We start from the raw sequence: 57139 nt of genomic DNA on the forward strand, positions 1-57139 counted from the left end.
GGCGGGGACTGTCGCGGGGGCTGCCGTCGGGATGAGCCCGGGGGCAGGGACGCGGGCTGCCGCGCGCCCGAAACCCGCACTCGGGATGCGAATCGCCGCAGGAGCCACGACTGCCTCGGGGTCCGAGACCGATGCGGACCGCGGTACCGCCGCGGACCTGGGGGCGGCCGCAGGGCTGGGAACCGCCGCGGAGCTGGGGGCCGTCGTGGGGTCGAGGCTTGACCCTGGGCCCTGGACTCTCCCGGAACCGGGACCCACCGGGTCCAGCCCCGCGCCGGAATCGGGGACTGTTCCGGGAGCGTCCGCTGCCGGGGGTCGGTGACCCGGCGCAGGGTCACCCCCCGTCGTGGGATCACTCCCGGCGGTGGGATCTTGCTCAGCTGCCGGATCGTTGCCCAAAGCCGGATCACGGCCCGTTCCGGGATCGTTGCCCGAAGCCGGATCACGGCCTACGCCAGGTTCGCGACCCGCGCCGGGATCCGCTCCGCCGGACACTCGCTGCAGTTTGACGGTGCCCTGCTCGAAGGCCTGGGAGCCGGCGTCGATGGTGTCGGGCGAGGCACCGCCGGTCGGGTCGCAGGTGACGGAGACCGTGACCGTTTCGCCGGGGGCGACCGTGCGCGGGCCGACCTCCGCCGTGGGTTCCCCGGCCGCGACCGGGGCGGCGGCGCCCAGGACGGTGCCGACCAGGGTGGCGGCGGACAGGACACTGGCTCTGCGGCGCATGGGCGGGGCTCCTTCGGCCGACGGCGACGGGCTACGGGGCACGACCGCCGCACCCCGCCCGTCCATCACAGCCCGCCTGCCGCCGCACCGCTCGCGGCCGGACACCATTAGCGGGACGCCGGACCGCCGAGCGGGTGACCGGAGCGACGAAGGGGTGCCGGGAGCGCCGAGGGGCGGTACGACCCGCCGCCGCGAGCACCACGGGCACGCTCCCCGAACCCCGAACCTCAAACCCCTAGCACCGATCCCCGAACCCCGAACCTCACTGGTGCGACAGCGAAACCAGCTCGTTCTCCAAGCCCCGCCCCCGCTTGTCCACCACGGCCCCCGCCACATCCGTGAGCTTGCGGTTGGTGCCCTGGGAGATGCGGCGGAGGACTCCGAACGCGACGTCGGCGTCACAGCCCAGGACGTGCATGACGATGCCGCATGCCTGGTCCACGACGGGCCGGGAGCGCAGTGCGGCACCCAGCTGACCCAGCTCGGTGAGCGCGGCGCGGTACGAGCGGTCGCGTACGAGACAGGTCGCCGCGAGATCGCCGAGCGCACGCGCCGGACCGCGCGAGGCGTCCTCCAGGGCGCCGGGCCGAAAGCTGTAGAGGGTGAGGGCGACGGTCAGCACCGAGCGCCGGAACGGGATGGTGACGCTGGACCGTACGCCCGAGTCGAGCGCCACGGCCCGGTACTCGGGCCAGCGCTCGTCGCGCAGCAGGTCCGCCGAGTCGACGGGCTCGCCGCGTTCCAGGGCCGCGGGGATGGGTCCGTCGCCGGAGCGGAGCTGGACCGAGACCAGCGCGGCGAGGTCGGGGTGGGTGACGGCGGCGGGCGGTTCCGTGTCGCCTCCGGACACCAGGCTGCTCGCGCCGCAGCACTCAGCGGTGCAGCGGGCGGCCTGTTCGGCGAGCTCGGACAGCCGCCTTCCCGGCAGGGCGGATTCGGGTGACTCCACTCGCACATGCCCAAGACGCTCGCTTTCCGGCATGCCTCGCGCCTCCCCTCTTACCTCTACCTCTCTTCCCGCGCGTTCCCGCTCGCCCGTGGGAAAAAACCGTGTGCCCGCGTCCCGTTGACGTCATCCCCCCGCGAGGGCCGGACACGTTACGTTCGACGCATGGCGCAGACGGAGGACTTCGGTGAGGAGCTCGCGGATTTCGTGCGGCGCGTCGCGGAGCTCAAGGCCGCCCGGTCGGTGCCGAACGACGAACTGCCGACGGTGCTCGACGCCGCGATCTTCGAACTCAACCATGTGGCCGACCAGTTGTGGCCGTGGTACGAGCGGCTCGCCACGTCCGGCCCGTCGGCCGGTGCCTCCGCGGACCGCCAGGAGCTCCAGTTGCTGAAGACGGTCTTCCAACGGCTGCCACTGCCGGTCGCGTTGGTGGACCGCGAGACCGTGGTGCGCCGGCTGAACTTCGCGGCGACCTCCTTCACCGGGGTGCGGGCGGGCTACGCCACGGGCCGGCCGCTGGCCGGATTCCTCGCCCACGCGGACCGGGCGGCGTTCCGCACCCAGGCCGCGGCGGTGGCGCGCGGTGAGGGCGACCGCAGTCTCACCGTCCACCTCCAGCAGCGCCCCGCGGTGCCGGTGCGGGCGACGCTGAGCGCGCTGCGGCCCGGCAACGAGCCACGCACCGGTGTCCTCGTCGTGCTGCAGCCCGCGGACACCCGCGTCCCGGCCACCGGCAGTCCCGTACGCCCGCTGCCGAACCTCTCCGAGACGACCCGGCACGCGACGCTGATGGAGCTGCTGGACCTGATGACCACGGCGCTGATCGTCGCACCCGCCGACCAGGTCCTCGACCGGGCGGCGCGGGTGTTGCACGGGCGGTTCGCGGACTGGGTGGTGGCCGACTCGGGGGCCGTCCGGCTCTCCCGTACGACGGTCCTCGGCCCGTCGGACGACGAGGCGGCGACCGTGGCCGCGCAGGACCCCGCCACCTGCCTCCTCGTGGTCGAGGCGGCACGCGGCGGCGCCACGTCGCTTCTGGTGCGCCCCGAGGACCCGGGTGCCTTCGGCCATGACGCCTCGGGCGCCCCCGTGCTCGTCCGGGCCAACGTCACCTCACTTCTGTGCCTGCCGCTCACCGTCCCGGACGGCCCTGTCCGTGGTGTCCTCACCCTGTTCCGCACGGGCGCCCGCCTGGCCTTCTCGATGGCGGAGGCGCAGGCGATGGACATGATGGCCCGGCACATCGCGCTGGCCATGAGCGCGCCCCGACAGGGGGGCACGAGGCGGTCACCGCTCACGCGGCCTCCCGCATGACCTGCTCCCTCAACCGGGTGCAGCACCGGCTGATCAACCGGGACACATGCATCTGGGAGATCCCCATCTGCTCGGCGATACGGCTCTGGGTCATGTCGTTGAAGAACCGCATGTACAGAATGGCCCGCTCCCGCTCCGGCAGGGCCCTCAGTCGGGGCTTGACCGCCTCACGGTCGACCACGGTGTCGAGCGCCGGATCCGGTGACCCCAGCGCGTCGCTGAGCGAGTAGCCGTCCTCGGCTCCGGGCAGCTCCGCGTCCAGGGAGAGCGCGGTAAAGCTCTCCAGAGCCTCCAGTCCGACCCGGACGTCCTCCTCACTCATGCGGGCGTGCTCGGCGATCTCGGCGACGGTGGGCCGGCGTCCGGAGATGGTCTGTGACAGGTCCTGACTGGCGAACCGCACTCGGTTGCGCAGGTCCTGGACGCGACGCGGCACGTGCAGGGTCCACATGTGGTCGCGGAAGTGGCGCTTGATCTCACCGGTGACGGTGGGGACCGCATAGCTCTCGAAGGCGTTGCCGCGCTCGGGGTCGTACCGGTCGACGGCCTTGACCAGGCCGAGGGCCGCGACCTGACGCAGGTCCTCGTAGCTCTCGCCGCGGCTGCGGAACCGTCCCGCGAGCCGTTCGGCCATGGGCAGCCACGCCTCGACGATCTCCTCACGGAGCGTGGCGCGCTGCTGACCCGGGGGGAGCGTGGTGAGCTTACGGAACGCCTCGGCGGTGTCCGGGGCGTCGTCGTGGGGGTGGCGCTTCGCGCTTGCCTGAGTTCGCATGGTGCGTCGCAACTCCCTTGAAGGTGCGGGGGCATGACGTCACCGTGGGAGCGCACCCGTGCCTGACCGGGCACACCCGTGGCAAGGGCTCACCGCTCCCACGGACGTGCCTCCTGTCCGAAGCACTGTGAGTCCGCCTGCCCGGGAGACCGCGCGGCAAACACCCGGCCGATACCTGGCAGCCGCCCCGGTACCCGGCGGACGCCCTAGTACCCGGCGGACGCCCTAGTACCCGGCGGACCTGGTACCCGGCAGAGCCCTGGTACCCGGCAGACGCCCGAATGGGCGCCAGGTTTTCCGCAGGGCGCCGTGGTGACTCGGGAGATGCCGTTTCCACGCTCTTCCCACCGGGAGGTCCCATGAGCACCAAGGTCGCCGACCACGTCCTGCAGAGGCTGCGCGAGTGGGGTGTGACGGTTGTCTTCAGCTATCCCGGCGACGGCATCAACGGCCTGCTCGCCGCATGGGGACGGGCCGAGAACCAGCCGAGGTTCGTGCAGTCGCGGCACGAGGAGATGGCCGCGTTCGAGGCGGTCGGTTACGCGAAGTTCAGCGGCCGTCTCGGAGTGTGCGCGGCCACGTCGGGGCCGGGCGCGATCCACCTGCTCAACGGCCTGTACGACGCCAAACTGGACCATGTGCCGGTGCTGGCGATCGTGGGCCAGACGGCTCGTACGGCGATGGGTGGCTCGTACCAGCAGGAGGTGGACCTGCACACGCTGTTCAAGGACGTCGCCTCGGACTTCGTGGAGACGGTGACGGTGCCGGAGCAACTGCCGAACGTGCTGGACCGGGCGATCCGCACCGCGTACGCGCGCCGCGCCCCCACCGCCGTGATCATCCCCGGTGATGTGCAGGAGCTGGACTACGCGGCCCCCACGCACGACTTCAAGATGGTCCCCTCCAGCCTGGACCGCAGCGCGTGGACCGCGCTCCCCTCTCAGGAGTCGCTGGAGCGGGCCGCCGAGATCCTCAACTCCGGTCACAGGGTGGCCGTTCTGATCGGCCAAGGCGCCCGCGGGGCCCGCGCCGAGGTGGAGCGGATCGCCGGACTGCTGGGCGCGGGCGTCGCGAAGGCACTGCTCGGCAAGGACGCGCTGAGCGACGAACTGCCGTACGTGACGGGCGCGATCGGCCTGCTGGGTACCCGCCCCTCGTACGAGCTGATGCGCGACTGCGACACGCTGCTGACCATCGGCTCGTCGTTCCCGTACTCCCAGTTCCTGCCGGACTACGGCAAGGCGCGGGCGGTACAGATCGACATCGACCCGCACATGGTGGGCATGCGCTACCCGTACGAGGTGAACCTGGTCGGCGACGCGCGGGCGACCTTGCAGCGCCTGATCCCGATGCTGGACAAGGACCGCGACCGCGAGTGGTACGACACGGTGTGCGCGAACGTCGCCCGCTGGCGCCAGGTGATGGAGCGGCGCGCCGAGCTGTCGGCCGATCCGATCAACCCGGAGTACGTGACCCACGTACTGGACCCGCTGCTGCCCGGCAACGCGATCATCACCTCGGACTCCGGTTCGGCGGCGAACTGGTACGCGCGGCACCTCACGATGCGGAACGGCATGCGGGGGTCCCTGTCGGGGACGCTGGCGACGATGGGCTGCGGGGTGCCGTACGCGATCGGCGCGAAGTTCGCGCATCCGGACCGTCCGGTGATCGCGCTGGTCGGGGACGGCGCGATGCAGATGAACGGCATGGCGGAGCTGATCACGGCGGCCAAGTACCAGGACCGCTGGGAGGACCCGCGGCTGGTGGTGGGCATCCTGAACAACCACGACCTGAACCAGGTGACGTGGGAGATGCGGGCGATGGAGGGCTCGCCGTCCTTCCTGCCTTCTCAGGAGATCCCGGACGTCCAGTACGCCGCCTTCGCCCGCTCCCTGGGCCTGACCGGTATCCGCGTGGAGAAGCCCGGGGACGTCGAGTCCGGCTGGCGGGCGGGCCTGGACGCGGACGGCCCCGCGGTGATCGAGTTCCTGACGGACCCGGCCGTCCCACCGGTCCCGCCCCACGCGACCTGGGAGCAGTTGGAGTCCACTGCGGCGGCGGTGCTCAAGGGCGACGCGGACCGGGGCGCGATGGTGCGGCAGGGCCTCAAGGCGAAGGTGCAGGAGTTCCTGCCGGGGCGGGAGAAGAAGCGCTAGCTTCCTGTTGAACGGCAGTGAGTAGTTCAGTTGCGCACGAAACAGTTCAGTAGGTAGTTCAGTAGCGCACTGAACTGTTCGGGCGCCGTCCCAGTGGCCGTGTTCGGCGGTGGAGGCAGCCTGGGTCAGACGACGGGCCCTTACTCCGGCTGGTGGGGTCGCAGTCCGGGCTTGAGGCCGTCACGGTGTCCGCCCTCGCCAGACACCCGCAAGGCCGCCCGGTCTGACCGCCGTGACATTCACCGGCGTCACTGCCGACGTGACCTGGCGCGTCCAGGGCGCGATCGGCAGCGATCCGGTGCGCGGGCCGCTCAAAACCGGCGGCCTGTACGGCGAGCGGCACGGCTGGCATCTGCCGGGGCCCGAGGTCGAGGACTGGGCAAAGGTGAGCTTTCCCGCTCGCCCGGCGCCGGCAGGGCGTCGACTGGAGGCAGGCTCGTATGGCTGCAATCGGGCGGCCGCCCGATGGGGAGCGTCCGGCAGCCCGGCCGCATCAAGAAGAGCGCGCGCCCGTAAAGGCCACCAGGAGCCCCGGTCGGGTGGCATGTTACGGACGAAGACTGCTCACCCACGGCCTGCCCGGCGTCGCACTCGGCGCGGAACCTGTCACCGCGGACGCCATGCGCCACCCGCCCCGGCTCCCGAGGAGAGCGTTCTGGGCGCCGGCCTGTGGCCACGCATCCTGCTCATGGGGGCTTTCATCGCCACATTGACCCTGGCGGCCGGAGTGTGGGCCCGGGAGACGGACCGCCCCTGGCAGTCCATGATGTTCCTCGTCCTCGGCGCGACCCAGCTCGGCGTGGCGCTCGGCTCCCGCGCCCGCCCGGGAAGTCTGGCGAACCCGTTCCTGCTGGTCGCCGTGGGCACGGCCCTGAGCCTCCAGGCAGCCGGTGTCTACCTGCCTCCCCTTCGGGACCTGCTGGGCACGGAACCGCTGTCGCCCGCCGATCTTGATAGGTCCGCTGACAACGGTCGACGCCGCGGGGCGTGGACCCGCGTTCTCATTCCATGGTGAGGACGAAGCGGCCGCGGAGCCCGCCGACTGCCAGGCGCGCGTGCGCTTTCGCGGCCTCCTCCAGCGGATAGGTCTCGGCCACGCGCAGTGCCAGCTCTCCGGAGGCGGCCATGTCGGACAGGGTCGTCAGCATGGAGCCGTCCGCGCCGACCTGCGTCAGCCGCACTCGGATACCGCGCTCGGTCTCGGGCAGGGCGTCGGGCCGCGTGGTCACGAAGGTGCCGCCGTCCGCGATCGCCCCGATGGCGGCCTGCCCGAGCATGGCCGTGTCCAGAACGGCGTCCACCCCTTCGGGATACAGCGTGCGGACGGCCCCGACCACGTCCCCGCCGCCGGGTACGTGCGATGTCCCAGCCGAGACCGTGGGTGCTGCCCTCCGGTGAAGGCGGGAAGACTCCGAGCCAGTTCCCCATGTCGACCGGGTTGAGCGTGGCCGCCTGCACCTTGATCCGGATCTCGGAGTAGCCCGGCTCCGGCTTGTCGACGTCGAGGACCTCGACGGCATCGGGGCTTCCTACGGCTTCGCCGTCACCGGGCATGACAGGGGCTTCGCTCAAGCTCGCGACGAGATCGACGAATTAAGCAAGGCGCCACGCGACGTCTGCTACGGGGTACCCCGTCCGTGCGGCGACCCACTGGTGCGGGTCGGCGTCGGCGGGTACGTGGCGCGCGGCCTCGGCGATGGCTTCGGTCCGTTTGAGTGCCCGTAGAGTCGGGCGGCACCTGTCACGCGGGAGATGGCGTTGGTCTGCTCCCCAGCGGCCCTTGCTCCTCTCGGTCCTGGGAGGTTCGGTGATCAGGTGGTCGAGGTTGTTCAGAGCCGCCCACCTCGCGGTGTCGTTGACGTCTTGCTGTAGTTGACGGACGAGAGCGGGCGAGGTGTCGAATCGGCGTTGTGGTCGTATTCGGTGCCGCAGCGTCACGCGCACGCTGCGGCCGTAGAGGTCGCCTTTGAATCCCAGCAGATGAGCTTCCAGCAGGCGCGTTCCTTCAGGGCCGTAGTACGTCGGGCGGTGGCCTACCGAAACGACCGCTACAAACGTCACCTCGTCCGGCTCCAGGGCAACCGTGGCCGCGTATACGCCGTCCCTGCGCACAGTGCTGACCTCATGGATGTTGGCAGTGGGGAAGCCCAGTCTGCGTCCTCGCCGATCGCCGACCCTGACGACGCCGGTCACGGCCGTCGCCTCGCCGGCATCCTCGCGTGTGGCCTGATAGGTCACATCCTTCTCCTGTTCTGGTGCGGACCTTCGGTCAGACGAGATCGATGAGGGGTTCTCCGGCGAGGGCGCGCCGCGCACGGGAGACGGCACCGTCCTGAAGGGCGCCGAGTGATGTCGTCGAACGCCAGGCGATGTGTGGGGTGAGGATGAGGTTGGGTGCGTCCCGAAGGGCATGGTCCGCCGGGAGCGGCTCATGCGCGAAGACATCGAGGGCCGCGCCCGAGAGGTGACCCGAGTGCAGCGCGTCGGCGAGCGCCTGCTCATCGACCAGACCGCCCCGCGACACGTTGACCACTGCGGCGCCGGGCCGCATACGCTGCAGAACGTCGCTGGACACCAGGTGATGCGTCTCGTCGGTGAGGGGGAGGTGAAGGGAGACCACGTCCGACTCTTCCAGTACCCGGGTGAGCTCTGCCGCCGGTATGTCCGGGAGGGAGGTGTAGGGGTCGTAGGCGTGCACCCGAGCGCCCACGGCAGACCAGGACGCGGCCACGATCCGGCCGATCCGACCCAGTCCGACGATGCCGACGACGAGGTCGGTCAGCTTGGGCGCGTCGTAGGCGATGCGGCCGGCCCAGCCGCCGTCGCGGATCGCCGCGTGACCTTGAGGCAGACGCCTGCTCAGTGCCAGGCCCATGGCAAAGGCGTGGGATGCCACTTCGTCCGTCGATGCGTCCGGAACGATGGAGACCGGGATGTCGGCTGCGGCGGCTGCTGTGACGTCGATGTTGTCGTAGCCCATGCCGTAGCGCACGACGGCCTTGCAGGCGTGCAGGGAAGCGAAGTCATCTGCGGTGACCTTCGCATAGGGGGTGACCATGACGATCTGGGCGGCCGGCATCGCTGAGCTGAAGGAGGACTGGTCGGTTGCGGCGACGAGGTCGAGGCCGAACTCCTTGGCCAGTGCCTGCTCCCGGTCCAGGTGCGGGAACTGGTGAGGCGCCACCAAAATGCTGCCGGAGGTGGGAGTTTTCGTCATGAGACGTTTCCTTTGCGCTCTTAGGGTGTGGTGCTGGGAGCCAGGATCACCCGTGAGCCTAGATCGGACTGATGTGGGCGAATGTGTCAAAGTGGGGCACTGGGTGCGACGAGGTCGAGGGGACGCAAGCCGCACCCGTCCTCCTGCTGAGACGCGTCTCTAACCGGCGCGTCGCCCGATGCGCTCGTAGGTCGGTGACCCGCGTCGTTTCAGGACCAGAGCCGTGATCACGCCGACGGCGACCATGATGTAACCGATAGCGAGGAGAGCGGCTACGACCGCGGTAGGCGCGACGATGAGCAGGTCCATGTTCAGCGACGCCGTCAGCAGGGCGAAGCCGATGGCCAGTGCGGAGATGGCTGGAGCGACGAAGGTTTTCCACCGGGAGACGCCCTTCCCGTGGCGCCGGAAGTAGACGATGACGGCGACACAGGTGAGGAACAGCAGGAGCAGCATTCCGTAGAACGCCACACCGGAGGTCGCGCCGTACAGCTCGGATTCGGGGATGCCTGAAGCGATCAGGCCGACCATGATCACAAGAAGTGCGGCGCCCACGGTGACGGCCGCGACGTGGGGTGATCCGTGCCGCCGGTGGACGGCGGCCAGCCGTCCCGGGAAGACGCCGTCCACGCTGAGCGAGTGGGTGTAGCGGGACAGGATGTTCTGCAGGGAGAGGGTCGAGGCGAACATGCTGGTCACCAGTAGAACGGCGATCACCTGGTTCGCGAAGGCGCCGATGTAGGTGAGCAGGGCGTGCGGCATCATCTCGGCCGGGCCGGCTGCCGCGTCCGCGACGGCTCGGGAGGCTCCTGAGGAAAGGATCAGCGAGTAGGACGAGATCGCGTAGAAGACGCCGAGGAAGGTGATCGTCAGGTACGTGGCGCGAGGGATGGTGACGCTCGGGTTACGCACTTCTTCCCGGTAGATCGCGGTGGCCTCGAAGCCGTTGAAGACTCCGATGCTGAACAGGAGCAGGACCCCGATCGAGGGCGTGACCAGGTGGACGGGGTTCCAGGGTGTGAGGGAGTGGCCTTCGGGGCCACCGTTCGTGATCAGGACGATGTCGAAGATCAGGATGGCGCACACTTCGACCGCCAGCAGCACCGAAAGGACCTTGGCCGAGAGTTCCACGTTGAAGTAGCTCAGGGTCCACACGGCGCCGAGCATGACCAGGGACCAGATCCACCATGGCGCTCCCGCTCCACCGGTAAAACTGGTGAAGAGGTTGTTCACGCCGATCCCTGAGAAGACGAGTGCCGCGATGATGTTGAAGCCGTAGGTCGACAGGGCGAGGAACGAGCCGCCGAGGCCCGCGGGGCGGCCCAGGCCCTCACCTATGTAGGTGTAGAAGGCGCCTGGCCTGGGGATCTGCCGGCTCATGCTGGTGAAGCCGAGGGCGAAGAGCGTCATCAGCAGCATGACGCCGACGAAGGCGATCGGTACGGCGATCCCGAAGCTGATGTTGACGGACAGGAACCCGAAGACGACGCCGAGCGGCGCGGTGAAGGCGAGCACGGTGAAGAGCAGGCCGAACGTGCCCATCTCGCCTTTGAGCGTGACGGTCGGGGAAGGGACCTTCGTGTCCGTGGTACGTGACTCGGAAGAACATCGGACTGCCGAGGAGTGAGTGTCCATGCGCGGGTCTTCCTTGTTGGCCGGGCGGGTGCGCGAGGGCTTGCCCGGCTTCGGCTGAAGGCAGAGCTTCGCCGGGAGGGCGAAAGCCAGCGGGGCCGAGGCCCTGGGGGAGACCGCTGCATCCGCTGTTGGCGACCAAGCATGGAGTTTCGGCCATTGCTGAGACTGTCCCACCTTGGGGCAGTACCGGTGGGTGACCTCGTGCCGGAGGCCGGCGGTGGAGCGGCCTGCCCGGGGCTATTCGTGGGGCCGCAGTTCCAGCTCGAATCCTCGGTTGGTGTAGCTGTCGATCTTCCGGTAGAGCGTGGACCGGCCGATTCCCAGGATCGCTGCGGCGCGCAATCGGTTGCCGCCGGCCTCGGCGAGCGCTTCGCGGATCTGGTAGAGCTCCGCTTCCTCCAGGCGTGTGAGCTTGCTCCGCGCGAGGCCGCGGCGGTGTGCCTGCGCCAGATCGTCCACGCGCAGTTCGTGCGTTCGGCAGCGTGATGCGGCGGTCTCGATGACGTTCCGCAGTTGGCGGACGTTTCCCGGCCAGTCCGCGGCGACCAGTGCGTCCAGCAGACGTGGTGACACCTGTGTGGCCGGGCTGTCGCCGAGAGAGAGGAAGTGGGATGCCAGGGCGGGAATGTCCTCGCGGCGCATGCGAAGCGAAGGCATCTGGACCTCGATGCCGTTGAGGCTGCTGATCAGCGGCAACAGCTCGTCGTCCAGTCGCGCGAGGGTGAGAACGACCCGCGGTTGTTCCAACAGGTTCAGCAGATCGGTGAGGCTCGCGCGCAGTGAGGCATCGCACTCGTCGACTCGGTGCAGGACGACCGTAGAGCCGGCCGCGAGTTCCGCGTCGATCTCGTCGATTCCCCGCGGCTGGTCCGCGGCGCCCGGCCGGCAGTTGAAGATGACGGTGCGCTCGGCGAACCGGGACGCCATGACCTGCGCGAGGTGACGCTTGCCCGTACCCGGCTCACCGACGATGTAGGCGGGCGTGCGACGCGTGCAGGCCGTGGTCGCGGCTTCCAGCGTGCGTCGGACGGCGAGACTGTTGCCGACGATGCCGTCGAACGGGCTCCGGCGAGGTGCTGAGTCGGCAGCCGGTGCGGAGAAAACCTTGCCTGACTCCTTGCGACGCAGACGCATCACCGTACCGCCTGCTGTCTCGCCGCCCAGGAGGATGGGGGTCGCGTGGAGCTGCAGGACCGTGTCGGCGCCGATCGTGAGGGCGCGTTCCACGGTCCGATCGAGACGCTCCGCCTCGCGGCTGTACGCTGCGAGGACCGAGTAGTCGCTCTGCCCGAGGAGAGCGAGTGCTCCGCGGCTCGCGATGGTGGTGCGCTCGTCCATCGCGACGACGGCGTCGGCGCCCCGCTTGCGCACTTCCCGTAGATAGGCGGCCATCAGGGTCTGCTCCCGAGCGGCGAGCCGGGTCGCAAGCGTTCTGGTCACTTCCGCCGCGGCGCCCTGGACGATCAGGAGAATGGACCGTGGATCGATCTGGCGGGCGAGATTCTCGGGCAGCATCAGACTGAGGACACCGCGGATGGAGCGGCGCAGCGGGTCACGGATCGGGACCGAGGTGCAGCAGCTTCCCTGCAGTGTCTCGGCGAAGTGCTCGCCGCCCCACACTTGGACCGCTGTGCCCTCCTCCAGGGCGGTGCCGTCGGAGTTGGTGCCGATCAGGTCCTCTGCCATGCGTCCGCCGTAGACCGGAAAGGCTCGGTCCGCCTGTCGGACGGCCGCGGTGTCCCCGCGGAAGACGGCCAGGGTTCCCTGGGCATCGGTGAGGCACACGGCGCCCTGGGTGTCTGCGCAGAGACGTTCCAGCTCGGTCAGGACGGGTTCCGCGCAGGCGAGGAGCTGATCATCGACGTGTGGCTGCCCAGCCTCCGTGAAGACATTCGAGCCGGGCCGCACGTTGCAGGCCAGGCTGCGTCGCCATGATCGTGCGATCACGGGACGCAGCCTGCTCAGATCGGTCGTCGTGGGGTCGGCGACGAAACGCTCGCGGAGAGAGACCAGCTCGGCATTGCCGACCGCTCCCAGGCGCACCGGGTGGTCGAGGGGGGTCCCCTCGAAGGGTGTGGTCATCGGACCTCCTCGATACGCCGCGGGAACGCGTTTGTCGAGCTCAGTAGGTCAGGAGATGCTCAAGTTGTACGGGCAGCTTACGTGCCTGCTGCCGGGCGAACTGTTGTGTGTACCACTTGCCCAGCGTCTGTACGCCGGTCGAGCCGCTGGCCTTCCAGCCCCCGAACGTCTGGGGACCGGGCCACCAGCCGGTGGTCGCATGCCCCGGCACGTTCACGTCAACGCACCCGGCCTCGATGCCGTCCAGAAACGCGCGGGCTTCGTCGATGTCGCCCGTGTAGATGCCGGCGGTCAGTCCCATCGGGGTGGCGTTGGCCGCGCTGAGTGCTTCCTCGAAGGAGGGTACCTGGCTGATCGTGAGGAACGGCAGGAAGTGTTCGGTGGTCGACAGTGTGTGATCGGCGGGTACAGAGGATACGACGGCAGGACGAACGAAATAGCCGTCACCGTCGAGCCGCTCGCCGCCCGACACCGTGAAGTGCTCTTCACGTGCCTGCCCGACTATTCGCTCGAACCGCGCGAGCGCCTCGGCGGACACCACGGGACCGGCGAACGCGTCGGCGTCGGTGGGGTCCGCTACGACGACACGGCCGGTACGCTCGGCAACCAATTCGACGAGTCGGTCGTGTGCTCCGGGCGTCACCAGCACACGGGAGAGCGCGCTGCACTTCTGCCCGCCCAGGTCGAAGGCGGAAAACACGATGCCGTCGGCGGCCGCCTCCAGATCTGCGGTGTCGGTGACGATGACAGGATTCTTCCCGCCCATCTCGGCGATGACCGGGCGCGCATAGGGTCCGTTCGTGAACGACTTCATGATGGACCGACCGACAGCGACCGAACCGGTGAAGGAGATGCCGTCGATGTCGGAGGCGGTGAGCGCCTTGCCGGGTTCGTCTGCGCCGTGGACGATATTCACCAGCCCGGTGGGCAGGTCCATCGCCTGGCACATCTCGTACACCGCCTGGCCGGACCAGGGACCTTGGTGGGAGGTCTTCACGACCACGCCGTTGCCGGCGATGAGCGCGCCGATCGTGGGACCGGCGGCTTGCACGATCGGATAGTTGAACGGGGTGATGACGCCGAAGACACCGTACGGCCGCAGCACGGAATCGTTGGCGAAGCCGGCGGGATCGGCCGTCCGCTCGTCCTCGAAAGCTCCGGGCCGTTCCGCGTACTCGGTGTAGCAGCGCAGGATGTCACGGACTTCGACACCCTCGGCCTGTGCTCCCGCATAGGACTTGCCGACCTCCAGTGCCACGCGCACGGCCCACTCCTGCGCCGCGTCCGCGACGTAGTCGATGGCACGTCGCACGTGTTCGATCCGCGTGCTCAGAGGTACCTTCGCCCATTCCTGCTGTGCCGCCCGGCTGGTCGCGACGGCGAGCTGAACGAGTTCGGCGGGCGCGTCGTGGTAGGCGCTGACGGTCAGGGACGGGTGGCCGGGGTCTTCCCGGCCGATCAGCTCCCCGTCGAAGCGCTCCTCGCCGCCGACGACATGCGGAACGACGACGGGGTCGCCCGTGCGCCGCTTGGCGATCTCGGCGGCGAATGCCTGGTGGTCTTGGCGGTCAGCAGCAGTCATGCGATATTCCTTTCAAATCGCGTCCTGGCTGTTCCCAGCGGTGACGCCGTTGCGGGCGAGCCTAGGAACCGGTGACCGGGACGCACTGTGTCAACCTGGGACACGGCTCAGGGGGCGGACGTAAGGGACGCCGCCTTCCTCAGGGGCGCCCCTCGGTTCGTTCTCGTCCGGACTCGTGGCTCGGGCGGGTCAGTCCTCGATTCCGGCGGGTCGCTGGAGAGCGGCCAGGGACTCGGTGGGATGCACGATGTCCTTGATCCGTGGGATGACCTCTGTGCCCAGCAGTTCGAAGTGGCGCCGGTAGCGTTCGGGCTGGTCGAGGTAGTCGAAGGTGAAGCTGATGATTTTGCCGAAGCCGCCGGAGGCGTCCAGGTCCCGCTGCAGCTTCTTGATCACGGTGTCGGGGGATCCGACGAGCCACTTCTCCTCGGCGAGGTACTCGATCGGCACGTCGTCCGGGTCGGTGACGTTCAGCTCGGGCACCATGGCCGGCAGCATGCCGCCGCGGGCGTAGCCGGGCAGCATCCACTCACGGTAGGTCCGCCCCATAGCCCCGTTCACGGCGAGGTCCATCGCCTCCTCGTCGGTGTCGGCGACCAGGATGTTGTGGGCGACACGCCACTCGTTGCGGTTCGCGGTGAAGCCGGAGCTCTCCGCGCCCTGCATGTACCGGTACCAGTGACCGGCGAGATACTCGCGGCCCACGTTGAAGCTCATGGGCAGATAGCCCAGCTTGCCGGCCCGCGTCATGGTGCGGGAGGCGGGGCTGAGGCCGGCCATGAGCAGCGGCGGATGCGGCTTCTGCAGCGGCTCCATGAACGGGCCCTGCTGGATCTCGTCGTACGCGGGAATCTCGAACTGCCAGTGCTTCCCGTCGTGACGGAACGGGCCCTTCTTCTCCCAGATGGTGCGCATGATCTCGACGGCCTCGGCCATCTTCCCGCCGGGGTCGGTGTTGCCGTGGATCAGGTGATCCGTGGGGTAGGCGCCCGCACCGAGACCGACCATCAGGCGGCCGTTCGACATGTGGTCGAGTTGCATCAGCCGGTGCGCCAGCGCCATCGGGTTGTGGTTGCCGGGAACGTTCGCGCCGGTGCCGAACCTGATCTGCTTCGTCTGCTGCAGCGCGGCCGCGATGTACAGCTCAGGGCTGCACACCGGCTCCCACCTCATGGTGCTGTGCTCGGCGATCCACACCTCGGACAGACCGAACTCGTCGGCCCAGTTGATGACCTGCATGTCCCACTGGAAACCCTCGTGCAGGCCGGTCTCCGGAAGGCGGAACGGTACGAGGAACAGCCCGATATCCATGCTAATTCTCCAATGTGTACGCGATCATTTGGACTGATCGTTGTGGTCCTGCTCGCAGTCTCACGTCCGGGACGGCGGCGCGACTGTGCCACCTTGAGGCACCGGAAGGCGCTGCTCAGGTGGCGTCATCGCACGGGGCTGCGCAGCGTGCCGACGCGCTCGATGTCGACCTCGACGACGTCTCCGGGCCTCAGCCACAACGGAGGATTACGCTTGCTGCCGATGCCTTCCGGCGTACCGGTCGAGATGATGTCGCCAGGGGAAAGCGCCAGGAACTGGCTGATGTAGGCGATCAGCTCGGCGACGGGAAAGATCATGTGCTTGGTGTTGGAGCCCTGCACCTGCACACCGTTCACCCGTGTGGTGAGGTCCAGACTCTGTACGTCGCCCACTTCGTCGAGTGTCACCAGTGCGGGCCCGCAGGGCGTCGAGGCGTCGACCGCCTTGCCCGCCAACCACTGCGTTCCGTGGTACTGCAGGTCCCGGGCGGTGACGTCGTTGAGCACCATGACACCGGCGACCAGGTCGAGAGCCTCGTGCGGCTTCACGCCGCGGCCTTCCCGGCCGATGACGACCGCCAGCTCACCCTCGTAGTCGAGCTTGCTCGTGATGTGCGAGCAGCGGATGTCGTCCGCCGGGCCGATGAGCGTGCTGGCGAACTTCGCGAACACATCGGGGTGCGCCGGCAGTGCCCTGCCGGTCTCGGCCACATGGTCGTTGTAGTTCAGGCCGATGCACAGCACTTTCCCGGGGTCGGTGACCGGCGGCCCCAGACTGAGGTCCGCGGCCGGGGCGACACGCGCGGATGACCGCTCGGCCGCCGCCCGTTGTACGGCCACGGCGACCTGTCCGAGCGATTGGCCATGGCGGCGCAGCAGTTCTCTCGTGGTGGCCTGCGGGCCCAGCCCCGCCATCCCGCTCGCGAGCAGTGCGACGTCCACGTCGTACACCACCTCATTGAGCAGTGCACCGGCCCGCCAGCCATCGTCGTCCAGCCAGTAAGAGACGAGTCTCATCGTGTTCTCCTCTTCGCGGCGGTCCGTCCGTACGGCGCCGCCGACACGCGGTGTTAGAGAGAGGGGGCTCAGACGGCGAGCAGCCGACCCCCGTCGAAGAAGTCGCCCGCCGAGTACACGAGGGGCGGCAGGTCGCTGGTCTCGACTCCGACGATGCGTCCGAAGAACACCGAATGAGTTCCGGCCTCCACCCGTGAGACGACCTGAACCTCGAACGTCGCCGACGCGTCGTCCAGCAGGGGTGCGCCCTGCCCGCCTTCGTGCCAGCCGACGCCCTGGAACTTGTCCCCGCCCGACATGGCGAACGTGGTCGCGACCGTCGACTGGGTGTTGCTCAGGATGCTGATGCCCAGGTGCTGAGCCGTGCACAGCGCCGCATGCGACTGCGCGGAGGAGTTGATGCAGACCAGAACCAGCAGAGGAGCCATCGAGACGCTGCTGAACGCGTTGACGACCAGTCCGACGGGCCGTCCATCGACCTGAGCGGTCACGACCGTCACCCCAGAGGGAAAAGAACGGTGGGCCTGCTTCACCTGCTGAACCAGCTCCGCGGACGCCGGCTGGTCAGGAACGGAAACGAGCGACGTGGTGTGAGTCTTCATACCGCCTACAGTGCTGCGCGGTGGGTGCTGGAAATCGTGCCAATCTGGTACAGCGCCACGAGGTGTGCGCGGCCCGTCATGATGCCGGGCCGGCTCATCCGGCGGTCGTTTCGGCGACTTCGGCCACGGCGTCCGCCAGCCGGTCGGCGAGATCGTCCACCACCTCGGTCGTCATCGGTGTCGTCAGCGCGGCCAGGTTGGCCGACGACAGCAGCAGGCCGCGGTGGTAGGCGGCCCACCACAGCCGGTGCTGCGTGTCCCGATCGACACTGGTCTTGCGGACGGGGAACACGCGCAGCAAGGACCCGAAGCCGCGAACCTCCCACCCGAGCGGCTCGATACGCGCCGACACCACACTGCGAGCTTGGTCGCCGAGCCGGTTCAGCCGGGCCACAGCGTCAGGAGAGAGCAGCCGCAGCGCCTCCGCGCCGGCTGCCATGCTCACGGGGTTTCCCGAGAAAGTACCGGAGTGCGGGATACTGCCCTTGCGCCGCGGGTCGAGTACGCGCATAACCTCCTCGCGCCCCGCGACCGCGCCGACCGGGAAACCGCCGCCGATGAGCTTGCCCGCGGTCAGCAGATCGGACACGATCCCGTACTCCCCACTCAGCCCGCCCGCACTGAGCCGAAGACTGATCACCTCGTCGATGATGAGGAGAATGCCGTGCTGGTCCGCCAAGTCGCGTGCTGCCGACAGGAACTCGGCGGTCAGCGGGATGAGGCCGGCCCGGTTGGGCAGCAGGTCGAGGACGATGGCCGCGTGGTGGTGCGGCTTTTCCTCGATCACTTGCCGGAGCGAGTCGATGTCATTGAGGGGGACCAGGGACACCTCACGCACGGTGGACTCCGGAACGCCCCGCGCGGACTGCTCGCCACCGGCACACAGCGCGACATCGGACGAGCCGTGGTAACCGCCTCGCGTCATGATCACACCCGCACGTCCGGTCACCTCACGGGCGATACGGACGGCCGACATCACCGCCTCGGTACCCGAGTTGGTGAATCGCACCTGGTCCAGACCGGGGAGGCGCTGCAGGAGGAGATCGGCCAGCTCCCATTCACCGGGATTGGGAATGCCCCAGCACGAACCGGAGCCCATCGCCCGGCTCGCAGCCTCGACGATCTGCGGGTGCGCGTTGCCGTGCACGAGCGTGGTGAAGTTGTTGTTCGCGTCGATGAGCTCGCGCCCCTGGTCGTCCCAGAGCCGGTAGCCCGCGCCGCGGAGGGCGTATGTCGGTACGGCGCCGGTGTGATAGGCGTCGCGGCCGTACCCGCCGGGCAACAGGGGAAAGCCCCGCCGCCCCCTGCGTACGTGCGGATCGCTGTCCGGTACGTCCGGTACATCGGTCTTCGTCTCAAGAGCCATCGACGCTCAACATCCTTCGCGGGAGACCGTCCGCGCTGTCGACGCCGGCCACTTCCGTATCGGCCCGAGCGCATGGGACGGTCGGTTTCCGGTGGCAACCACCCTGGCGCTGAGAACGTACGCAGGCCGGAACATCGCGAACTGTCCTGAGTTGGCACAGGCCCGACGGCGAAGCGAGTACTCCTCCGGGACCGGGCCCTGACGGTCAGGACGCCGCGCGGTCCGACTACGCCCATAGCCCCGCAGGGCACGACCCGACACCGGCGCCGAGGTGTCCCGAAGTGGAACAGATACGGCGCAAAGGCGACCGTAATCTTGCCCAGAACCGTGACGGGCGGCTCCGGCCGCGAAGAGATGTGGGGAAACGATGGATCGAGTTCGAGGCAAGGTCGCGATCGTCACGGGTGCCGCCCGAGGCCAGGGCGAGGCACACAGCCGGCTTTTCGCCGCGGAGGGCGCCAGAGTCCTCATGACCGATGTCCTCGACGACGCCGGTGAGACCGTGGCCGAGGAGCTGCGCGACGCCGGGTACGACGTGCACTACCGGCACACCGACGTCACCTCCGAAGCCGACTGGGTCGCCACTGTCGAGGATGCCGAACGCCGCTGGGGCCGTGTCGACATCCTTGTCAACAACGCCGGCATCGTCGGGACAATGAAGGCCGCCGACGAGGAAGACGTCGATGCCTGGACGAAGATCACCGCGATCAACCAGCAGGGTGTCTTCCTGGGCATCAAGCACGTGGTCCCGGCGATGCGCCGAGGCGGCGGCGGCGCCATCGTCAACACCTGTTCCATCAACGGATCGGTCGGAGCACCCGGCTCTTTCTCATACCAGGCATCCAAGGGCGCCGTACGCATGATGACCCGAGCCGCAGCACTTGAGTACGTCAAGGACAACATCCGCGTGAACTCGGTCTCCCCCGGTCTGGTGATGACTCCCATGGCCGAGGAGGAGGGCGAGGAATCCAACAAAGCTTTCGCCGCCGCCACACCGATGGGGCGTGGCGCGCGTCCCGAAGAGGTCAGCTACGGCGTCCTCTTCCTAGCCAGCGAGGAAGCCAGTTACGTCACCGGCACCGACCTCCTGATCGACGGTGGCTACACCGCTCAGTAGAAAACGGCTCCGACGCCCTGCCGGACCTTCTCACCGACGGTCGGATCAGCAGCACACACTCAGCTTCCTCCGACCGACTATGGGCGTCTGCAGCAGAAAGCCGATCCTGCCGTCCAGTAGGTCAGCGCTACGGACGAGCCGTGCCAGCTCTGGTGCGGCAGTCCGGGTGGCTCGCACGCCCATCTCTCGCACCGACCCTTGGAAACCTCGTCCGATGGATCTTGCCATGCGTCGACGACGTCGCGCGCTGTTCGTGTTCTTCTTTCTCCCCGGCATCGCCCTGTCGTCCTGGGTGACACGGACCCCCGATGTACGGGATCAACTCGGGGCTTCCACGGCCGAGATGGGTCTCGTGCTGTTCGGCCTATCTGTCGGCTCCATGCTGGGGATCCTGTGCTCCGGACGGCTGGTCTCCCGCTACGGCACCAGAACAGTCATCGGTCTGAGCACTCCACTGGTCATCATCAGTACCGCCGTCATCGCCGCAGGCAGTCTCGCGCACTCGGCCCTCCTGGTCGCCGTTGGTCTGTGCGTCTTTGGAGGGGGGATGGGCTTGGGTGAAGTCGCCGTCAACATCGATGGTGCAGATGTCGAACGAGCTCACGGCATCAGCACGCTGCCTGCCCTTCATGGGTTCTTCAGTCTCGGAACGGTCATCGGTGCCACCGCAGGAATGACCGCCACTGCTCAGCGGTTTCCTGTGCACTGGCACCTGACCCTGATCGCGTTCCTATCAGCTGTGGCCTTCGGGTATGCCTTTCGCGCGGTGCCGGTGGGCACCGGCCGTAGCCCTTCCCGCCCCAGCCATAGCGAAGCCGCGCAGTCCCCACCCGTCCGCCTGTGGCGGGACCCGCAACTGCTGTTGATCGGTCTCATCGTGTTGGCCATGGCCCTGGCTGAGGGTGCGGCCAACGACTGGCTGCCGCTGCTCATGGTCGACGGGCATGGGCTCACCCCCGCACTGGGTTCTCTTGTCTATGTCGGCTTCGCCGGGGCGATGACCATAGGCCGTTTCGGCGGAGCCTTCTTCGTCGCCCGGTTCCCTCGCGGCGTCATCGTCCGAGTCAGCGCCGTGTCGGCGGCCATCGGACTCATATTGGTGATCGCATCCGATAACGCCGGGATTGATCAGCGCTCGCATCGACCCGTCTCCGGCTCCATCTACGTGTTCCGAGTTGCATCACCACGTCCGGTATAGGGACCGCCACTCCTTACCCTCACCCCCTGAAGGCAAGGGGGACACGCTCTCAAGTGGCAGCCCGAACCCAACTGGACCGCATACGTTCCTGTGTCTCTTATTGGCACACTCGCACGGGACGGCAGCGAGATAGCTTCACCAGGGATCAGTGCCAGCCGACCTCAAAAAGGGACGCGAAGGAGGCATTCGATGGCCAATGCCCTCGACGTCTGGCCATCCCCGAAAACTTATTCATCCTCAATCGAGAGCGCGCTAGCGCAGGAATTCCGGATCGAAACCTCCAGGTAGACGGGATGGCGAATCGGGACGTCATGGTTCATGCCATCCCAGCAGGTAAAGCGGCTCGAAGGCAACCTGGCGAGCCAGTACACAATTAACGAAGACTCACACGCGGTCTCAAATCGAGAAAACCAAGGTAGGAGATCCCATGGGCAGGCTTTCCGGGAAGGTCGCGATCGTCACAGGGGCGGGTTCTGGGCAGGGAAGAGCAGCGGCGCTTGCACTGGCAGCCGAGGGTGCTCACGTCGTGGCGGCGGACATCAACGAAACCGGCCTCGCCGAGCTCGCATCCGCAGCAGGGGAGATCGTTGTCACACGCTGCGATGTAGGTCGCGCGGACGAGGTGGAGTCCCTGGTGGCCCTGGCCGAGGAGCGTTTCGGTGCCCTGCACGTAATGCTCAACTGTGCCGGCTACCTCCGCGCGGCTCCCCTGCTGGAGACGACGGAGGAGATGCTCGACAGTATGATCAATGTCAACATCAAAGGTGTCTTCCACGGATGCAAGTTCGCCGTGCCGGCCCTCCAGCGCAGCGGGGGAGGATCGATCGTCAATTGGGGCTCGGTCAATTCTCTGGTTGCCGAACCGGAGATCTCCGCGTACTCCGCCACCAAAGGCGCAGTTCTGATGCTCACAAAGTCAGTGGCGGTAGAATTCGCCAAAGATAACATCCGTGCAAATTGCATCTGCCCGGGGGCGGTGCGTACTCCGATGGTCGAGAGCTTCTTCGATGAGGGATTCTTCGAGGACATGGATGCGCAGCGAAAATATCAACCCCTTGGTATGGGAACCCCTGAGCAAGTCGCGGATGTGGCAGTTTTCCTTGCCTCGGACGAGTCACGCCTCATGACTGGTTCGGCCGTAGTCGTCGACGGCGGTTACACGGCCCTATAAGGAATTCCGAAGCCAGGAACTGTTTGCACGGGCACAAGCGCTGCAACACCAAGAAGGTCCACCACCGCAGCGACCCCGATGGTGAGGTCATCCTCTGAGCGAAGCAGCGCGTCGGCAAGGACTGCTACCTGGAACTTCATGAAGCCTTTGAGCGTTTTTGCCGTACAGCAGAGGCAGATCCATCTCGCGGTCGGCAACTCAACATGAGGCAGAGGCATGACGTGCACGAGCCTCTGCTCCTTGCCGCCCTTCTGAAGATTGCGAGCAGGATCGTCTTCGCCGAAGACCCGATGGAAGCGGTGAACCGTGTGGAACCGCTACAGCGGCTGCAGCGCTCCCCACGTTGGGTAGGACTGCAGGACGGATTCCATTACTTGCCGCTGCGGAAAGCACGCAAAGCGGCAAGCACGCGCCTCGCGCCCGTCATGCGGGCATTGGTCACCGACCCTTTTTACACAGCCGACCAGAACGAGCGGCGGGCCGTCGGGCTGTCCCACGTCACGCGCTGGCTGCGGGACCCCGATACATAGCCTCAGTCACGTCCAGACCGTTCCGGGGGCGCGTCGCCCTTGGGTCACCTCCCCATTCCCAGCCCACTCCTCAAACCTGGACTCCACTGGCACCAGCAGGGCCCATGTTCAAAGGCATGCGGCAACCTCGGCAGATACGGGCTCGAACAAGGCGCCCTGACGCCTCCGCCATCGGCGACGGGGCGCGTTCGCTGCCGCGGGCGCCTTCGACGCCGCTTGTATCGAGCGTGAGGGCGCTGCACGTGCCTGACAAAAAGGAGAGCAGGTCCGCTGAACGCACATCCCTCCACTTCGCCCGAGATCATTGCGAGAGAGTTGAGCCCCCGTCGCGGTAGCGACGAGATCAGGGCTGCACACTGAACGAATGAGTGCCTAGATCTGCGATCGTAACTGCGCAGAAAAGGGTTCACTCCCCAGGTCAAAGGCGTGGCGACTGAACTCTTCTCTGCCGTCCGACACCCACCCACTCCCCTCCCGGCCAACGGCGGAGCGTCGCGCAGAAAGCCCTTTCCGGCAGGGTGTTCATGGGCCTAGCGTGCGGCCCATGGATGATCTGGAGCTGGTTGATCCGAGGCAGGCGCCGTCCGGCCGGCCGTTTGCGAAACAGCCTGCAGGACCGCCTGCCGGGCTGCCTGCAGGACCGCCCGCCGGGCATCTCGACCACTGCCCCTGGCTGTTCGCCGAGGAGGCGTCCGCCGAGCAGCGGGCCGCGCAGCGCGAGCGGCAGCGGTCGCTCGGCGGGGACTGCGAGATCGGCGAGCGGTGTTACGTGGCCGGGTCCGCGGCGGTGTTCCCGGACCGGCTGCGGCTCGGCGACGACTCGTACATCGCCGCGCACGCCTATGTCACCGGGGACGTGACCACGGGCACCGACTGCACGCTGAACCCGTTCACGGTCGTCCGGGGCAGGGTCACGCTGGGCAACGGGGTGCGGATCGGTGCGCACACCTCGCTGCTGGGGTTCAACCACTCCATGGCACCCGACCGGCCCGTGTTCCGGCAGCCGCACACCAGCGAGGGCATCACCGTCGGGGACGACGTGTGGATCGGCTCGCACGTGGTCGTCGTGGACGGGGTGACCATCGGTGACCACTGTGTGATCGGTGCCGGGGCCGTGGTCACGAAGGACCTGCCGGCGTGGACGGTGGCGGCGGGGAACCCGGCCCGGCCCCTTCGCGACCGCCGGAACACGAGCGGACGGGGTGAGGCGGGTGCCCGGCCGTCCCGTGGGGCGGCGGGTGCGGGCGACGCCCTGGCGCGGTTCGCCGACACTGCGCGTGCCCAGGCCGCCGGTCTCCTGGCCCGCTGCTGGGACGGCGAGCGGTACGTCGACCGGCCCGGCGCGGCGCCCACCGTACGGGCGCACTGCGACGCGGTGGAGATCGCGGACCTGCTGCTGGGCTCGGCACCGGTGGAGTTGACCGCCGAGGAGCATGTCGCGCGGCTGGGCGGGCCACAGGACGCCGGCACCGGGCTGGTTCCGGAGTTCGGCGAGCCGGTGCCGGTGCCGGAGGCCGACGGCTCTGTCGGCAAGGGGCCCTCGCTGTACCACGTGCTGTCCGTCGGGTACGCCCTCGATCTGCTGGGCGCCTCGTTCCCTCATCCGGTGCGCGGCGTACGGGAGATGACCGCCCGGCAGCTCGTCGCACGGCTGGAGGGGCTGCCCTGGCGGGACGGGGCGTGGGGTGCCGGGGCGTGGATCGACGCGTGGGCTACGGCGACGCACTGGAACCTGCGGCATGCCGAGGGTGACGGTGGGGAGCCGGGCGCGCTGGAGGCGCTGTTCGGCTGGCTGCTGACCCGGGCCGACCCGTGGACGGGGATGTGGGGCAGTCCCTCGCCCGAGGCCGGGCGCCTCCAGGTGGTCAACGGCTACTACCGCCTGACCCGCGGGTCCTTCGCCCAGTTCGGGGTGCCGGTGCCGCACCCGGAGCGGGTCGTGGACGCGGTCCTGGACCACGCCCGCGACCCGCGCCACTTCGGGGCGGGCCGGGAGAACGCCTGCAACGTGCTGGACGTCGCCCATCCGCTGTGGCTGTGCGGCCGGCAGCTCGGGGCGCTCGCCGGGGACGGCGGTTACCGTTCGCCCGAGATCCGCGCCTGGGCCGAACACCGACTCGCCGCCGCGCTCCCCCGCTGGCAGGACGGCCAGGGTTTCGGCTTCGGTCCCGGCACCAGCGGTCCGGGTCCGGAACCGGGCCTCCAGGGCACCGAGATGTGGCTGGCGATCATCTGGCTCCTCGCCGATCTCGTGGGCCGCTCCGACGCCCTGGACTACCGGCCGCGCGGCGTCCACCGCCCGGAGCCGTCCCGCCGGACGTGACGGGTGGCGGTGGCGGACGCGTAAACCCGTCGGGCCCGGTGTCGACGTCCGGTCAACGGGTACGCGGTCGCCACCCCCGAAGATCTGGAGGGAGTCATGCAGCGAGGCAGCGACCGGCTGAGCGTCCACCGCGACGACGAGATGAAGCACGAACTGAAGGGTCTGCTCCGCTCCGGCCACCCCACCCGCACGGAGGAGTGGCACGACCCGGAGCCGACCGCCGACGACGACCCGGAGGTCGCGGGCGGTCCCGTGACGCCGGCCCGAGCACCGGCCCGCATCGAGACACTGCGCTTCGAGCTGGGCCGCATCCTGGGCCGTACCTCGTTCCCGGCCCGCCCCCGCGAGCTGATGGGCATCCTGCGCAACAGGCACGCGCCGGACACCCTCGTCGAGTCCCTGGAACGGCTGCCGAGGAACGCGCGGTACGGCACGGCGCACGAACTCGCGGAAGCGGTCGTACGGGTCGAGGAACGCGGCCGGGAGAGGCGCTGAGGAGTGCGCGGAGCCGGCACACGACCGGGCGCACAGGCACGCGCAGGCACGCACTGACACGCATAGGCACCCCTCTCAGGGGTACTGCGGGCGTCGGCACGTTGACCTACGTGCTCGTGGCCAGCGACCGGCGGGTCATCGGCGTACCGACCGACCGGAAAGGACGTTGAACACGATGCGTATCGCATTCCTGACCGCACCCGCGGGCGTCGAGCAGATCGAGCTCACCGTTCCGTGGCGGGCCGTGACCGACGCCGGGCACAAGCCCGTGCTCGTCTCGACGATCCCCGGTGATGTGCGGGCCTTCCACCATCTCGACAAGGCGGACAGGTTCCCCGTGGACGAGGTCGTGGGCGAGGTGGCGGCCGAGTCCTTCGGCGGGCTGGTCCTGCCGGGCGGGGTGGCCAACCCGGACTTCCTGCGCCTGAACGAGCGGGCCGTGTCCTTCGTGCGGGGCTTCTTCGAGCAGGGCCGGCCGGTCGCCGCGATCTGTCACGCGCCGTGGACGCTGATCGAGGCGGACGTGGTCCGCGGCCGTGTGCTCACCTCGTGGCCGAGCCTGCGCACGGACATCCGCAATGCGGGCGGCAATTGGGTCGACGAGCAGGTGGTTGTCTGCGACCACGGCCCGAACAAGCTGATCACGAGCCGCAAGCCGGACGACCTCAAGGCGTTCTGTGAGGCGTTCCTGGAGCAGTTCGCCAAGGCCAAGGAGGCCGTCTGATGGACATCGGCAGGAAGCACAACAGACAGCCGGACAGCCAGAGGAACGACCAGGACACGGGCGACCGGAAGCAACGGCAGCGCGAGGCCTTCCGGGCGGACGATCCCGCGGGCGGGCCGCTCACCACGGACCAGGGCGTCGAGGTCGACCACACCGACGACTCGCTGACCGTCGGCGAGCGCGGGCCGACGCTCATGGAGGACTTCCACTTCCGGGAGAAGCTCACCCACTTCGACCATGAGCGGATTCCCGAGCGGGTGGTGCACGCGCGGGGCGCGGGCGCGTACGGCTACTTCGAACCGTACGAGTCCTGCGCGGAGTTCACCCGTGCCGCCTTCCTCCAGGACCCGTCGGTGCAGACGCCGGTGTTCGTGCGGTTCTCGACGGTGGCGGGGCCGCGTGGCTCGGCGGACACCGTACGGGACGTGCGCGGCTTCGCGACCAAGTTCTACACGTCGGAGGGCAATTACGATCTCGTCGGTAACGATGTCCCCGTCTTCTTCATCCAGGACGGCATCAAGTTTCCCGACTTCGTGCACGCGATCAAGCAGGAGCCGCACAACGAGATTCCCACGGGCTCGTCCGCGCACGACACGCTGTGGGACTTCGTGTCGCTCCAGCCGGAGACACTGCACGCGATCATGTGGCTGATGTCGGACCGGGGGATCCCGCGCAGCTTCCGCATGATGCAGGGCTTCGGCGTGCACACCTTCCGGTTCGTGAACGCCGAGGGGCGCGGCACGTTCGTGAAGTTCCACTGGAAGCCGAAGCTGGGCGTGCACTCGATGGTGTGGGACGAGGCGCAGGAGTGCATGGGCCGGGACCCGGACTTCCACCGGCGGGACCTGTGGAACGCGATCGAGGCGGGCGAGTACCCGGAGTACGAGCTGGGTGTCCAACTCGTACCGGAGGAGGACGAGTTCGCGTTCGACTTCGACCTGCTCGACGCCACGAAGATCATCCCGGAGGAACAGGTGCCGGTGCGGCCGATCGGCCGGATGGTGCTGGACCGCAACCCGGAGAATTTCTTCGCGGAGACGGAGCAGGTGGCGTTCCACACGGGCAACGTCGTCCCGGGCATCGACTTCACCAACGACCCGCTGCTCCAGGCCCGCAACTTCTCCTACCTGGACACGCAGCTGATCCGGCTCGGCGGTCCCAACTTCTCCCAGCTGCCGGTCAACCGCCCGGTCGCGCCCGTACGCACCGACCAGCGCGACGGGTACCACCAGAGCGCGCTCCACTCCGGTACGAACTACTTCCCGAACACGCTCGGCGGCGGCTGCCCCGCCCACGCGGGCGTCGACGGGAGCGCCTACACCCACTACGCGGAACGCGTGGACGGTGCCAAGATCCGGCGGCGCAGCGCGAGTTTCCAGGACCACCACAGCCAGCCCGCGATGTTCTGGAACAGCATGGCGGACTGGGAGAAGCGGCACATCGTGGAGGCGTTCCGCTTCGAGCTCGGCAAGGTCGACGCGCGGACGGTCCGCTCCCGCACGGTGGAGGAGCTCGCCAAGGTGGACCCGGAGCTGGCCTCGCAGGTGGCGGCCGGCATCGGGGTGCCGGAGCCGGCGCGGGACGAGTCGGTGGCGCACAAACTGGTCTCCCCCGCCCTGAGCCTTACGTCGCTGCGCGGCGGCGGCTCGATCCGCACCCGGCAGATCGCGGTGCTCGTCAGCGACGGCGTGGACGCCCAGCAGGTGACCTCCACGCGCGACGCGCTGGCCGCCGAGGGGGCGGTCGTGGAGGCGATCGCCGCCACGGACGGTACCGTGCTCGGTTCGGACGGCGAGCGGTACGCCGTGGACCGGGCGCTGCCGACCGTGGCGTCCGTGCTGTACGACGCGGTGCTGTTGCCCGGCGGGCCCACGGGCACTCCGGCCCATGTGGACGATCCGGACGTCCTGCGGTTCGTACGGAGCGCCTACCGGCACGGTAAGCCGGTCGGTGCCCTCGGTTCGGGCGTCGGCCTGGTGTCGGCGCTGGAGCCCGAGGGGCTGCGGCTGTGCGCCGAGTTCCACCATGTGGTCGCCGACCGGGGCGTGGTGACGGACACCGCGCCGGGCACACCGAGCGAGGAGTTCCTCCGGGCGTTCGTGGCGGCGGTGGGCGAGCACCGCCACTGGGACAGGCCGCCGGTGCGCTGCTGACGTCCGGCGAATCCAGGAGTCAGCGAAACGGAGGTCCCGGCCGCCGAGCGGCCGGGACCTCCGTTCTCATCTGGTCGCGGTTGACGTCTGTCAGGCCGCCTTGTCGTCCAGGTACGAGGCCACCCACGCCAGCGGGGCGTTCCAGTTGATGGTGATCTCGTTCGTGGAGAAGGACTCGATGTCGTCCAGGTAGCACTTCGCCGGGGCGCAGCCCTTGAGCTTGGTCTGGGCGACCGGGTCGTCGAGCGAGGAGTTCGGACCACCCGCCACGGCGCCGGGTGCCGGCTGCGGCAGCTTGGGGTCCTTCTGATGGGCCCAGAAGCGGTGGTGCTGGTTGTGCGCGTACCGCTCGCCGTAGCCGGTGACGTACGACATGCCCATCGGATTGCGGCCCAGGATGTAGTCCATGCCACTCGTCACCGCGTCGCGGTACTTGGTGTCACCGGTGATGTCACCGGCAGTGGCGAGGACGACCATGTTGTTCAGCACCTGACCGTTGGAGCCCCACTGGTAGCGGCCTCCGTCGGGGGCGTACGGGACGCCGAACGCGGCCTTGCGGGCATCGGCGGCGTAGCGGTCGGCCGCCTGGGTGACGGTCTTCTTCACGGCCTTGGTCTCGGCCTCGCCCAGCTTGTTCGGCACGGTGGCCAGATCCAGGGCGCCGAGCCCGCCGACCGACTGCCAGGAGACGCCGGTGCTCGGGAAGAGCGCCTTGCTGTCGTTGTGGAGGGGGGAGTCCAGGACGGCCTCGCGGTACTCCTTGTCGCCGGTCGTGATGAACAGCTCGGCCGCGGCCCAGTAGAACTCGTCCTTGACGTCGTAGTCGCTGTAGGCACCGCCGCCGGTGGCGTCGCCCGGGTCGGCGAACATCTTCGGGTTGGCCTTCGCGGCGTCCCAGGCGGCGCGCGCCGCCTGAAGGGACTTGGCGGCGAACTTCGCGTCGTACGGCTCGAAGAGGCGCGCGGCCTGGGCGGCGGTGGCGGCCAGGTTGAGGGTGGCAGCGGTGGACGGGGCGTGCAGCTCGCGCTTGCCGGCGCTCTTGTCGGCCCGCAGCGGCAGTTCGGACCACTGGGCGTCGTGGATCTTGTGGTGGGCCATGCCCGCGAGCTTCTGGCCCTTGGGCACCTGCATCTTCAGCAGGAAGTCCATCTCCCAGCGCGCCTCGTCGAGGATGTCCGGCACCTTATTGCCGTGCTCGGGCACGAGGAGCCGGCCATCGCCGAGGGCCTTGCCGTCGGCGCCCTTGGTGTGCAGGGTGCGCTCGTAGGAGGACATCAGCTGGGCGACGGAGATACCTCCGTTGACGACGTACTTGCCGTAGTCACCCGCGTCGTACCAGCCGCCGCTGACGTCCAGGGTGTAGTCGCAGCCCATCGGCTGGCAGGGGACCTTCTGGTCGCTGGAGGCCGCACCGTCGACGTGGCCGGCGGGGCGGGCGTACTCCTTGCCGACGAGGCCGGCGTCGATCTTGATACCGCTTCGGTTCTGGTAGAAGTACGCGAGCGAATCGGTGCGCAGCTGCGAGTAGACGTTGTCGTCGATGGCGAAGGGCGCGCTCTTCTGGCCGGCGATGGTGACGGTGTAGCCCTTACCGCTCTTGGTGACCTTGCTGAAGTCGAACGTGTGGACGTTCTCGCCCGAGGACGGGTCGACACCGGCGGGCACGGTCATACCCTTGGCCACCTCCTTGCCGCCCGCGTCCTTGAGGGACCAGGACAGCGGCGTCTTGGCCTTGGTCACGACCGTGCCCTTCTTGGGGCTCTCGGTCTGGTACCCGACCTGGTTCACCTGCACGGTCGGGGCGGGGCCGGTCTTGGATGCGGCCGGCTTGGACAGCTGCGGCGCGACGGCAGCGGCGGCCGAACCGGATTTCGAGTCGAAACCGTCGGCAATGGTGGGGACGGCGACAGCGCCGACCACGACACCGGCGACGGTCGCGACCGCCAGCTTGCGGCGTCCGCCACTGTTCAGCCGGTCCAGCACATGGGCCATACGGGGGAGCGGGCGAGGCACCAGGAGGTTCCTTCCGAGGTGGGGGGCAGGAAATCCGCGGTCTTCCAACCGCCGCACCGACTGTAGGAGCGGAACCTGGTCGTAATCGCCGTACGCGTGAGCGAAGTTGAGAACCTTCAATTGAACGAAAAGCGCGTACCTCAATTGAGGTACGCGCCTGGGGGGCACCCGTCAGAACGGGTACGGAGCGATCTTCGGAGTGACAGACAGCCACTCTTTGCAAACGTGTAATGACAGGGGGTGGTGCATGACCGCCGGACCGCACGCGGGAGGGACGCGGTCAGACCACGGAGAGACGGAGGAGGGCGCTACGCCGGACGGACCCTAGGGCCGCCGCCCGAGCAGGCACAGCAGCTTCGTCTGCACGTCCGAGCCGAGCGGGGGTTCCACCGGCTCCGCGAACTGTCCGCTCTTCGCCAACTCGGCCGCGTACGGCGTCACTTCGCGCACCGCGAACTGCAGCAGGTCGTCCGGCAGCCGCTCGTCGGCTCCGATGGCGCGCGACAGGTCCCAGCTGTGGACGACGAGATCGGCGACCATCTGTCCACAGTAGTTGGCGGCCGGGGTGTCGCCGTGCGAGAGGTGGACGGTGCGGTCGAGCGCGCCCGGCGCGGTGAACGCCTCGTGGGTGGCGCGGGCCGCCGTGTCCCAGGAGGCCGCCGGGTCGGAGCCGAGCATGTCGCCGTCGAAGGTGTCGCCGACCTCCTCGATCATGCAGCCGTGGAGGACCAGCGGCGGCGCCCACAGCTGCTCGGAGACGAGATGGTTGACGAGATCGCGCACCGTCCACTCGGCGCAGGGCGTGCCCGCCTCCCACTGGTCGTCACGGACGGTGTGGGCGAGGGCGCCGAACAGGTCGAGGGCCTCCTGCAGCCGGGTGAGCAGCGGGTTCCTTTCGGCCGCGCCGGTCATGACTCGGCGAGTTTCCGGCACCGCGCGCCCTGACGCGTGCGTCCGGCTGCCACCGGGCGGCGGGGATTGCGGCGCAGGTACTCGCCCTCCAGCTGCGCCATGCGCATGTTGTGGGCGCGCAGCGCGTCGTTCGATCCGTACAGCAGCGTGTCATGGCGTGTGCGGTGGATCGTCTCCAGCTCTTTCATCAGCTGCTGGTCGTCCAGCCGGACCGGGTCGACTCCGTTCATGGTGGTACCCCACTCGTCGTGTCCTTCGGTGCCGTCCGGGTACCCGCCCGGCAAGCGGTACCCGAGTGGCATCCGGGAGGGAGCCATGGATCTCGCCTTTCTGCATCCACTCTACGAACATCCGGGGCCCTGGGCCTCTGTCTATGTCGACACGTCCTCGCACACGGAGTCCACTCCTCACGAGCGTTCCCTGGTGGCCGCGGCCGTCTCCCGGGAGCTCGCCGCCCAGGGTGCCGACGAGCCGACCCGTGCGGCCGTGCACCGGGCGGTGGACGAGCTGCGCCACTCCTCCGAGCCGCACGGCCGGGCCTTCTTCGCCAGGTCGGGCGAGGTGGTGCTGGATCCGCCGCTCGCGCACGCGCCGCCGGGTACCTCGGCGCACTGGGCTCCGTTGCCGCGCACCACCCCACTGCTGGAGCTGGCCGGAGAGGACGCGGTGTGCGTGGTGGCGTACGTGGACCGGCGGGGCGCCGAGTTCGAGCTGCGGGGCTCGCGGGGCAGCCAGGACGTGGGGGCGGTGGTCGGCCGGCAGTGGCCCGTACTCCTGCCCGCACTGCGTGCGGGGCCCGGCCACCGCCGGTTGTCCCCCACTGCGTCAGGGGCGTGGGGGGACCCCGGGCGGCACTTCCAGCTGCGGGTGGAGAACACCTGGGAGCACAACGCGGCGGAGATCGCCGACGCGCTCGCCGTGTGCCAGGAGGAGACCCGGGCCGACCTGTTGGTTCTCGTCGGCGAGGTGCGCGAGCGGCACGCCGTGCGGGAGCGGCTTCCGCAGCGGCTGCACGACCTCGTGGTGGAGACCCGGCAGGGCACCGGCAGCCGGCTGCTGGACGAGGACGTGGAGCGGGCGCGGGCCGAGCACGTGCACCGGCGGGCCGCGGCGGAGCTGGCGCGGTTCCTGGCGGCGCGGTCCCCGGACGCCGAGGGGCGTACGGCCGCCGTGGAGGGCGTGCCCGCGCTGGTGGAGGCGGCCCGGGAGCATCGTATCGACGAGCTGCTGGTCCGCCCGGCCGGGCCCGACGCGCACCGCGAGGTGTGGATCGGCGAGGCGCCGGACCAGCTGGCGGTCCGGCGCACGGACCTGAGGACGCCGGGCGATCAGCGCTCGTGGGCGTCCCGTGCGGACGACGCCCTGCTGCGCTCCGCGGTCGCGACGGACGCCCCGGCACTCTCGCTGACGGCCGCCGCGGCAGGGAAGGCGCCCGCGGGTGGACTGGGGGCGCTGCTGCGCTGGACGTGACCCGCTGTTGCCTGACCCGCTGCTGCCGTCGAAGGCCCTGATCAAGGCTTGCTCAGGGTCTTGATCATGGCCTTGCTCAGGGGCCTTGCTCAGGGCTTATCTGACGCGGTCCACCCTCCGCTCGTCCCACACCGGCTCGGATGTCTCGCGCACGCGGCCGTCGGAGCCGAAGACGAGATAGCGATCGAACGAACGAGCGAACCAGCGGTCGTGGGTGACCGCGAGGACCGTGCCCTCGAAGGCCTCCAGGCCTTCCTGGAGGGCCTCGGCGGACTCCAGGTCCAGGTTGTCCGTCGGCTCGTCCAGCAGCAGCGCGGTGGCACCCTCCAGCTCCAGGAGAAGGATCTGGAAGCGGGCCTGCTGGCCGCCGGAGAGGCGGTCGAAACGCTGCTCGGCCTGGCCCGTCAGCTCGTAGCGGCGCAGCCGGGACATGGCGGCGCCACGGTCCTGGGCGTGCTCCTTCCACAGGATGTCGAGCAGGGTGCGCCCCAGCAGCTCGGGGTGGGAGTGGGTCTGCGCGAAGTGGCCGGGCACGACACGGGCGCCCAGCTTCCACTCCCCCGTGTGCGCCACGCCGTCGCCCGCGAGCAGGCGCAGGAAGTGCGACTTGCCGGAGCCGTTGGAGCCGAGGACCGCGACGCGTTCGCCGTAGAAGACCTCCAGGTCGAACGGTTTCATCAGCCCGGTGAGCTCGAGCCGCGCACAGGTGACGGCCCGCACGCCGGTGCGGCCGCCCTTGAGCCGCATCCTGATGTCCTGCTCGCGCGGCGGCTCCGGCGGCGGTCCGGCCTCCTCGAACTTGCGCAGCCGGGTCTGGGCGGCACGATAGCGGGAGGCCAGTTCGGCGCTGTTCTCGGCAGCCTGACGCAACGCCAGGACGAGCTTCTTCAACTGGGCGTGCTTCTCGTCCCAGCGGCGGCGCAACTCCTCGAACCGCGCGAAGCGTTCACGGCGCGCCTCGTGGTACGTGGCGAACCCACCGCCGTGCACCCATGCGTCCGCGCCGGCCGGGCCCGGTTCCACGCTCACGATCTTCTCGGCGGCACGGGCCAGCAGCTCCCGGTCGTGCGAGACGAAGAGCACGGTCTTGCGGGTCTCCTTCAGCCGCTCCTCCAGCCAGCGCTTGCCGGGGACGTCGAGATAGTTGTCGGGCTCGTCGAGGAGCAGCACCTCGTCGGTACCGCGCAGCAGGGCCTCCAGCACGAGCCGTTTCTGCTCCCCTCCGGACAGGGTGCTCACCTGCCGCCACTGCGCCTTCTCGTACGGCACGCCGAGCGCCGCCGTGGTGCAGATGTCCCAGAGCGTCTCCGCCTCGTATCCGCGCGCCTCGGCCCAGTCGGCGAGGGCCTGCGCGTACTGGAGCTGGGAGGCCTCGTCGTCCACGGTCATGATGGCGTGCTCGGCGGCGTCGACGACCCGGGCCGCCTCCCGGACGCGCGGCGGCGCCACGGACACGAGCAGGTCCCGGACGGTCGTCTCGTCCCGCACGGACCCCACGAACTGCCGCATCACACCCAGCCCGCCGCTCACCCCCACGCTCCCGCCGTGGGGCTTCAACTCGCCCGAGAGCAGCCGCAGCAGCGTGGTCTTCCCGGCGCCGTTGGGCCCGACGAGGGCGACGACGGCCCCTTCGCCGACCCGGAACGACACATCGCCGAGCAGCGTCCTCCCGTCGGGGAGGTGGTACTCCAGGTGCGCGGCTTCCAGATGTCCCATGAGCAGGCATTGTCCGAGCCGCCCGTACCACCGGGCAAGCGCTTTTCGAGGGGTGCGCGGCCGCTGCCGGGGCGACTCCGACTTGACACGAGGTGGCTGCCCTGGGGTACCCGTGCCCCATGAGCCCAGATGTCGATCTCACCGTCCGCCCCCCGGGGCACCACATCCTCCGGGACCGTTTCCTGGCAGCGGACACCCGTCTGTTCGAGGCGGTGGCGGCCCGTCACTGGCCGGGGGCCGGCCCCGTACTGCCCCGGCTGAGCCGCGCCGCGAACCACGGGGTGCTGTGGTTCGCCACGGCGGCGGCCCTCGCCGCGACCCGGAGCCCGAGGGCCCGCCGGGCGGCCACCCGGGGTCTGGCGTCGCTCGCCCTCGCCTCGGCGACAATCAACACCATCGGCAAGCGTTCGGTCCGCCGCCCCCGTCCGCTCCTCGACAACGTCCCCTTGGTCCGGCACCTCAAGCGGCAGCCGATCACCACGTCGTTCCCGTCGGGGCACTCGGCGTCCGCGGCGGCGTTCGCGACGGGTGTCGCCCTGGAGTCCCGCGGCTGGGGTGCGGCCGTCGCGCCGGTCGCGGCCGCGGTCGCGCTGTCCCGCGTGTACACGGGCGTCCACTTCCCGAGCGACGTCCTGGTGGGCGCCGCCCTCGGCGTGGGCGCCGCCTACGCCGTACGCGGCCTCGCGCCGACCCGCGAGCTGCTCCCGCCGCCCGGCCGTCCGCACTCCCCCAAGCTCTCGACTCCGCTCGACGAGGGAGGTACCCCCATGGCTCCCGCCCTGCCCGACGGCGAGGGCCTGGTCGTGGTGGCGGGCGGGGGCACGGCGACCATGGACCGCGTGGGCGCACTGCTGGACGCCCTGCCCCGCGCCGAGGCCGTGGAGTGCGAACCGGACGACGTGCGGACCGAGTTGGAGAAGGCGGCCACGCGCGCCCGGGTGCTCGGCGTGTGCGGCGGCGACGGCGCGGTGAACGCGGCGGCGGAGGTGGCCCTGCGGCACGGCCTCCCCCTCGCCGTCCTCCCCGGCGGCACGCGCGACCACTGCGCGCGGGACCTGGGTGTCGAGGACGTACGGGAGCTCGCCCGGGCGGTGCGCGACGGGGATGCGGTCCGCGTGGACGTGGGGCGGTTCTCCTCCGGTGACACGGAGGGCGTGTTCCTCAGCATGTGCAGTCTCGGCGTCTATCCGCAGCTGGCACGAGACCGCGAACGCTGGTCGCGGCTGATCGGCGGCCGGCCGGCCGACGTGCTCGGCGCGGCGCGCGTCCTGCGCGGGGACCACCACCCGCTGCAGGCCAGGTTCCAGGACCGGACGCGCCCGCTGTGGCTGCTGTTCGCCGGCAACGGCACATACCACCGCACGGGCCCCGTCCCCGGGCGCCGCCACGACCTCGCCGACGGGCTGCTCGACGTCCGCGTGGTGCACGGCGACGGCCACCCGGCGCTGCGCCTGCTCGCCGCCGCCGCGACGGGCCCGCTCACACGGTCCCCGCTCCACGCCGCGATACGCGTCCCCCGCCTGCACCTGGACCGCATCGCCCCGGGCACCCTCCTCGCCTACGACGATGAAGTCACCGAAATCTCGGGCGACTTGACGCTGAGCAAGCTCCCGGAGGCACTGACGGTCTACCAGCCACGGTGCACCGACAGCTGACGCGCGTCGCCCACATAGCAAGACGAGGGTCTCAATATTCGACATGCGGGCGTACGGTGCTCAGTACTGCCCCGCGGAGCGACGAGCTCCATGGGGTCCGTACGCGACGAGGGGACCGGTCATGTCGAAGCCGCGGGAGACCGCCGTCTACACGCACGGACACCACGAGTCCGTGCTGCGCTCGCACACCTGGCGGACGGCCGCCAACTCGGCGGCCTACCTCCTCGGCTCGCTCCGCCCCCATATGAGGGTCCTGGACATCGGCTGCGGCCCGGGCACGATCACCGCGGACCTGGCCGAGCTGGTCCCGGACGGGCATGTCACCGGCGTGGACCGCGCGCCGGGCATCCTGGACCAGGCGCGGGCCACGGCCGCCGAGCGGGGCCTGACGAACGTCGACTTCGCGGTGGCGGACGTGCATGCCCTGGACTACCCGGACGACACCTTCTGCGTGGTCCACGCCCACCAGGTGCTCCAGCACGTGGGCGATCCGGTGCGGGCCCTGCGCGAGATGGTCCGGGTGACCAAGCCGGGCGGGTACGTCGCGGTCCGGGACGCGGACTACGCGGCGATGGCCTGGTTCCCGCTGTCGCCGGGCCTGGAGGACTGGCTGGACCTGTACCGGAGGGTCGCCCGCGCCAACGGCGGCGAACCCGACGCGGGGCGGCGGCTGCGGTCCTGGGCACTTCGGGCCGGTCTCACCGACATCACCACCACGTCCACCACCTGGACGTTCTCCACGGCCGAGGAGCGGGCCTGGTGGAGCGGGCTGTGGGCGGACCGGACCCTGGCCTCCGCCTACGCCGAACGCGCCACGGAGAGCGGCCACGCCACGCCGGAGGAGCTCGGGGCGGTGTCCGAGGCGTGGCGGGAATGGGGGCGGCAGGAGGACGGCTGGTTCTCCGTTCTGCACGGGGAGATTCTGTGCCGGAAGGCCGGACGGCCGGACCAGCCGGACGGCCGGCGGACCTGAGGGCCGGAAGTGACTCCGCCTGCTGAGGCCTGATCCCGGGAATCCGGGTCACTCGAAAAGCAGGAGGTGGTCGGAATGGTAGCCGTCCTGCTCGTTCTGCTTCTGGCCCTGATTCTCTTCGGCGTCGGATTCGCCGTGAAGGCACTCTGGTGGCTGGCCCTCATTGTTTTCGTGATCTGGCTGCTGGGTTTCCTCATGCGCGGCACGAGCGCCACGGGCGGCCGGGGTCACTGGTACCGCTGGTAGTGCTGGTAGCGGCTCAGCTCAGTTCCCTGGGGGCGTCAGTTCCTCGGAAGCAGTGGTCCGAGCGGTCCGAGGTCCAGGTTCAGGTCCTCGGGCCGCAGGCCGTAACGGTCGCGCAGCTCGCCCATGCGGTCCTCCAGCAGCATCAGGGTGAGCCCGATGCGCTCCTCCTGTTCCTCGGTCAGCTCACCCGTGTCGAACCGGCGCACGGCCTGCCGTTCCATGAGCTGACGGAGCAGTTCGACGACGGTCAGGACGAGTTTCACGAGATCGCGCTCCACCGTGTCGGGTTCGAGGTCGAGGCGGTTCCTGCCGGTCACTTCACTCCAACTCCCCCCAGGGTGCGGGGACCTGCTTGTTCACCGAGCTGATGAGCGCGTTGAGGTCGATGCGGACGAGGTCGACGTCCGCGATGCGCAGGGTGAGGTCGCCGGTGATGACGACCCCGCCCGCGAGCAGCCGGTCGAGCAGGTCGACGAGGGCGATCTCACGGCGTTCGACGACGGTCACGCGTCCTCCTCCTCGGGCTCCTCGGACTTCGCGGTCTCCTCCGCCTTCTCATGCTCCTCCGCCTTCTCGTGCTCCTCCGCCTTCTCGTGCTCCTCGGTGAACGAGTAGGCGGCCCAGGGGCCGGTGAGTTCGACGCGCAGTCCGGGGGCGTCGTCCTTCGTACGGTCCACGGCTTCCACGAATTCCTCGGAACTTCCGCGCGGGACCAGATAAGCGGCGTTCAGTACGTTCCGGCCTGCGGATCCGGAAAGCGTGGGGTTCTGTGGCGGGTGCAACCGGAAATCCTCGGCACGGCCGGAAAGGGTTTCGTGCAGCCGGCTGGAGAACGCCTCGGCCTTCTGCCACATTTCCTCGTGGGACCTGCTGCGCATGCGCCGCTGTCGTAGGTAGTCACGCCCGGACGCGGCTCTCTCCTGCGGGCGGTCGGCCTCGGCGGCCCGTGCGGCCTCGGCGGCCTCGGCGTCGAGGTAGACCTTGACGCCCCACTCCACCCGGCCCTCCAGCCGGTCCAGGCTCCGCCGGAAGGCGTCCTCGCGAGCCTCCATCATGACGCGGACACCGCTGTCGTCCCGGAAGACGGTGCCGAGCCGGAGCGGCAGGGGCGTGGTGACCGCGGTGAGTGCGTCGATCACGCCCTGGTGGCCACGGGCGGTGGCGGCCAGCCAGTCCAGGTCCTCCAGGTGCGCCTTGAGGGGGCCCTCGGCGAAGTCCCGCTCCGGCACCTCGCTGACGACGGCGATCAGATCATGGTGGGGCAGGAGCTTCGGAGGCGCGCCCGCGACCCCGGTCAGCTGCGCCTTCAGTGCACCGCCGAAGGGGCGGCACACGGCGTAGACGTACCGCAGTCCGGTCATCAGGACTCCTCCTCCCGCGGCCGGCTCCGCTCACGCTCGCTCTCGCTCTGCTCCAGTGACGGTTCAGCCCGGGAGCGGCCACGGCCATCGAGCAACGCCTCACTCTCCGGACGCCCCTCGTCGAGTGCGGCGATCCGGGCGCGCAACTCGGCGTTCTCGCGGGTGAGTTCCTCGCGGCGCGCCCGGGAGGACAGCATCGGATCGGTCTCCCACCAGTCGATGCCCATCTCCTTCGCCTTGTCCACGGAGGCGACGATGAGGCGCAGCTTGATGGTGAGCAGTTCGATGTCGAGCAGGTTGATGCGGATGTCTCCCGCGATCACCAGCCCCTTGTCGAGCACACGTTCGAGTATGTCGGCCAGGTTGGCACTTCCACCACCCTGGCCGTACGGTTCCGGGGCCCGGCTGGGGAACGTCATCGCCGACTCCCGCTCACAGTGGCCCGGTCCTCGTCCTCTTCTTCCTCGTACTCCTCCTCGGGCTCCTCCTCAGCGGCGTCTTCAGGTGCCTCGCTCTCGGGAGCCTCGTCCTCGGGGGCCTCCTCGCCGCCCTCGTACTCCTCGCCCTCCTCATACTCCTCGGGCTCCTCGTCCTCCTCCCCCTCCTCCTCCGCCACCGCGTCCTCGTGGCTGCGGACGACGTCGCCGTCGCGGATCTCGCCGCGCCAGCCGTCCTCCGCCTCGCCGCGCAGTGTGATGAAGCGGGCGAAGTTCTTGAGGTCGAGCCGGGCCCGGCGGCCCTGGGCACGCCAGATGTTGCCGGTCTTCTCGAAGAACCCCGACGGGTAGTACTCGATCACCAGCAGGACGCGGGTGAGGTTCTCGCCGAGGCGGTGGAAGGAGACCACGCCCTTCGTGGTGCCCTTCGCACCCTCCGACACCCACGAGATCCGGTCGTCGGGCACCTGCTCGGTGGTGTGGGCCTTCCAGCTGCGGTTGGACCACAGGACCTTGAGCTGCCAGTCGGAGTGCGTGTCGTCGTCGCGCCGTGCGCTCTTCACTCCCTTGGCGAAGGTGCTGAAGGTCTGGTACTGGGTCCACTGGTCGTAGGCCGTGCGCACCGGTACACCGACGTCGATGGACTCGATGATGACCGTGGGTTTGTGGCCGGCCCTGCCCTTTCCCTTGCCCTTGCCGCCGCCCAGGTTCTTCAGGGCACCGACCACGTTGTCCTTGGCCCGGCCGGCGCCCATCTCCAGGGCGGCGCGCAGCGGCCCCTTGCCCTCGACGAGCTTCCGGCCGCCGTCGAGGGCGAGCTTGCCGAGACCAGGGCTGTTGCCCTCGGCGATGTCGTTGAGCTTCACGGTCGCCTGCCCGAGCCTGCGCCCGGCGCCCACGAGCAGACGTTGGGTCTGGGCGGCCAGATAGTCCTGGGCCTCGGCCTTGAGGTGGTCGACGGCAGGGCTGTGGGCCAGAGCTGCGAGCGGGGTCTCCTTCGCCCCGTCCCCGACCGAGTCGGCAGCGCCCTTCGCCCGCCCGGTCACCGAACCGACGGTGTCAGTCATCGTCCCCGCCTCCTCTCACGCGCCTCCCGTGTGTCCTTGCGCGGGGCCGCCTGAGCGGCGGCCGTCCTCTTGGCCGACCCCTTCTGCGCGGTGGTCCTGCGGCCCGCAGCCTTTTTCGCAGCCGGCTTCTTCGCCGGGGCCTTCCTCACGGCCGATGTCTTGGCCGACTTCCTGGCCGCGGCTTTCCTGGCCGTGCCTGTCCTCGCCGCGCCCTTCCTGGCCGACGGCTCCTCCTCGCGCTCCCCCTCGGACTCTTCCTCCAGCCCCTCGTATGCGTCCGGCGCCTCCCCCTCGTCCCGCCCGTCCCGCTCGTCCCGCTCGCGAGGCTCTTCCTCGGCCTCCTCGGTCTCGTCCCGCTCCTCCTCGGCGTCGGCGCCGGGCACGTCCGGGGTCACCTCCGCGAGTTGCTCGCGTACCTGCGCCGTCCGTCCGTGCAGCCGGTCGGCGAGTCCGTCGATCTGCCGTTCGAGCAAGGCGCCGGTGGCCGCCTGGCCCGCACCGCGCGCGTCCTCGCGGAGCTGATCACTGATCTCCTTGAGCTGCGGATTGTTCTGCAACTGCTGGGACGCCAGATCCGCGAGCGCCCGGGGGCTCAGGTGCATCCGCTTGCCGGCCACGAGGGTGCCGAGCGCGAACGCGAGCTTCATCTTCTTCGTCCGTCCGAGGACGTATCCGGCCCCGACGGCGAGGCCCAGTCCCACGCGATTCATCCTGTCGTCCCCTCGCCTGTCGTGCCCCCGCCGGTTCCTCCACCCGTTCCTCCGCCAGTTCCTCCGACGGCTCCTCCGCCCGTTACCGCGCTCCAGTTCAGAGCGATCTCCAGCCGGTCCAGGAGTTCGTCCTCCAGCCGGTCGAACTCGTCCTCATCGATCTCACCCGCGTCGAGCAACTGCTCAAGCCGGGCGAGTTCGGCACGGACAGCAGCCGGGTCGTAGTACTGGCGCTCGGCCTCGTCCAGTACCTGCTTCACCACCCGGAGGCTGCCGCGGACCGGTGCGAACGGCAGCAGCAGCACCTCACTGATCAGTCCCATGACCGCACCTCACCTGACTGTGCCTCATCGTGCTCACACCGGGGGCCGGGCTTCCGCGGGCTCCGACGGCCCCGGTTCCACGAAGCTGTACGGCGGCAGCGGCCCGTTCACCCGCACGTCGAGGTGCGGATGGCTCTTGCGGACGTCCTCCACGGCCGCGAGGAAGACCTCGGCCGCCCCGTGGTCCACGAGGAACGACACATTGGCCAGCCAACCGGTGGACTCGGGGCCCGCACTCACCGCTTCGGCGGCGGGCTCCAGCGCGTGCCGCAGGTCCACCGCGTCCTCGGCTTCCTGTCTCTGCACCGCGGCCGCCACCATCTCGCCGAGTTGCATCCGCTGCTCGTAACTTCCGCCGCCCCCCTGCCGGTTGGCCTCGGCCAGAGCCCGGATCTCGGGGCTCTCGGCCATCACCCGGTGCAGCACGGCTTCCTCGTTGTGGCTGGCCTTGACGTTGTACTCGGCCCTGCCGTCCAGAGCCCGAAGCCGCTCCAGGTAGTGCTCGGCACGCTCGGCCAGCACACCCGTCACGGCCGCGTCGTCCGGGGCGACGCTGCCGAACCGCATGGGCAGCACGGCGCCCGAGGCGCCCGCCTCGCTCAGCACGTGCTGGTGGGCGAGCAGGTCGTTGCGCTTGGGGCGCAGCCCCTCGGGGGCGTCGCTGACGATGGCCTCCAGCTCGCCTTCCGTCAGCACGCGCACGAGCCGCGCCGGATCGCCGACTCCGCCCATGTCCTTGGGGAGCGCGGGATGCGAGCTCGCGGCGATGCCGTAGACATAGGTGCTCACTCCTGCTCCACCTCCTTCTTGCGCGAGCTCGTGGCGTTGCGGGCACGCGGCCGCGGTTCCGCATGGCCCTCCTTGCGGGCCTGCCTGAACGCGTCCGAGACGGTCTCGGCGGCACCGGACAACGCCCCCTTGGACTTGCCGCGCGCTCCGGACTCGGTGACCTCACCGACGATGTCCGGCAGGCCAGGGGTCTTGTGCGGCCCGGCCTCCAGGTCGAGCCGGTTGCACGCCTCGGCGAAGCGCAGATACGTGTCGACGCTGGCGACCACGACCCGGATGTCGATCTTGAGGATCTCGATCCCGACGAGGGAGACCCGAATGAAGGCGTCGATGACCAGCCCCCTGTCGAGAATGAGCTCCACAACGTCGTAGAGGCCCGTGGAGCCGCCTCCGCCGCCTGCCTGCTGTGCCGGGACCACGGTCATGACGACCGTTCCTTCCTTGTCTCGCCTGTCTCACTTGCCTTGCTTATCGCGCTTGCCTTGTTCACCTCGCCCGTCCTGCTTGTCCCGTCCTTGTCTCGTCGAAGCTGTGCGGGACGGCGGCCTATCGACCGCCCTGCCGGTGCGGGTCCGCCCTCCCGCGTTCGTAGCGCCGGACTCGCCGGTACCCCGTCAGCTCCCCGTCCGGGTCGAGCTCGACCTGGTAGCTCGCGATCAGGCTCATCGTGTCGGGGACCCGGGCCAGCTCCAGGACCTCGATCTCCAGCGTCCAGCCGTCCTCGCTCTGCTCGAAGGACGTCACGGACTCGGGCGCCATGCCGGTCAGCTCCGCGAGCTGGGCGCGGGCCTGACGCAGCACCTCCACAGGGCTGGGCTGACGCGCACCCTGTGACTTCGGGGTGTTCGGTGAGTTCGATGCGTTCGCCATGGCCACCTCGTTCCCCGAGTGGCCCCGCGAAGGGTGACCAAACCTCCACACCTGGCCCTGCGAAAGTCCGCGTTCGCACCCACGGTCCTGCCGTACGGCCGTCAGCCACTACATGCCTGGTCAGAGCACCACGGCATGCTCCACCAGCAGCCGGGCCGCCGCCGCGATCGACTCGGCGTCGATGCCCGCGGCGTGCAGTTGCTCGGCGGGCGTGGCCGAGCCCGGCATGTTCCGCACGGCGAGTCGTACCAGGCGCGGCACCGGGCGCCCGTCCAGGAACGCGTCCAGCACCGCGTCGCCGATGCCGCCCTCCGGATGGTGGTCCTCGACGGTCATCAGGCAACCGGTGCGTTCGGCGGCCTCGCGCAGGGTGCGGCGGTCGACGGGCTTGACCGAGTACAGGTCGATCACCCGTATCCCGATGCCCTCGCCCTCCAGTGCCTCGGCCGCGGCGAGCGCCTCGTGGACGGTGACCCCGGCCGCGACGAGCGTGAGCCGGTCGTGGTCGCCGGCCTTCAGCACCTTGCTGCCGCCGATGGGGAACTCCTCGGTCGGGCTGTAGATCACAGGGCTCGCCCCGCGGGACGTGCGCAGGTAGCGGATGCCCTCCTGGCCCGCCATCGCGCCGATCAGCTTGGCCGTCTGGTTGGCGTCGCACGGATACAGCACGCTCGAGCCGTGGAGCGCGCGGAACATCGCGAGGTCCTCCAGGCCCATCTGGGAGGGCCCGTCCTGGCCGATGGCGACGCCCGCGTGCGAGCCGACGAGGTTGATTCCGGCGCCGCTGACCGAGGCCATGCGCAGGAAGTCGTGGGCGCGGGTGAAGAACGCGGCGAACGTGGACGCGTACGGCACCCAGCCGCGCGCCGCGAACCCGACGGCGGCGGCGACCATCTGCTGCTCGGCGATGTAGCACTCGAAGAAGCGGTCGGGGTGTTCCTTGGCGAAGTACTCGGAGCGCGTGGAGTCGCTGACCTCGCCGTCCAGGGCGACGATGTCGCCGCGGGCCGTGCCGAGGGCGGTGAGGGCGCTTCCGTAGGCGTCACGGGTCGCGACCTCCTCGCCGAGCTCGTAGCGCGGCAGGTCGAGGTGGCCCGTCCGCACGGCGTGCAGCATCCTGGCGACCGGCGGTGGCTGGACCTCAATGTGGAGATCCCGGACGCCGCCGAGCTCCGCGATGGCCTCCTCGGGGTCCGGCAGCGGCTTGCCGTGCAGTCCCTCGCGGTCCTGGACGGACTCGACACCCTTGCCCTTGAGGGTGCGGGCGAGGATCACGGTGGGCTGGCCACGGGTGGAGAGGGCCTCGCCGTACGCCCGGTCGATCGCGTCCACGTCATGGCCGTCGATCTCGATGGTGTGCCAGTCGAAGGCCCGGAAGCGGCGGGTGTACGCGTGGAGGTCGTGCCCGTGCCGGGTGGGCCCGCGCTGGCCGAGCCGGTTGACGTCGACGATCGCGACGAGGTTGTCGAGGTGCTCGTACCCGGCGTGCTCGGCGGCCTCCCAGATGGAGCCCTCCGCGAGCTCGCTGTCGCCGCACAGCACCCACACGCGGTAGCCGGTGCGGTCGAGCCGCTTGCCGGCCAGCGCGATGCCGACGCCCACGGGCAGCCCCTGACCGAGCGAGCCGGTGGCGGTCTCCACCCACGGCAGACGCTGCGGGGTCGGGTGCCCTTCGAGCCGGCTGCCGAGCTTGCGGAAGGTCATCAACTCGGTCTCGTTGATGGCGCCCACCGCCTTGTACGCGGCGTACAGCAGCGGGGAGGCATGGCCCTTGGAGAGGACGAAACGGTCGTTGGCGGAGTGCTGCGGGCGGTCGAAGTCGTAGCGGAAGTGGCGGGCGAGCAGGACGGCCATGAGATCGGCGGCCGACATGGAGGAGGTGGGGTGACCCGAGTGCGCGGCGGCCGAGGCGCGGACGCTGTCGACGCGCAACTGCTGTGCGTACTCAGTGAGCTGACGGGTCTTCATGAGTTCTTCTCCGTCTCTGACTGCTGCTCCGATACCCGCACCGGCCCGGGCCCGTCCGGGGGTGGGGACACCTCCTGGCCGGGCTTCCCGGGCGCTTCCCGGTCCCGGTCCCGTTCGCGTCCGGAGGGCTCCTGTGCTCCCGGAACCCGCGCCAGCTCCGGCGAGGCCGTGTCCAGGGGCACCGACCAGGACCGTACGAGCCCCAACTGGACGGCCTGACGCGGCAGTACGGCGTCCAGGAGCCAGTCCGCGGCGACACGGACGCGGTTGCCGGGCATGGCGGCGAGGTGGTAGCCGCGGGTGACGGCGTCGGCGAGCGGTCCGGAGAGCGGGATGCCGAGGGGGTTGGCCGCGGCCTTCGCACCGCCGAGGTCGACGGTGAAGCCCATGTCTCGGTGGCGATAGGCGCGCCGTTCACCCTTGCCGAGGGAGGCGAGGACGTTGTGGGCCGCGACCTTGCCCTGACGCCAGGCGTGCTGGGCCGTCATCGCCGTGTACTGGCCCGGGTTTTCCAGGTCCGGCACGGCGGCCGCGTCCCCACAGGCGAACACGTCGGGGTGACCCGGGACCTGGAGGTACGGGTCGACGAGCAGCCGCCCGCGCTCCAGGGGCCGCCCGATGCGCTCGACGAACGGATCGGGCCGGACGCCGACGCACCACACGAGTGTGCGTGTGTCGACGAACTCGCCGTCGCTGAGCCGTACTCCGGTGGGTGTGGCCTCCTTCACGGACGTCTCGGTCCGCACGTCCACGCCCCGCTCGCGCAGCACGCGGTCGGCGGTGCGGGAGAGCCGTTCGTCCAGTTCGGGCAGCACGCGCGACGCGATGTCGATCAGCATCCAGCGCGGCCTCATGCCCTCCCGGAGGGGCTGCTTGCGCACCAGCGAATCGGTGTACAACTGCCCGTGCGCGGCGACCTCCGTGCCCGTGTAGCCCGCGCCGACGACCACGAAGGTGCACCGCGCGGCACAGCTCTTGGGGTCGTGCGACGCGGCGGCGAGTTCCATCTGCCGGGTCACGTGGTCACGCAGGTACAACGCCTCGGGCATCCCCCGGAAACCATGCGCGTTCTCGGCGACCCCGGGGATGGGCAACAGCTTGTTGACGCTGCCGACGGCGAGCACGAGCCGGTCGTACTCCAGCGTGCCCCCGTCGCTCTCCGGGTCCGTGTAGTGCACGGTGTGCGCGTCGAGATCGATGCCGTCGGCCTCGCCGAGTACCAGACGTACGTTCGGCAGGGTGCCGGTGAGGGAGATGCTGACCCGGCGCGGCTCCAGGAGTCCGGCGGCGACCTGGGGCAGCAGGGGCAGGTACAGGAAGTAGTCCGTCGGGTTGAGCAGGGTGATGTCGGCCTTGTTCCGGGTCAGCCGCGACAGGGTGCGGGCCGTCCGGTACCCGGCGAAGCCGGCACCGACGATCACGATGCGGGGTCGACTCACGGTTCGCCTCCTGCGAGGTCGCGTTCGGGCCTACCGCGTCCCCCTGGGCAGGGTGCCCAAACGTCCGTGGGTTTCCACCGCGGCCTCCGGGTACTCGGACCCTGGTCCACCGCAGGCTCTCGGTCCGGACGGTGTTCCCTCTCCTCGCCGTCCGGGCCGAGTACACACGTACGGGGAGGGCGCGGGCAGGCCCCGGAGAGGCCCACGATGAAGATCCAGCAACCGGTGGTGTCCGTCTACACCGTCCCCACGGACGCGCCCGAGGCGGACGGGACGCTGGCGTGGGACACCACGACGGTCGTCGTCGCCGAGATCACGGCGGGCGACACGACGGGCACGGGCTGGACGTACGGTCCGGCGGCGGTCGCCGACCTGCTGCACGAGCAGCTCACGCCGGTCGTCACGGGGCTCGACGCGTTCGACATCGCGGCGGCCCATGACGCCATGTGCCGCACGGTACGGAACGCGGGCCGCCCGGGGGTCGCCTCCTGTGCGATCTCCGCGGTGGACGTGGCCCTCTGGGACCTCAAGGCCCGCCTCCTGGAACTCCCGCTGGCCCGGCTGCTGGGCAGGGCCCGCGACACCGTGCCCGTCTACGGCAGCGGCGGCTTCACGACCTACCACGAAACGCATCTGGCCGCGCAGCTGGGTGGCTGGGTGCACGGGCAGGGCATCCCCCGCGTGAAGATCAAGATCGGTGAGGCGTGGGGGCGGGCCGTACCCCGAGATCTGGCCCGCGTGCAGGCCGCACGCCAAGTGATCGGCCCACAGGCGGAGTTGTACGTCGACGCGAACGGCGCGTACACCCGCAAGCAGGCGATACGGGTCGGGCACGCCCTCGCGGACCACGGCGTGGGCTGGTTCGAGGAGCCGGTGTCCTCGGACGACCTGACGGGACTGCGCCTGGTCCGCGACACCCTGGTCTGCGATGTGGCGGCGGGCGAGTACGGCTACGACCTGCCGTACTTCGCCCGCATGCTCGCAGCCGGCGCGGTCGACTGCCTCCAGCTGGACGCCACGCGCTGCGGCGGCATCACGGAGTTCCTTCGCGCCGCCGCCCTCGCCCAGGCCCACGGGCTGGAGATCTCCGCCCACTGCGCGCCGCACGTCCATGCCGCCGCGGCCGCCGCCGTCCCGAACCTCCGTCACATCGAGTGGTTCCACGACCACGTCCGCGTCGAGTCCCTCTTCTTCGACGGCGTACTCGACCCCGCCGGAGGCTTCGTCCGGCCGGCAGCGGGAGTGGGCCACGGTCTGACCCTGCGGTCGGCCGATGTGGAGGAGTACCGCGTCGTGTGATGACGCTTGTCCGCTATCCGCTATCCGCTATCCGCTATCCGCTGCCCGCTGTCCGCGCCTGCTGCCGGCCCGTCGCCGCGCCGCCAGCACGGCCGCCGTCCCGCCGAGCACTGTTCCGCCCAGCACCGCCCCCGCGCCCAGCCGCCCCCGGTTCCGGGAGAACCACTCCTCGGCGCTGTCCGCCACGGCCTCGTCGTCGAAGCGCCCGTGCGCCCCGAAGTCCCGCCCGTGCGGCCCGTCGGCCGGGCTCCACAGGTTCCCCGGCTCGGCCTGTTCCCCCGTCTCCCGCTGCGCCTCGAACGCCGTCCGTGCCAGATACCGGTCCAGCACTCCGGGAGCCACGGCGTTGGCCAGCAGAGTCGTGACCGTGGAGCCGCCCACCCAGTACTCGCGCCGCCGCGCGTGGCCCGCCGCGTGCACGACGGCCCGCGCGGCCACCTCGGGCTGGAAGACCGGCGCGACGGGCCGGGCCCTCCCGGGAATACGGCTCAACACCCAGTCGAACTGCGGGGTGTTGACGGCAGGGAGCTGCACCATCGTCGTACGCACCCCCGCCCCGGCGTGCAGCAGCTCGCACCGCAGCGACTCGTTGAACCCCTGGATCGCGTGCTTGGCCCCGCAGTACGCGGACTGCAGCGGGATTCCCCGGTACGCGAGCGCCGACCCGACCTGCACGATCGTCCCCCGGTCCCGGGGCAGCATGTGCCGTAGCGCCGCCCGGGTCCCGAACACACAGCCCAGGTACGTCACCTCGGTGACCCGGCGGTACTCGTCGGGCGTGATGTCCGTGAACGGGGCGAAGACCCCGGCGAACGCGTTGTTCACCCAGACGTCGATCCGCCCGAACTCGTCGGCGACCTGTTGGGCCGCGTCCTCCACGGCCTTCGCGTCGGAAACGTCGACGGTCACGACGAGCGCCTCACCCCCGGCGCGCTCCACCTCGTCCGCGGCCGCGGTGAGCCCCTCGCGTCCCCGGGCGAGCAGCGCGACCCGGTCGCCACGGGCGGCGAAGGCCCGTGCCGTGGCCCGGCCAACGCCGCCACTGGCCCCGGTCACCACAACGGTCCTGCGGTTCCTCGGCAGTCGTCCCCTCAGTGGCCGGTGACTCAGCACGGTCCTGTCCCCTGTTCCCAGCGATGTTCCAAGCGATGGCTTCCGGCCGTGCCGAAAGGTCGGCTCCTGTCGAGGGGCCGCCGCACCCGCTCACCGCTCCCGGCGGTGCGGTGCCCCGGGTTCCGTGTCGTCCGGACGCGACGCTCCCGTTCCCGTGCCCGTGGCCCCGGGCGCCGATGTACCCGGGGCTCCGGCCGTCCCACTGACACCACCGACACCGCCAGGGGCGACGGGCGGTACCGGCGGATGCTCCGGGCCGCGCCCGCCCAGGGGCGTCGCGGGGGACGTGCCCGGCGCCGTCTCGGGGACGGGCCGGGACGCGGAGGGACGCGCCGCGCTGCGCAGCGCGTACGCCGCGGCGCCCAGCAGCACCGCCGTTATCAGCGCGGCGACCCAGCCGGGCAGGCCCAGCGCGAGCAGCAGGCCGACGGTGAGTGCGAGCGCGGCGCCCGCGTACAGGGCGGCGGCGCCGGACGCGGCGTACAGCGTGGCCGTGCGCCGCTGCTTGCGGCTCTGCTGCCGCAGCTCGTCACGTACGGTCTCGCGCGCCACCTGCGCCAGCTCGTCGACCAGATCCTTGTCCAGATGTTCCAAGTGATCCAAGCGTTCCATGGCCCGCGAGTACCCGTGCCCCACCGCACGTAACGCCGCTCGTCACCACCGTCGGATTCCGGGGAGATCCGAAGGATCCCCAGGAAACGATCTCCTGCCCGGCCCGCCCCAACTAGGCTCGCCACATGGAAATTCTGGGAGCCACGCTGCGCATCTGCGTCGACGACCTGGAGACCACGGTCCCCTTCTACGAACGGCTCGCGGGCGGCCCGGCCCTGCGCTTCGAGCGCGGTGGCGTCCAGGTGGCCGCCGTCGGCTGCTTCCTGCTGATGAGCGGTCCCGAGGCCGAGCTGGAGGTGCTCCGCAAGGTCGCCGCCACCATCGCCGTCAAGGACGTGGACGAGGCCCACCAGGTCCTCAGCGACTCGGGCGCCCATGTCCTGGCAGGGCCGGTGGTGACGCCCGCGGGCCGCAATCTGATCGCGATGCACCCGGACGGCTCCATCTACGAGTACGTGGACCGTCGCGCGCCTGAGTGAGTACGGGCGCGGGCGGGCCCGGTCCGCGGCGGGCGGCTCAGTCGGCGGCGCCGGAGAAGGCCGCCACGATGACGTCGGTGAGCAGGGCCCCGGCTGTGCCCTCCGGGTCGAGGTCGGGGTCGTAGATGGTGACGTTGAGGCCCGCGCAGCGCGGTGAGGTGACCAGGGGCCGCAGCAGGGCGACGAGTTCGTCGGGCAGCAGCCCGTCCGGGTCGGGGCTGTCGACGGCGGGCATCACCGAGGGGTCCAGGACGTCGGCGTCGAGGTGCACCCAGAAACCGGCCGGCTGGGGCACCTCGAAGCTCTGTGCGGTGACCCGCCCGAGTTCCTCGGGACCCCAGGTGCGCAGATCGCCCACCCTCACCGTGGGGATCTTGAGGGCGCCCAGTTCGGCCAGGTCGTCCGTGAACGCGTCGCGGACGCCGAAGAGCCGTATGTCCTCGTCGCGCACGTACGGCTCGCGTCCCTCCAGGTTCGTCAGGTCGTCCTGCCCGCGGCCCGTGGCGAGGGCAAGCTCCTCCCCGCCGGCGGCACCGACCCGGTCGGAGTTCCCCGGGTGCCGGAAGTCGGCGGAGGCGTCCACGGCCACCAGCCCGTACCTCCCGATGCGGCGCAGCGCCAGCGACGCGCCGAGCTGGATGGAGCAGTCGCCGCCGAGGACGACGGGCAGGTCGCCCGCGCGGACGTGACGCTCGATCCGGTCGGCCAGCTTCGGCGTGTACGCGGCGATGGCCGCCGCGTTGAACACACCGTCGCCCTCCTGCCAGTCCCCCCGGTCGTAACGCGGCGGTACGACGGCCCCGCCCTCCAGCGCGCCGAGTCGGCGCACGATGCCCTGCTCGCGCAGGGCCCCGGCGAGCTTGTAGCAGCCGGGCACGGTGCCGGGGGCAGGCGGGCGCAGGCCCAGGTTGGACGGGGCGTCCACGACGACGAGGGTTCTCATGAACCCCATCCTCACGGATGGGACGACCTCCGGGAAGACGACGCCTTGGCGATCATCTCAGTGGTGATGGCCCACCGCTCGTGATCCCGCCAGGCGCCGTCGATGAACAGGAAGTCCGGCGAGAACCCCTCCAGCCGGAAGCCGCACCGCCGGGCGAGCGCGATGGACGCGGCGTTGCGGGGCTGCACGTTGATCTCCAGCCGGTGCAGGCCCATGGTGGTGAAGGCGTACTCGACGACGAGCCGCAGCCCTTCGCCCATGAGCCCCCGCCCCGCGGCGTGCGCGAAGGCCCCGTAGCCGAGAACCCCGCACAGAAACGCGCCCTCGACGATGTTGTTGATGTTGATGAACCCGGCGATGGCCCCGCTGTCCTTCTCACAGACGAGGAACCCGGCCTTCGTCGGGTCCTCGATCAGCCGCTCCGCATAGGTGGCGTACGCGGTGGGGGTGACCGGCGGGAACAGCCACGGGTGGTGCAGAGCCCTGCTCTCCCGCGCCCGGGCGGTGAACTCGGCTCGGTCGTCGTAGGTGAAGTGCCGGATGCCCACGCGGGGGCCTTCGGCCAGGTAGGGAACGGTGTCGGACACCCCGCCACGGTACGCCGGAGCACGCGCCGCCGCGGCCGCTCTCCCCGGCCCCGCGTCAGTGAACGACCGGCAGCCGCAGCACACCCGTGTCCTCGGGCGTGCTGCTGACCGTGACCCGTTTGACGCCGCGGTTGCCGACGTACGCGTCGTCGCTGCCGGCGATCACGAACCGCAGTCGGTGCCCCGCCTCGTACCGGTGCACGATGCCCGGCAGCGACACGGTGAACGGCTTCGTCACGTCCGGGACACGCACGGGTGCCACCAGTCGGCGGACGAGGGTCTGCTTGCCGTCGGGCGCGACGTCGTACAGCTTCGCGAACAGCACGAGCTTGTCCGCCGCGTTCCCGGAGCCCTGCCCACGCTCGGCTCCTGGCGATGTCACCCGGACGGTGACCCGGGGCGCGCCGACGACGTCGACGGGGGCGGTGAGGGGGCCGGTCGTCCAGGCGAGGTGCGTCCCCGGGGTGTCGTACGGTGGCGGGTCGGGAAAGCCGATCAGTCCGGCGAGGGAGCTCTCGGAATGGCTCGTCGGCGTCGGCCAGTTGGTGTAGGAGCGGCTCCCGGGGGCGACCTTCCTCGGGCTGTCGACGAGCGTTCCGTCTCCCGAGAGGTACAGGGTCTCGGTGAGGGCGGGGACCTGGGTGGCCGTGGCATACGTGCGCGCCGGGTCCGTGACCCAGTCGCGGTAGTACGCGAACGCCGGTCCCGTGTCGACCTGGCGGTGCCGCAGATGGCGGTCGAACCAGGCGAGGATGCGGCGGCCGACATAGCTGGACTCCAGGTTGCCCTTCGCCAGGTCGAGTTCGCCGGTCGGCGGGCCGGTGAGGCCGCTGCTGTGGCCCCATGCCTGCCAGATCATCCTGGTCTCGGTGCCCTGCGCCCTGAGCGTCCGGTAGGTCGCCGTGGCCTCGTCCAGGTTGAAGAGGGTGTCGGCCTGGCCCTGGATCAGGAGGGTCGGTGCCTTCACCATGCCGAGGTAGGAGACGGGGGACACGCTGCGGGTGTACGCCAGGAAATCCTTCGTCCGGTCCGCCGGGTAGCTGCCCGAGTTCAGCGTCCGGAACATCTCGCAGGCGCGGCTCACGAAGTGCAGACAGCGGCGGGAGTTGAAGCGGGACGGGTCGAGGCTCGGCGCGAGCAGCTGCTGGCCCTCCCCGATGAGGTAGAAGCCGTTGGTCCACTGCCACTTGAAGGCGCCGGGCACCGCGCGGGCGCCCGTGGCGTTGTTCGGGGCGACCGAGTAGGCGAGGTCGTTCCAGGTGATCATGGGGACGAGGGCGTCGACGCGGTGGTCGACGGAGGCCGTCGCCAGCTGGACCGCGCCGCCGTACGACCCGCCGATCATGCCGACTCGCGGGTCTCCCTTGCCGTCCTGGCTGACGAAGTCGGCCTTCGTGCCGTCGTCGGCGGCGCGCGTGCCCGCCAGGAAGTCGACGAGCCGGGATGCGGCGGCGCCGTCGACGCGCGGGTCGTCGAGGGAGATCAGGCAGCCGGACCGGCCGAAGCCGAGGCCGGAGTAGACGAGTCCGACATAGCCGCGCGCCGCGAACGCCCTGCCGATCTCGGCGGTCCCGCGGTCCGACTTGCTGCCGCCGAAGCCGTTGGTGGCGAGCACCGCGGGTGCCGGGTGGGCGGGGTCCACGCCGGCCGGGCGGTAGAGGTCGGCGTCGACCACGCAGGTCCGGCCGCCTGCCTGGACCGTGAACCTCAGAGCGGTGACGGTGTGCTGGCCGGCCGGCGGGGCGGGCGCGGCCGCTAGGGCCTGTGTCGGAAGTGGCGTCGTCCGCCCGGAGGGCGGGCCGGGCGGGGTCTGGTGCGTGCTCTCGGCGTGCCGGGCGGAAGCCCTCGTACTGGACGTACTTGGGCTTTCGCTCGGTGCGGCGAGAGTGCGTGCCAGGCGTCGCCCGGCAGGCGCCGCTTCCGACACAGGCCCTAGGAGCGGGACGGACAGTGCCGCTCCCAGAGCGAGGGCGAGCGAGGAACGGGTTCTGGACGCACGGGTGCGACGACGGGACACGAGGACCTCCACGCAGAGGACAACCCGACTACCGGCCGATAGGTAACGGGCGGTTTGTCATGGTGTGGCACGTGCCGGGACGGGTCAATTACCGTTTCGTAATTTTCTTGACAGGGATTCAGTGAACGACGTCCGCTCCTCCGGCACCCCCGGGCTCACACCAGCGCCGGCTCGTCCAGTGTCAGTGTGCCCGCGTCCGCGTCCAGCTCGGCCGTCACTCCGAACGGGATCGTCAGTGCTCCCTCCCGGTGCCCGAACCCGAACTCCTCCACGACCGGCACTCCGAGCCCCGCGAGCCGGTCGGTGAGCAGGGCGCGCACCTCGTTGTAGGGCGCGCACTCGGCCCAGGAGCCGAGCAGAATCCCCGAGACGCCGTCGAGCCAGCCCGCGCGCAGGAGTTGGGTGAGGTAGCGGTCGAGGCGGTACGTCTCCTCGCCGACGTCCTCCAGGCAGAGCAGTCCTCCGCGCGCGGAGGGCCGGCCGTGCGGGTTGCCCAGCTCGGTCGCGAGCAGGCACAGGCAGCCCCCGAGCAGGAGGCCCCGGGCCCGCCCGGGTACCAGCGCGGTCGTCCCGGCGGGGGCGATGGTCCGTACCGTCTCCGGCTCGAAGAGGGTGGCCCGCAGATGCTCCTGGGCAGTCGCGTTCTTGAGGAAGTCGACGCCCGCCGCCATCGGACCGTGCAGGGTGACCAGTCCGGCCCGGGTCGCGAACGCCTCGTGCAGCGCGGTGATGTCGCTGAACCCGACGAACACCTTGGGGCCCGCCGCGCGTATCGCGTCCCAGTCGAGCAGGTCGACCATCCGCTGCACCCCGTAGCCGCCCCGGGCGCACAGCACGGCGTCCACGGACGGATCGCACCAGGCGGCCTGAAGGTCGGCGGCCCGGTCGGCGTCCGTGCCCGCGAGGTAGTCGAACCCCGAGTGCCGGTCGAGCACATGGGGTGCCACGACGGGTTCCAGGTCCCAGCCGCGCAGGAGGTCGAGTCCCGTGCTCAGCCGCTCCTCGGGGACTGGTCCGCTGGGCGCGACGATCGCCACCCGGGCTCCGGGGGCGAGACGGGCGGGCCGGGTCAGCGAGGCCGGAGAGGACGGCGGAACCGGACGGGTCGGTGCTGTCACTTGGCGAGCTCCAGGGTCGGGATACCGGGTGGGTTCAGGCCGAAGACCTGTGCGTACAGGGAGAGTTCGGACTCCAGTACCCGCACCATGGTGGTGGCCCGCCGGAATCCGTGGCCCTCGCCCTCGAACGCGATGTAGGCGTGCGGGACCCGCTGTCCCTCCAGCCTCGCCAGGAACCGCTCGCACTGCGCGGGCGGGCAGATCACGTCGTCGAGTCCCTGGAGGAGGAGGAACGGGGTGGTGACCCGCTCGGCGTGCTCGGCGGGCGAGCGCTCCGCGTACCGTGCCGGGACCTCGGCGAGCGGGCCGACCAGCGTCTCCAGGTACTGCGACTCGAAGTCGTGGGTCTCCCCCGAGCCCCAGCTCGCGAGGTCGAGGATCGGGTACAGGATCGTGCCGCAGGCGTAGAGGTCGGTCGTGGTGAGGGACGCCGCCGTGGTCCAGCCGCCGGCGCTGCCGCCCCGGATGGCGAGCCGGTCACGGTCGGCGGTGCCCTCGTCGGCGAGCGCGCGGGCGACGGCCGCGCAGTCCTCGACGTCGACGACGCCCCACTGCTCGCGCAGCCGGTCGCGGTAGGCCCGTCCGTACCCGGTGGACCCGCCGTAGTTGACCTCGGCCACGCCGATGCCGCGTGAGGTGAAGTAGGCGATCGCCAGGTCCAGGACGAGCGGCGCCCGGCTGGTGGGGCCGCCGTGGGCCCAGACCACGTAGGGCGGCAGTTCGTCGCCGGGTGCCACATGGTCCGGGTGGTGGGGCGGATAGACGTGTGCGTGGATCTCGCGTCCGGCTGGTCCGTGGAAGGTGCGGATCTGGGGCTCGGGGTAGTACGCCGGGTCCACCGGGTCGTCCTGGGCGGCGCCGATCACGCGCGCGTGGCCGATGGGGGCGCCCCCGCGCGTGCTCGGCCGCGCATGGGGGACGGTGTCCAGCTCGACCACCTCGTACGCGCTGCGGGGGCTCGCCCCGATGCTCACGACGCGGCCGCCGTGCACGGCGAGCGTCGGTGCGTACTCGGTCCAGGGGCCGGCCGCGTCGACGACCTCGCCGGTCTCCGGATCGAGGATGCCGAGCGCGGTGGCTCCCCGTCCGTGCACGACGGCGATCAGTCCGCTCTCCAGGGGCGCGAACCAGCGCGACCCGATCTTCCACAGCGGCCCGCCGAACTCCTCGGCCCGCGCGCAGAGGGCGCGTTCCCGGCCGTCCGGTCCCAGCCCGTACAGGTTCCACCAGCCCGTGCGGTCGCTGGAATACACGAGGGTGCCGTCTGCCGCCCAGTCGGCCTGGGCGATGGACTCCTCGGGGCCGCCGGCCGCGGTCCGCGGCTCCCGGAGCGTGCCGTCGTCGGTCACGTCGGCGACGACCAGCTCCGTGCCGTCCCAGGGCATGCGCGGGTGGTCCCAGGCGAGCCAGGCCGCGCGCCGCCCGTCGGGGGAGACACGGGGGCCCGTGACGAAGCGGTGTCGCTCCTCGGTCAGTTCCCTTACGGCGTCACGGTCCTGGGCCGCGGAGCCGTCCAGGGGCACGGCGGCGAGGACGCGCCGTACGTCCGTCGGTCCGTCGCCGGTGAACTCCTCCAGGACGCACCACACCTCGTCCCGGTCCGGCCGCAGCTGCGGGTCCACCCACCTCAGGCCGCCGCCCGCGGAGGACAGCGGGGTGAGGGGCTGGGGGTCGGCGCCCGCCCGGTACCGGTAGAGCCGCTGGTCGGCGAAGTTCACGAACACCACGAGGGGCTCGCCGTCCCGTACCGTTCCGGCCCACGGCTGTCCGCCGTACTCGATGACCCGGCTGCGCACGTTCCACGGGGCGGGCAGCAAAGACTCCTCCCCGCCGTCGGGTCCTCGCCGGACCAGGGTGCGCCGTCCGCCCTCGGTGGGCCGTGGCTCGGTCCACCAGACCTCCTCGCCGACGAAGCCCACGTACTCGGCGTGGCCGTCGTGCGCGGCGGCGAGCGTCGCGTCGATCGGCGAGGGCCACGAACCGTACGGCAGCGTCTGCACCTGATCCCCCATTTCCCTGTCGTCCCTAGGCCGTCCGCAGGAAGCGGTCCAGGACATGTACCCCGAAGTGCAGTGCTTCGACCGGTACGCGCTCGTCGACACCGTGGAAGAGCGCCCCGTAGTCGTAGCCCTCCGGCAGCTTCAGCGGCGAGAACCCGTAGCCGGTGATGCCGAGGCGTGAGAACTGCTTGGCGTCCGTGCCGCCCGACATGCAGAACGGCACCACGTGGCCCTCGGGCGCGAACTCCTCGACGGCGGCCCGCATCCGTGCGAACGTCGCCGATTCCACGGGCGACTGGAGGGCCGCCTCGCGGTGGTGGAACTCCCAGTCCACGTCGGGTCCGGTGAGCCGGTCGAGGGTCGTACGGAACTCGTCCTCGCCGCCGGGCAGATACCGGCCGTCCACGTACGCGACGGCCTCCCCGGGGATCACGTTGACCTTGTACCCGGCGTCCAGCATGGTCGGGTTGGCGCTGTTGCGGACGGTCGGTTCGACCAGCGCGGCGGCCGGGCCGAGCTTGCCGAGGAGTCCGTCGACACCGTCGGGGTCGTCGAGGTCGGGTTCGATCTTGTACAGGGC

The 57139-nt window shown here is 70.2% G+C and carries 50 protein-coding genes and 3 pseudogenes (1 of these 53 cut by a window edge); 17 read left to right on the top strand and 36 right to left on the bottom strand.

The features are described from left to right. Positions 1–988 precede the first annotated feature (988 nt). The gene (locus tag FPZ41_RS06815; protein WP_152860120.1) at positions 989–1708 is read right to left on the bottom strand and encodes an ANTAR domain-containing response regulator; all 720 of its coding nucleotides are present in this window, start codon (positions 1706–1708) and stop codon (positions 989–991) included. Between the two features lie 129 nt (positions 1709–1837). Here FPZ41_RS06815 and FPZ41_RS06820 point away from each other — a divergent pair, with 129 nt between their 5' ends. Next, positions 1838–2989, top strand: a complete 1152-nt coding sequence (locus FPZ41_RS06820) for a PAS domain-containing protein (protein WP_152860122.1) — start codon at positions 1838–1840, stop codon at positions 2987–2989. On the opposite strand, the gene FPZ41_RS06825 is transcribed toward FPZ41_RS06820, so the two are convergent. Next, positions 2970–3764 (bottom strand): RNA polymerase sigma factor SigF, encoded by a 795-nt coding sequence (locus FPZ41_RS06825; protein ID WP_152860124.1) that lies wholly within the window; start codon positions 3762–3764, stop codon positions 2970–2972. The two genes, FPZ41_RS06820 and FPZ41_RS06825, sit on opposite strands and share 20 nt — an antisense overlap. A 359-nt stretch (positions 3765–4123) precedes the next feature. On the opposite strand from FPZ41_RS06825, the gene FPZ41_RS06830 reads away from it, so the two are divergent. Both FPZ41_RS06830 and FPZ41_RS06835 read left to right on the top strand, forming a co-directional pair. After that, positions 4124–5920 (top strand): thiamine pyrophosphate-requiring protein, encoded by a 1797-nt coding sequence (locus FPZ41_RS06830; protein WP_152860126.1) that lies wholly within the window; start codon positions 4124–4126, stop codon positions 5918–5920. A 688-nt stretch (positions 5921–6608) separates the two neighbouring features. Beyond that, positions 6609–6935, top strand: a complete 327-nt coding sequence (locus FPZ41_RS06835) for a cation transporting ATPase C-terminal domain-containing protein (protein WP_407698757.1) — start codon at positions 6609–6611, stop codon at positions 6933–6935. Here FPZ41_RS06835 and FPZ41_RS49805 read toward each other — a convergent pair. The 10 genes from FPZ41_RS49805 to FPZ41_RS06885 form a co-directional block, all read right to left on the bottom strand. Beyond that, a complete protein-coding gene (locus FPZ41_RS49805; protein WP_322619908.1) occupies positions 6922–7221 on the bottom strand; it encodes a zinc-binding dehydrogenase in 300 nt (99 codons plus the stop codon). The genes FPZ41_RS06835 and FPZ41_RS49805 overlap by 14 nt on opposite strands. Before the next feature lie 292 nt (positions 7222–7513). Next, positions 7514–8158 carry a riboflavin kinase gene (locus tag FPZ41_RS06845; protein WP_152860128.1) on the bottom strand — a complete coding sequence of 215 codons (645 nt, stop codon included), beginning with the start codon at positions 8156–8158 and terminating at the stop codon, positions 7514–7516. A gap of 31 nt (positions 8159–8189) precedes the next feature. After that, positions 8190–9137 carry a C-terminal binding protein gene (locus FPZ41_RS06850; protein WP_152860130.1) on the bottom strand — a complete coding sequence of 316 codons (948 nt, stop codon included), beginning with the start codon at positions 9135–9137 and terminating at the stop codon, positions 8190–8192. Between the two features lie 159 nt (positions 9138–9296). Further along, positions 9297–10679 (bottom strand): APC family permease, encoded by a 1383-nt coding sequence (locus FPZ41_RS06855; protein ID WP_194236015.1) that lies wholly within the window; start codon positions 10677–10679, stop codon positions 9297–9299. 330 nt (positions 10680–11009) lie between these two features. After that, positions 11010–12854, bottom strand: coding sequence for a sigma-54-dependent Fis family transcriptional regulator (locus FPZ41_RS06860; protein ID WP_152860134.1), 1845 nt, complete (start codon positions 12852–12854; stop codon positions 11010–11012). 40 nt (positions 12855–12894) lie between these two features. After that, entirely contained in the window at positions 12895–14436 is a 1542-nt protein-coding gene (locus tag FPZ41_RS06865; RefSeq protein WP_152860136.1) for an aldehyde dehydrogenase family protein, read from the bottom strand. Between the two features lie 189 nt (positions 14437–14625). Further along, on the bottom strand, positions 14626–15747 hold the full coding sequence (locus FPZ41_RS06870; protein ID WP_152860138.1) for an LLM class flavin-dependent oxidoreductase: 1122 nt from the start codon (positions 15745–15747) through the stop codon (positions 14626–14628). A gap of 125 nt (positions 15748–15872) precedes the next feature. Beyond that, entirely contained in the window at positions 15873–16763 is an 891-nt protein-coding gene (locus FPZ41_RS06875) for a fumarylacetoacetate hydrolase family protein (protein WP_152860141.1), read from the bottom strand. A gap of 68 nt (positions 16764–16831) precedes the next feature. Beyond that, a complete protein-coding gene (locus FPZ41_RS06880) occupies positions 16832–17365 on the bottom strand; it encodes a flavin reductase family protein (protein ID WP_152860143.1) in 534 nt (177 codons plus the stop codon). Positions 17366–17459: 94 nt separating this feature from the next. After that, positions 17460–18731 carry an aspartate aminotransferase family protein gene (locus FPZ41_RS06885; protein WP_152860145.1) on the bottom strand — a complete coding sequence of 424 codons (1272 nt, stop codon included), beginning with the start codon at positions 18729–18731 and terminating at the stop codon, positions 17460–17462. A gap of 367 nt (positions 18732–19098) precedes the next feature. Between FPZ41_RS06885 and FPZ41_RS06890 the strand changes: the two genes are divergently transcribed. The 8 genes and pseudogenes from FPZ41_RS06890 (at position 19099) to FPZ41_RS06925 (ending at position 28442) form a co-directional block, all read left to right on the top strand. Beyond that, positions 19099–19848, top strand: a complete 750-nt coding sequence (locus FPZ41_RS06890) for an SDR family NAD(P)-dependent oxidoreductase (protein ID WP_152860147.1) — start codon at positions 19099–19101, stop codon at positions 19846–19848. Positions 19849–20062: 214 nt separating this feature from the next. Next, a pseudogene (locus FPZ41_RS06895) lies at positions 20063–20965 on the top strand (MFS transporter); the annotation flags it as partial. Between the two features lie 508 nt (positions 20966–21473). After that, the gene (locus FPZ41_RS06900; RefSeq protein ID WP_152860151.1) at positions 21474–22217 is read left to right on the top strand and encodes an SDR family NAD(P)-dependent oxidoreductase; all 744 of its coding nucleotides are present in this window, start codon (positions 21474–21476) and stop codon (positions 22215–22217) included. 221 nt (positions 22218–22438) lie between these two features. Then, positions 22439–22747, top strand: coding sequence for a hypothetical protein (locus tag FPZ41_RS06905; RefSeq protein WP_152860153.1), 309 nt, complete (start codon positions 22439–22441; stop codon positions 22745–22747). 544 nt (positions 22748–23291) lie between these two features. After that, positions 23292–25070 carry an acyltransferase gene (locus tag FPZ41_RS06910; RefSeq protein WP_152860155.1) on the top strand — a complete coding sequence of 593 codons (1779 nt, stop codon included), beginning with the start codon at positions 23292–23294 and terminating at the stop codon, positions 25068–25070. Positions 25071–25166: 96 nt separating this feature from the next. Next, positions 25167–25565, top strand: coding sequence for a DUF2795 domain-containing protein (locus FPZ41_RS06915; protein WP_152860157.1), 399 nt, complete (start codon positions 25167–25169; stop codon positions 25563–25565). Between the two features lie 175 nt (positions 25566–25740). Continuing rightward, a complete protein-coding gene (locus FPZ41_RS06920) occupies positions 25741–26289 on the top strand; it encodes a type 1 glutamine amidotransferase domain-containing protein (RefSeq protein ID WP_152860159.1) in 549 nt (182 codons plus the stop codon). Further along, positions 26289–28442 (top strand): catalase, encoded by a 2154-nt coding sequence (locus FPZ41_RS06925; RefSeq protein ID WP_152860161.1) that lies wholly within the window; start codon positions 26289–26291, stop codon positions 28440–28442. Before FPZ41_RS06920 ends, FPZ41_RS06925 begins: the two co-directional genes overlap by 1 nt. Positions 28443–28532: 90 nt before the next feature. Here FPZ41_RS06925 and FPZ41_RS06930 read toward each other — a convergent pair. The 3 genes and pseudogenes from FPZ41_RS06930 to FPZ41_RS06940 all read right to left on the bottom strand — a co-directional run. Next, positions 28533–30236 (bottom strand): annotated as a pseudogene (locus FPZ41_RS06930) (glycoside hydrolase family 9 protein); the annotation flags it as partial. Positions 30237–30779: 543 nt separating this feature from the next. Then, complete coding sequence (locus FPZ41_RS06935) at positions 30780–31367, bottom strand: TIGR03086 family metal-binding protein (protein WP_152860163.1); 588 nt, start codon at positions 31365–31367, stop codon at positions 30780–30782. Continuing rightward, positions 31364–31669: a DUF6158 family protein gene (locus FPZ41_RS06940; RefSeq protein WP_131559889.1), complete on the bottom strand. Its 306-nt coding sequence runs from the start codon at positions 31667–31669 to the stop codon at positions 31364–31366. The genes FPZ41_RS06935 and FPZ41_RS06940 overlap by 4 nt, the downstream gene beginning before the upstream one ends. A 13-nt stretch (positions 31670–31682) precedes the next feature. Between FPZ41_RS06940 and FPZ41_RS06945 the strand changes: the two genes are divergently transcribed. Next, positions 31683–32837 carry a baeRF2 domain-containing protein gene (locus FPZ41_RS06945; RefSeq protein ID WP_152860165.1) on the top strand — a complete coding sequence of 385 codons (1155 nt, stop codon included), beginning with the start codon at positions 31683–31685 and terminating at the stop codon, positions 32835–32837. A 96-nt stretch (positions 32838–32933) separates the two neighbouring features. On the opposite strand, the gene FPZ41_RS06950 is transcribed toward FPZ41_RS06945, so the two are convergent. Then, entirely contained in the window at positions 32934–34553 is a 1620-nt protein-coding gene (locus FPZ41_RS06950) for an ATP-binding cassette domain-containing protein (RefSeq protein ID WP_152860167.1), read from the bottom strand. Between the two features lie 119 nt (positions 34554–34672). Here FPZ41_RS06950 and FPZ41_RS06955 point away from each other — a divergent pair, with 119 nt between their 5' ends. The 3 genes from FPZ41_RS06955 (at position 34673) to FPZ41_RS06965 (ending at position 37427) form a co-directional block, all read left to right on the top strand. Further along, complete coding sequence (locus FPZ41_RS06955; protein ID WP_152860169.1) at positions 34673–36208, top strand: bifunctional phosphatase PAP2/diacylglycerol kinase family protein; 1536 nt, start codon at positions 34673–34675, stop codon at positions 36206–36208. Between the two features lie 121 nt (positions 36209–36329). Then, positions 36330–37181 carry a class I SAM-dependent methyltransferase gene (locus tag FPZ41_RS06960; RefSeq protein WP_152860170.1) on the top strand — a complete coding sequence of 284 codons (852 nt, stop codon included), beginning with the start codon at positions 36330–36332 and terminating at the stop codon, positions 37179–37181. Positions 37182–37256: 75 nt separating this feature from the next. Then, the gene (locus FPZ41_RS06965) at positions 37257–37427 is read left to right on the top strand and encodes a hydrophobic protein (protein ID WP_152860228.1); all 171 of its coding nucleotides are present in this window, start codon (positions 37257–37259) and stop codon (positions 37425–37427) included. A 35-nt stretch (positions 37428–37462) separates the two neighbouring features. Here FPZ41_RS06965 and FPZ41_RS06970 read toward each other — a convergent pair whose 3' ends face one another. The 12 genes and pseudogenes from FPZ41_RS06970 to FPZ41_RS07025 form a co-directional block, all read right to left on the bottom strand. Beyond that, the gene (locus tag FPZ41_RS06970) at positions 37463–37744 is read right to left on the bottom strand and encodes a gas vesicle protein K (RefSeq protein WP_131559859.1); all 282 of its coding nucleotides are present in this window, start codon (positions 37742–37744) and stop codon (positions 37463–37465) included. A 1-nt stretch (position 37745) separates the two neighbouring features. Continuing rightward, positions 37746–37934, bottom strand: a complete 189-nt coding sequence (locus tag FPZ41_RS06975; RefSeq protein ID WP_131559857.1) for a gas vesicle protein — start codon at positions 37932–37934, stop codon at positions 37746–37748. Then, positions 37931–38788 carry a GvpL/GvpF family gas vesicle protein gene (locus FPZ41_RS06980; protein ID WP_152860172.1) on the bottom strand — a complete coding sequence of 286 codons (858 nt, stop codon included), beginning with the start codon at positions 38786–38788 and terminating at the stop codon, positions 37931–37933. The genes FPZ41_RS06975 and FPZ41_RS06980 overlap by 4 nt, the downstream gene beginning before the upstream one ends. Beyond that, a complete protein-coding gene (gvpJ, locus tag FPZ41_RS06985; RefSeq protein ID WP_152860174.1) occupies positions 38788–39207 on the bottom strand; it encodes a gas vesicle protein in 420 nt (139 codons plus the stop codon). The genes FPZ41_RS06980 and gvpJ overlap by 1 nt, the downstream gene beginning before the upstream one ends. Then, positions 39204–40292, bottom strand: a complete 1089-nt coding sequence (locus tag FPZ41_RS06990; RefSeq protein ID WP_152860176.1) for an SRPBCC family protein — start codon at positions 40290–40292, stop codon at positions 39204–39206. Before FPZ41_RS06990 ends, gvpJ begins: the two co-directional genes overlap by 4 nt. Next, positions 40289–41002, bottom strand: a complete 714-nt coding sequence (locus FPZ41_RS06995; protein WP_152860178.1) for a DNA primase — start codon at positions 41000–41002, stop codon at positions 40289–40291. Before FPZ41_RS06995 ends, FPZ41_RS06990 begins: the two co-directional genes overlap by 4 nt. A gap of 71 nt (positions 41003–41073) precedes the next feature. Beyond that, positions 41074–41325 (bottom strand): annotated as a pseudogene (locus FPZ41_RS07000) (gas vesicle protein GvpG); the annotation flags it as partial. A 33-nt stretch (positions 41326–41358) separates the two neighbouring features. Next, on the bottom strand, positions 41359–42114 hold the full coding sequence (locus FPZ41_RS07005; RefSeq protein WP_322619909.1) for a GvpL/GvpF family gas vesicle protein: 756 nt from the start codon (positions 42112–42114) through the stop codon (positions 41359–41361). Beyond that, on the bottom strand, positions 42111–42539 hold the full coding sequence (locus tag FPZ41_RS07010; protein WP_152860182.1) for a gas vesicle structural protein GvpA: 429 nt from the start codon (positions 42537–42539) through the stop codon (positions 42111–42113). The genes FPZ41_RS07005 and FPZ41_RS07010 overlap by 4 nt, the downstream gene beginning before the upstream one ends. A 121-nt stretch (positions 42540–42660) precedes the next feature. Next, positions 42661–42984, bottom strand: coding sequence for a gas vesicle protein GvpO (locus FPZ41_RS07015; RefSeq protein WP_152860184.1), 324 nt, complete (start codon positions 42982–42984; stop codon positions 42661–42663). A gap of 120 nt (positions 42985–43104) precedes the next feature. Then, positions 43105–44952: a transketolase gene (locus FPZ41_RS07020; protein ID WP_152860186.1), complete on the bottom strand. Its 1848-nt coding sequence runs from the start codon at positions 44950–44952 to the stop codon at positions 43105–43107. Further along, entirely contained in the window at positions 44949–46391 is a 1443-nt protein-coding gene (locus FPZ41_RS07025; RefSeq protein WP_322619910.1) for an NAD(P)/FAD-dependent oxidoreductase, read from the bottom strand. The genes FPZ41_RS07020 and FPZ41_RS07025 overlap by 4 nt, the downstream gene beginning before the upstream one ends. A 207-nt stretch (positions 46392–46598) precedes the next feature. On the opposite strand from FPZ41_RS07025, the gene FPZ41_RS07030 reads away from it, so the two are divergent. After that, complete coding sequence (locus tag FPZ41_RS07030; protein WP_152860188.1) at positions 46599–47690, top strand: enolase C-terminal domain-like protein; 1092 nt, start codon at positions 46599–46601, stop codon at positions 47688–47690. Positions 47691–47717: 27 nt separating this feature from the next. Here the strand turns inward: FPZ41_RS07030 and FPZ41_RS07035 are convergent, their stop codons facing one another. Both FPZ41_RS07035 and FPZ41_RS07040 read right to left on the bottom strand, forming a co-directional pair. Further along, complete coding sequence (locus FPZ41_RS07035) at positions 47718–48749, bottom strand: SDR family oxidoreductase (protein ID WP_407698758.1); 1032 nt, start codon at positions 48747–48749, stop codon at positions 47718–47720. Positions 48750–48893: 144 nt separating this feature from the next. Then, positions 48894–49415, bottom strand: a complete 522-nt coding sequence (locus FPZ41_RS07040; RefSeq protein WP_152860190.1) for a phage holin family protein — start codon at positions 49413–49415, stop codon at positions 48894–48896. A 125-nt stretch (positions 49416–49540) separates the two neighbouring features. Between FPZ41_RS07040 and FPZ41_RS07045 the strand changes: the two genes are divergently transcribed. Then, positions 49541–49894, top strand: coding sequence for a VOC family protein (locus FPZ41_RS07045; RefSeq protein ID WP_152860192.1), 354 nt, complete (start codon positions 49541–49543; stop codon positions 49892–49894). A 37-nt stretch (positions 49895–49931) separates the two neighbouring features. On the opposite strand, the gene FPZ41_RS07050 is transcribed toward FPZ41_RS07045, so the two are convergent. From FPZ41_RS07050 to FPZ41_RS07075, 6 genes are all read right to left on the bottom strand, one after another. Continuing rightward, positions 49932–50837 carry an arginase family protein gene (locus tag FPZ41_RS07050; RefSeq protein ID WP_152860194.1) on the bottom strand — a complete coding sequence of 302 codons (906 nt, stop codon included), beginning with the start codon at positions 50835–50837 and terminating at the stop codon, positions 49932–49934. An 11-nt stretch (positions 50838–50848) separates the two neighbouring features. Beyond that, entirely contained in the window at positions 50849–51424 is a 576-nt protein-coding gene (locus FPZ41_RS07055) for a GNAT family N-acetyltransferase (RefSeq protein WP_322619911.1), read from the bottom strand. Positions 51425–51479: 55 nt separating this feature from the next. Beyond that, entirely contained in the window at positions 51480–53375 is a 1896-nt protein-coding gene (locus FPZ41_RS07060) for a CocE/NonD family hydrolase (RefSeq protein ID WP_407698759.1), read from the bottom strand. Positions 53376–53596: 221 nt separating this feature from the next. Continuing rightward, positions 53597–54559 (bottom strand): S66 peptidase family protein, encoded by a 963-nt coding sequence (locus FPZ41_RS07065; RefSeq protein ID WP_322619912.1) that lies wholly within the window; start codon positions 54557–54559, stop codon positions 53597–53599. Continuing rightward, complete coding sequence (locus FPZ41_RS07070; protein WP_152860196.1) at positions 54556–56571, bottom strand: S9 family peptidase; 2016 nt, start codon at positions 56569–56571, stop codon at positions 54556–54558. The genes FPZ41_RS07065 and FPZ41_RS07070 overlap by 4 nt, the downstream gene beginning before the upstream one ends. Positions 56572–56584: 13 nt before the next feature. Then, positions 56585–57139, bottom strand: the final stretch of a protein-coding gene (locus tag FPZ41_RS07075; protein ID WP_152860198.1) for a M20/M25/M40 family metallo-hydrolase. 780 nt of this gene lie beyond the right edge of the window; only the last 555 of its 1335 coding nucleotides appear in the window; the start codon falls outside the window, past its right edge; the stop codon is at positions 56585–56587.

The organism is Streptomyces acidicola, assembly GCF_009377235.1.
GTDB classification, from domain to species: Bacteria; Actinomycetota; Actinomycetes; order Streptomycetales; family Streptomycetaceae; genus Streptomyces; species Streptomyces acidicola.

Coding starts and splice junctions, on each gene's coding strand:
- FPZ41_RS06815 (WP_152860120.1), bottom strand. CDS start 1,708: ATGCCGGAAAGCGAGCGTCTTGGGCATGTGCGAGTGGAGTCACCCGAA.
- FPZ41_RS06820 (WP_152860122.1), top strand. CDS start 1,838: ATGGCGCAGACGGAGGACTTCGGTGAGGAGCTCGCGGATTTCGTGCGG.
- FPZ41_RS06825 (WP_152860124.1), bottom strand. CDS start 3,764: ATGCGAACTCAGGCAAGCGCGAAGCGCCACCCCCACGACGACGCCCCG.
- FPZ41_RS06830 (WP_152860126.1), top strand. CDS start 4,124: ATGAGCACCAAGGTCGCCGACCACGTCCTGCAGAGGCTGCGCGAGTGG.
- FPZ41_RS06835 (WP_407698757.1), top strand. CDS start 6,609: ATGGGGGCTTTCATCGCCACATTGACCCTGGCGGCCGGAGTGTGGGCC.
- FPZ41_RS06850 (WP_152860130.1), bottom strand. CDS start 9,137: ATGACGAAAACTCCCACCTCCGGCAGCATTTTGGTGGCGCCTCACCAG.
- FPZ41_RS06855 (WP_194236015.1), bottom strand. CDS start 10,679: ATGGGCACGTTCGGCCTGCTCTTCACCGTGCTCGCCTTCACCGCGCCG.
- FPZ41_RS06860 (WP_152860134.1), bottom strand. CDS start 12,854: ATGACCACACCCTTCGAGGGGACCCCCCTCGACCACCCGGTGCGCCTG.
- FPZ41_RS06865 (WP_152860136.1), bottom strand. CDS start 14,436: ATGACTGCTGCTGACCGCCAAGACCACCAGGCATTCGCCGCCGAGATC.
- FPZ41_RS06870 (WP_152860138.1), bottom strand. CDS start 15,747: ATGGATATCGGGCTGTTCCTCGTACCGTTCCGCCTTCCGGAGACCGGC.
- FPZ41_RS06875 (WP_152860141.1), bottom strand. CDS start 16,763: ATGAGACTCGTCTCTTACTGGCTGGACGACGATGGCTGGCGGGCCGGT.
- FPZ41_RS06880 (WP_152860143.1), bottom strand. CDS start 17,365: ATGAAGACTCACACCACGTCGCTCGTTTCCGTTCCTGACCAGCCGGCG.
- FPZ41_RS06885 (WP_152860145.1), bottom strand. CDS start 18,731: ATGGCTCTTGAGACGAAGACCGATGTACCGGACGTACCGGACAGCGAT.
- FPZ41_RS06890 (WP_152860147.1), top strand. CDS start 19,099: ATGGATCGAGTTCGAGGCAAGGTCGCGATCGTCACGGGTGCCGCCCGA.
- FPZ41_RS06900 (WP_152860151.1), top strand. CDS start 21,474: ATGGGCAGGCTTTCCGGGAAGGTCGCGATCGTCACAGGGGCGGGTTCT.
- FPZ41_RS06910 (WP_152860155.1), top strand. CDS start 23,292: ATGGATGATCTGGAGCTGGTTGATCCGAGGCAGGCGCCGTCCGGCCGG.
- FPZ41_RS06915 (WP_152860157.1), top strand. CDS start 25,167: ATGCAGCGAGGCAGCGACCGGCTGAGCGTCCACCGCGACGACGAGATG.
- FPZ41_RS06920 (WP_152860159.1), top strand. CDS start 25,741: ATGCGTATCGCATTCCTGACCGCACCCGCGGGCGTCGAGCAGATCGAG.
- FPZ41_RS06925 (WP_152860161.1), top strand. CDS start 26,289: ATGGACATCGGCAGGAAGCACAACAGACAGCCGGACAGCCAGAGGAAC.
- FPZ41_RS06935 (WP_152860163.1), bottom strand. CDS start 31,367: ATGACCGGCGCGGCCGAAAGGAACCCGCTGCTCACCCGGCTGCAGGAG.
- FPZ41_RS06940 (WP_131559889.1), bottom strand. CDS start 31,669: ATGCCACTCGGGTACCGCTTGCCGGGCGGGTACCCGGACGGCACCGAA.
- FPZ41_RS06945 (WP_152860165.1), top strand. CDS start 31,683: ATGGATCTCGCCTTTCTGCATCCACTCTACGAACATCCGGGGCCCTGG.
- FPZ41_RS06950 (WP_152860167.1), bottom strand. CDS start 34,553: ATGGGACATCTGGAAGCCGCGCACCTGGAGTACCACCTCCCCGACGGG.
- FPZ41_RS06955 (WP_152860169.1), top strand. CDS start 34,673: ATGAGCCCAGATGTCGATCTCACCGTCCGCCCCCCGGGGCACCACATC.
- FPZ41_RS06960 (WP_152860170.1), top strand. CDS start 36,330: ATGTCGAAGCCGCGGGAGACCGCCGTCTACACGCACGGACACCACGAG.
- FPZ41_RS06965 (WP_152860228.1), top strand. CDS start 37,257: ATGGTAGCCGTCCTGCTCGTTCTGCTTCTGGCCCTGATTCTCTTCGGC.
- FPZ41_RS06980 (WP_152860172.1), bottom strand. CDS start 38,788: ATGACCGGACTGCGGTACGTCTACGCCGTGTGCCGCCCCTTCGGCGGT.
- gvpJ (WP_152860174.1), bottom strand. CDS start 39,207: ATGACGTTCCCCAGCCGGGCCCCGGAACCGTACGGCCAGGGTGGTGGA.
- FPZ41_RS06990 (WP_152860176.1), bottom strand. CDS start 40,292: ATGACTGACACCGTCGGTTCGGTGACCGGGCGGGCGAAGGGCGCTGCC.
- FPZ41_RS06995 (WP_152860178.1), bottom strand. CDS start 41,002: ATGAATCGCGTGGGACTGGGCCTCGCCGTCGGGGCCGGATACGTCCTC.
- FPZ41_RS07010 (WP_152860182.1), bottom strand. CDS start 42,539: ATGACCGTGGTCCCGGCACAGCAGGCAGGCGGCGGAGGCGGCTCCACG.
- FPZ41_RS07015 (WP_152860184.1), bottom strand. CDS start 42,984: ATGGCGAACGCATCGAACTCACCGAACACCCCGAAGTCACAGGGTGCG.
- FPZ41_RS07020 (WP_152860186.1), bottom strand. CDS start 44,952: ATGAAGACCCGTCAGCTCACTGAGTACGCACAGCAGTTGCGCGTCGAC.
- FPZ41_RS07030 (WP_152860188.1), top strand. CDS start 46,599: ATGAAGATCCAGCAACCGGTGGTGTCCGTCTACACCGTCCCCACGGAC.
- FPZ41_RS07040 (WP_152860190.1), bottom strand. CDS start 49,415: ATGGAACGCTTGGATCACTTGGAACATCTGGACAAGGATCTGGTCGAC.
- FPZ41_RS07045 (WP_152860192.1), top strand. CDS start 49,541: ATGGAAATTCTGGGAGCCACGCTGCGCATCTGCGTCGACGACCTGGAG.
- FPZ41_RS07050 (WP_152860194.1), bottom strand. CDS start 50,837: ATGAGAACCCTCGTCGTCGTGGACGCCCCGTCCAACCTGGGCCTGCGC.
- FPZ41_RS07070 (WP_152860196.1), bottom strand. CDS start 56,571: ATGGGGGATCAGGTGCAGACGCTGCCGTACGGTTCGTGGCCCTCGCCG.